56 protein-coding genes are annotated in these 55,920 nt (G+C 73.3%); 26 read left to right on the top strand and 30 right to left on the bottom strand.

Annotation, left to right across the window (positions count from 1 at the left end; translation table 11 throughout):
* Window positions 1-142: 142 nt before the first annotated feature.
* A complete protein-coding gene (locus D7223_RS33470) occupies window positions 143-736 on the top strand; it encodes a hypothetical protein (RefSeq protein WP_238161819.1) in 594 nt (197 codons plus the stop codon).
* A gap of 37 nt (window positions 737-773) precedes the next feature.
* Here the strand turns inward: D7223_RS33470 and D7223_RS11370 are convergent, their stop codons facing one another.
* Window positions 774-1,751, bottom strand: coding sequence for a helix-turn-helix transcriptional regulator (locus tag D7223_RS11370; protein ID WP_120727913.1), 978 nt, complete (start codon window positions 1,749-1,751; stop codon window positions 774-776).
* A gap of 227 nt (window positions 1,752-1,978) precedes the next feature.
* On the opposite strand from D7223_RS11370, the gene D7223_RS11365 reads away from it, so the two are divergent.
* The 3 genes from D7223_RS11365 to D7223_RS11355 all read left to right on the top strand — a co-directional run bounded on the left by D7223_RS11365 (window position 1,979) and on the right by D7223_RS11355 (window position 4,567).
* Entirely contained in the window at window positions 1,979-2,929 is a 951-nt protein-coding gene (locus tag D7223_RS11365; protein ID WP_120727911.1) for a serine/threonine-protein kinase, read from the top strand.
* A 71-nt stretch (window positions 2,930-3,000) separates the two neighbouring features.
* The gene (locus D7223_RS11360; RefSeq protein WP_120727909.1) at window positions 3,001-3,429 is read left to right on the top strand and encodes an OsmC family protein; all 429 of its coding nucleotides are present in this window, start codon (window positions 3,001-3,003) and stop codon (window positions 3,427-3,429) included.
* Window positions 3,430-3,721: 292 nt separating this feature from the next.
* Window positions 3,722-4,567, top strand: a complete 846-nt coding sequence (locus tag D7223_RS11355; RefSeq protein ID WP_186832224.1) for a hypothetical protein — start codon at window positions 3,722-3,724, stop codon at window positions 4,565-4,567.
* A gap of 31 nt (window positions 4,568-4,598) precedes the next feature.
* On the opposite strand, the gene D7223_RS11350 is transcribed toward D7223_RS11355, so the two are convergent.
* The 4 genes from D7223_RS11350 to D7223_RS11335 form a co-directional block, all read right to left on the bottom strand.
* Window positions 4,599-5,042 (bottom strand): response regulator, encoded by a 444-nt coding sequence (locus tag D7223_RS11350; RefSeq protein ID WP_120727907.1) that lies wholly within the window; start codon window positions 5,040-5,042, stop codon window positions 4,599-4,601.
* A 70-nt stretch (window positions 5,043-5,112) separates the two neighbouring features.
* Complete coding sequence (locus D7223_RS11345) at window positions 5,113-5,460, bottom strand: STAS domain-containing protein (protein WP_120727905.1); 348 nt, start codon at window positions 5,458-5,460, stop codon at window positions 5,113-5,115.
* An 82-nt stretch (window positions 5,461-5,542) separates the two neighbouring features.
* Window positions 5,543-6,592 carry a cobalamin B12-binding domain-containing protein gene (locus tag D7223_RS11340; protein WP_120727903.1) on the bottom strand — a complete coding sequence of 350 codons (1,050 nt, stop codon included), beginning with the start codon at window positions 6,590-6,592 and terminating at the stop codon, window positions 5,543-5,545.
* On the bottom strand, window positions 6,589-8,340 hold the full coding sequence (locus tag D7223_RS11335) for a PP2C family protein-serine/threonine phosphatase (RefSeq protein ID WP_120727901.1): 1,752 nt from the start codon (window positions 8,338-8,340) through the stop codon (window positions 6,589-6,591). The genes D7223_RS11340 and D7223_RS11335 overlap by 4 nt, the downstream gene beginning before the upstream one ends.
* 242 nt (window positions 8,341-8,582) lie before the next feature.
* Between D7223_RS11335 and D7223_RS11330 the strand changes: the two genes are divergently transcribed.
* Window positions 8,583-8,942, top strand: a complete 360-nt coding sequence (locus D7223_RS11330; protein ID WP_238161817.1) for an STAS domain-containing protein — start codon at window positions 8,583-8,585, stop codon at window positions 8,940-8,942.
* Between the two features lie 58 nt (window positions 8,943-9,000).
* Window positions 9,001-9,339 (top strand): STAS domain-containing protein, encoded by a 339-nt coding sequence (locus tag D7223_RS11325; RefSeq protein WP_120727898.1) that lies wholly within the window; start codon window positions 9,001-9,003, stop codon window positions 9,337-9,339.
* Between the two features lie 66 nt (window positions 9,340-9,405).
* Here the strand turns inward: D7223_RS11325 and D7223_RS11320 are convergent, their stop codons facing one another.
* Window positions 9,406-9,717 (bottom strand): hypothetical protein, encoded by a 312-nt coding sequence (locus D7223_RS11320; RefSeq protein WP_120728192.1) that lies wholly within the window; start codon window positions 9,715-9,717, stop codon window positions 9,406-9,408.
* Between the two features lie 189 nt (window positions 9,718-9,906).
* Here D7223_RS11320 and D7223_RS11315 point away from each other — a divergent pair, with 189 nt between their 5' ends.
* Both D7223_RS11315 and D7223_RS11310 read left to right on the top strand, forming a co-directional pair.
* The gene (locus D7223_RS11315; protein WP_120727896.1) at window positions 9,907-10,884 is read left to right on the top strand and encodes a DUF2267 domain-containing protein; all 978 of its coding nucleotides are present in this window, start codon (window positions 9,907-9,909) and stop codon (window positions 10,882-10,884) included.
* Window positions 10,885-10,976: 92 nt separating this feature from the next.
* Window positions 10,977-11,744: a spermidine synthase gene (locus tag D7223_RS11310; RefSeq protein ID WP_120727894.1), complete on the top strand. Its 768-nt coding sequence runs from the start codon at window positions 10,977-10,979 to the stop codon at window positions 11,742-11,744.
* A gap of 153 nt (window positions 11,745-11,897) precedes the next feature.
* On the opposite strand, the gene D7223_RS11305 is transcribed toward D7223_RS11310, so the two are convergent.
* Complete coding sequence (locus D7223_RS11305; RefSeq protein WP_120727892.1) at window positions 11,898-13,202, bottom strand: NAD(P)/FAD-dependent oxidoreductase; 1,305 nt, start codon at window positions 13,200-13,202, stop codon at window positions 11,898-11,900.
* A gap of 85 nt (window positions 13,203-13,287) precedes the next feature.
* Window positions 13,288-15,435: an amylo-alpha-1,6-glucosidase gene (locus D7223_RS11300; protein WP_120727890.1), complete on the bottom strand. Its 2,148-nt coding sequence runs from the start codon at window positions 15,433-15,435 to the stop codon at window positions 13,288-13,290.
* Window positions 15,436-15,547: 112 nt separating this feature from the next.
* On the opposite strand from D7223_RS11300, the gene D7223_RS11295 reads away from it, so the two are divergent.
* Complete coding sequence (locus D7223_RS11295) at window positions 15,548-16,996, top strand: M20/M25/M40 family metallo-hydrolase (RefSeq protein WP_120727888.1); 1,449 nt, start codon at window positions 15,548-15,550, stop codon at window positions 16,994-16,996.
* A 75-nt stretch (window positions 16,997-17,071) separates the two neighbouring features.
* Here D7223_RS11295 and D7223_RS11290 read toward each other — a convergent pair whose 3' ends face one another.
* From D7223_RS11290 to D7223_RS32750, 4 genes are all read right to left on the bottom strand, one after another.
* Complete coding sequence (locus D7223_RS11290; RefSeq protein WP_238161814.1) at window positions 17,072-17,596, bottom strand: GNAT family N-acetyltransferase; 525 nt, start codon at window positions 17,594-17,596, stop codon at window positions 17,072-17,074.
* Window positions 17,597-17,827: 231 nt separating this feature from the next.
* The gene (locus tag D7223_RS11285) at window positions 17,828-20,248 is read right to left on the bottom strand and encodes a glycoside hydrolase family 32 protein (protein ID WP_120727884.1); all 2,421 of its coding nucleotides are present in this window, start codon (window positions 20,246-20,248) and stop codon (window positions 17,828-17,830) included.
* On the bottom strand, window positions 20,245-21,450 hold the full coding sequence (locus D7223_RS11280) for a NosD domain-containing protein (protein ID WP_120727882.1): 1,206 nt from the start codon (window positions 21,448-21,450) through the stop codon (window positions 20,245-20,247). Before D7223_RS11280 ends, D7223_RS11285 begins: the two co-directional genes overlap by 4 nt.
* A gap of 79 nt (window positions 21,451-21,529) precedes the next feature.
* Window positions 21,530-21,736 (bottom strand): hypothetical protein, encoded by a 207-nt coding sequence (locus D7223_RS32750; protein WP_158610861.1) that lies wholly within the window; start codon window positions 21,734-21,736, stop codon window positions 21,530-21,532.
* Between the two features lie 146 nt (window positions 21,737-21,882).
* Here D7223_RS32750 and D7223_RS11270 point away from each other — a divergent pair, with 146 nt between their 5' ends.
* From D7223_RS11270 to D7223_RS11235, 8 genes are all read left to right on the top strand, one after another.
* Window positions 21,883-22,893, top strand: coding sequence for a LacI family DNA-binding transcriptional regulator (locus tag D7223_RS11270; protein ID WP_120727880.1), 1,011 nt, complete (start codon window positions 21,883-21,885; stop codon window positions 22,891-22,893).
* A 157-nt stretch (window positions 22,894-23,050) separates the two neighbouring features.
* Window positions 23,051-24,367, top strand: coding sequence for an ABC transporter substrate-binding protein (locus D7223_RS11265; RefSeq protein WP_120727878.1), 1,317 nt, complete (start codon window positions 23,051-23,053; stop codon window positions 24,365-24,367).
* Window positions 24,364-25,332 (top strand): carbohydrate ABC transporter permease, encoded by a 969-nt coding sequence (locus D7223_RS11260; RefSeq protein ID WP_202864618.1) that lies wholly within the window; start codon window positions 24,364-24,366, stop codon window positions 25,330-25,332. Before D7223_RS11265 ends, D7223_RS11260 begins: the two co-directional genes overlap by 4 nt.
* Window positions 25,332-26,168, top strand: coding sequence for a carbohydrate ABC transporter permease (locus tag D7223_RS11255; protein ID WP_120727876.1), 837 nt, complete (start codon window positions 25,332-25,334; stop codon window positions 26,166-26,168). Before D7223_RS11260 ends, D7223_RS11255 begins: the two co-directional genes overlap by 1 nt.
* A gap of 40 nt (window positions 26,169-26,208) precedes the next feature.
* Entirely contained in the window at window positions 26,209-27,336 is a 1,128-nt protein-coding gene (locus D7223_RS11250) for a glycoside hydrolase family 172 protein (RefSeq protein WP_120727874.1), read from the top strand.
* Window positions 27,337-27,408: 72 nt separating this feature from the next.
* Window positions 27,409-28,440, top strand: a complete 1,032-nt coding sequence (locus D7223_RS11245) for a LacI family DNA-binding transcriptional regulator (protein ID WP_120727872.1) — start codon at window positions 27,409-27,411, stop codon at window positions 28,438-28,440.
* A gap of 167 nt (window positions 28,441-28,607) precedes the next feature.
* On the top strand, window positions 28,608-29,669 hold the full coding sequence (locus D7223_RS11240; RefSeq protein ID WP_120727870.1) for a glycoside hydrolase family protein: 1,062 nt from the start codon (window positions 28,608-28,610) through the stop codon (window positions 29,667-29,669).
* Window positions 29,670-29,680: 11 nt separating this feature from the next.
* Window positions 29,681-30,595, top strand: a complete 915-nt coding sequence (locus tag D7223_RS11235) for a carbohydrate kinase family protein (protein ID WP_238161813.1) — start codon at window positions 29,681-29,683, stop codon at window positions 30,593-30,595.
* 30 nt (window positions 30,596-30,625) lie between these two features.
* Here D7223_RS11235 and D7223_RS11230 read toward each other — a convergent pair whose 3' ends face one another.
* The 5 genes from D7223_RS11230 to D7223_RS11210 all read right to left on the bottom strand — a co-directional run bounded on the left by D7223_RS11230 (window position 30,626) and on the right by D7223_RS11210 (window position 34,883).
* Window positions 30,626-30,907 carry a DUF6510 family protein gene (locus D7223_RS11230; RefSeq protein WP_120727867.1) on the bottom strand — a complete coding sequence of 94 codons (282 nt, stop codon included), beginning with the start codon at window positions 30,905-30,907 and terminating at the stop codon, window positions 30,626-30,628.
* A gap of 51 nt (window positions 30,908-30,958) precedes the next feature.
* A complete protein-coding gene (locus tag D7223_RS11225; protein ID WP_120727865.1) occupies window positions 30,959-31,723 on the bottom strand; it encodes a ferredoxin reductase in 765 nt (254 codons plus the stop codon).
* A 7-nt stretch (window positions 31,724-31,730) separates the two neighbouring features.
* Window positions 31,731-32,330: a sulfite oxidase-like oxidoreductase gene (locus D7223_RS11220; protein WP_120727863.1), complete on the bottom strand. Its 600-nt coding sequence runs from the start codon at window positions 32,328-32,330 to the stop codon at window positions 31,731-31,733.
* 66 nt (window positions 32,331-32,396) lie between these two features.
* Entirely contained in the window at window positions 32,397-33,413 is a 1,017-nt protein-coding gene (locus D7223_RS11215) for a TerC/Alx family metal homeostasis membrane protein (RefSeq protein ID WP_120727861.1), read from the bottom strand.
* Between the two features lie 234 nt (window positions 33,414-33,647).
* Window positions 33,648-34,883, bottom strand: a complete 1,236-nt coding sequence (locus D7223_RS11210) for a DUF418 domain-containing protein (protein ID WP_202864617.1) — start codon at window positions 34,881-34,883, stop codon at window positions 33,648-33,650.
* Window positions 34,884-35,045: 162 nt separating this feature from the next.
* Between D7223_RS11210 and D7223_RS11205 the strand changes: the two genes are divergently transcribed.
* Entirely contained in the window at window positions 35,046-36,212 is a 1,167-nt protein-coding gene (locus tag D7223_RS11205; protein ID WP_120727859.1) for a CaiB/BaiF CoA transferase family protein, read from the top strand.
* A gap of 114 nt (window positions 36,213-36,326) precedes the next feature.
* On the opposite strand, the gene D7223_RS11200 is transcribed toward D7223_RS11205, so the two are convergent.
* Window positions 36,327-36,731, bottom strand: a complete 405-nt coding sequence (locus D7223_RS11200; protein ID WP_120727857.1) for a DUF2267 domain-containing protein — start codon at window positions 36,729-36,731, stop codon at window positions 36,327-36,329.
* Window positions 36,732-36,887: 156 nt separating this feature from the next.
* On the opposite strand from D7223_RS11200, the gene D7223_RS33940 reads away from it, so the two are divergent.
* Both D7223_RS33940 and D7223_RS11190 read left to right on the top strand, forming a co-directional pair.
* Window positions 36,888-37,160 carry a DUF2795 domain-containing protein gene (locus tag D7223_RS33940; RefSeq protein ID WP_120727855.1) on the top strand — a complete coding sequence of 91 codons (273 nt, stop codon included), beginning with the start codon at window positions 36,888-36,890 and terminating at the stop codon, window positions 37,158-37,160.
* A gap of 25 nt (window positions 37,161-37,185) precedes the next feature.
* A complete protein-coding gene (locus D7223_RS11190) occupies window positions 37,186-37,827 on the top strand; it encodes a DUF1345 domain-containing protein (RefSeq protein ID WP_202864616.1) in 642 nt (213 codons plus the stop codon).
* 217 nt (window positions 37,828-38,044) lie between these two features.
* On the opposite strand, the gene D7223_RS11185 is transcribed toward D7223_RS11190, so the two are convergent.
* The 4 genes from D7223_RS11185 to D7223_RS11170 form a co-directional block, all read right to left on the bottom strand.
* Window positions 38,045-38,710: a hypothetical protein gene (locus D7223_RS11185; RefSeq protein ID WP_120727853.1), complete on the bottom strand. Its 666-nt coding sequence runs from the start codon at window positions 38,708-38,710 to the stop codon at window positions 38,045-38,047.
* A 78-nt stretch (window positions 38,711-38,788) separates the two neighbouring features.
* A complete protein-coding gene (locus D7223_RS11180) occupies window positions 38,789-39,760 on the bottom strand; it encodes a pirin family protein (protein ID WP_120727852.1) in 972 nt (323 codons plus the stop codon).
* Window positions 39,761-39,868: 108 nt separating this feature from the next.
* Window positions 39,869-40,762, bottom strand: coding sequence for a cell wall-active antibiotics response protein (locus D7223_RS11175; protein ID WP_238161811.1), 894 nt, complete (start codon window positions 40,760-40,762; stop codon window positions 39,869-39,871).
* Between the two features lie 297 nt (window positions 40,763-41,059).
* Window positions 41,060-41,647 carry a hypothetical protein gene (locus D7223_RS11170; RefSeq protein ID WP_120727849.1) on the bottom strand — a complete coding sequence of 196 codons (588 nt, stop codon included), beginning with the start codon at window positions 41,645-41,647 and terminating at the stop codon, window positions 41,060-41,062.
* Between the two features lie 367 nt (window positions 41,648-42,014).
* Here D7223_RS11170 and D7223_RS11165 point away from each other — a divergent pair, with 367 nt between their 5' ends.
* Both D7223_RS11165 and D7223_RS11160 read left to right on the top strand, forming a co-directional pair.
* Window positions 42,015-42,422 carry a pyridoxamine 5'-phosphate oxidase family protein gene (locus D7223_RS11165; RefSeq protein WP_120727847.1) on the top strand — a complete coding sequence of 136 codons (408 nt, stop codon included), beginning with the start codon at window positions 42,015-42,017 and terminating at the stop codon, window positions 42,420-42,422.
* 232 nt (window positions 42,423-42,654) lie between these two features.
* Window positions 42,655-43,320, top strand: coding sequence for a C39 family peptidase (locus D7223_RS11160; RefSeq protein ID WP_120727845.1), 666 nt, complete (start codon window positions 42,655-42,657; stop codon window positions 43,318-43,320).
* A 63-nt stretch (window positions 43,321-43,383) separates the two neighbouring features.
* Here D7223_RS11160 and D7223_RS11155 read toward each other — a convergent pair whose 3' ends face one another.
* The 6 genes from D7223_RS11155 to D7223_RS11130 form a co-directional block, all read right to left on the bottom strand.
* A complete protein-coding gene (locus D7223_RS11155; RefSeq protein ID WP_238161810.1) occupies window positions 43,384-44,568 on the bottom strand; it encodes a M20/M25/M40 family metallo-hydrolase in 1,185 nt (394 codons plus the stop codon).
* Window positions 44,569-44,799: 231 nt separating this feature from the next.
* Window positions 44,800-45,612, bottom strand: coding sequence for an amino acid ABC transporter ATP-binding protein (locus D7223_RS11150; RefSeq protein WP_280531543.1), 813 nt, complete (start codon window positions 45,610-45,612; stop codon window positions 44,800-44,802).
* The gene (locus D7223_RS11145; protein WP_120727843.1) at window positions 45,609-46,463 is read right to left on the bottom strand and encodes an amino acid ABC transporter permease; all 855 of its coding nucleotides are present in this window, start codon (window positions 46,461-46,463) and stop codon (window positions 45,609-45,611) included. The genes D7223_RS11150 and D7223_RS11145 overlap by 4 nt, the downstream gene beginning before the upstream one ends.
* Before the next feature lie 172 nt (window positions 46,464-46,635).
* Window positions 46,636-47,583: a transporter substrate-binding domain-containing protein gene (locus D7223_RS11140; RefSeq protein WP_120727841.1), complete on the bottom strand. Its 948-nt coding sequence runs from the start codon at window positions 47,581-47,583 to the stop codon at window positions 46,636-46,638.
* 102 nt (window positions 47,584-47,685) lie between these two features.
* Entirely contained in the window at window positions 47,686-48,636 is a 951-nt protein-coding gene (locus D7223_RS11135; protein ID WP_238161807.1) for a MurR/RpiR family transcriptional regulator, read from the bottom strand.
* 276 nt (window positions 48,637-48,912) lie between these two features.
* Window positions 48,913-50,355 carry a pre-peptidase C-terminal domain-containing protein gene (locus D7223_RS11130; RefSeq protein ID WP_120727837.1) on the bottom strand — a complete coding sequence of 481 codons (1,443 nt, stop codon included), beginning with the start codon at window positions 50,353-50,355 and terminating at the stop codon, window positions 48,913-48,915.
* A 173-nt stretch (window positions 50,356-50,528) separates the two neighbouring features.
* On the opposite strand from D7223_RS11130, the gene D7223_RS11125 reads away from it, so the two are divergent.
* Window positions 50,529-50,696 carry a hypothetical protein gene (locus D7223_RS11125; RefSeq protein WP_202864615.1) on the top strand — a complete coding sequence of 56 codons (168 nt, stop codon included), beginning with the start codon at window positions 50,529-50,531 and terminating at the stop codon, window positions 50,694-50,696.
* A gap of 52 nt (window positions 50,697-50,748) precedes the next feature.
* Here the strand turns inward: D7223_RS11125 and D7223_RS11120 are convergent, their stop codons facing one another.
* The gene (locus D7223_RS11120) at window positions 50,749-52,002 is read right to left on the bottom strand and encodes a cyanophycinase (RefSeq protein ID WP_202864614.1); all 1,254 of its coding nucleotides are present in this window, start codon (window positions 52,000-52,002) and stop codon (window positions 50,749-50,751) included.
* Between the two features lie 156 nt (window positions 52,003-52,158).
* Between D7223_RS11120 and D7223_RS11115 the strand changes: the two genes are divergently transcribed.
* Window positions 52,159-52,761 (top strand): hemerythrin domain-containing protein, encoded by a 603-nt coding sequence (locus D7223_RS11115; protein ID WP_120727834.1) that lies wholly within the window; start codon window positions 52,159-52,161, stop codon window positions 52,759-52,761.
* A gap of 65 nt (window positions 52,762-52,826) precedes the next feature.
* Here D7223_RS11115 and D7223_RS11110 read toward each other — a convergent pair whose 3' ends face one another.
* Window positions 52,827-53,012: an antitoxin gene (locus tag D7223_RS11110; protein WP_120727832.1), complete on the bottom strand. Its 186-nt coding sequence runs from the start codon at window positions 53,010-53,012 to the stop codon at window positions 52,827-52,829.
* Between the two features lie 150 nt (window positions 53,013-53,162).
* Between D7223_RS11110 and D7223_RS11105 the strand changes: the two genes are divergently transcribed.
* Both D7223_RS11105 and D7223_RS11100 read left to right on the top strand, forming a co-directional pair.
* A complete protein-coding gene (locus D7223_RS11105; protein WP_120727830.1) occupies window positions 53,163-54,647 on the top strand; it encodes a hypothetical protein in 1,485 nt (494 codons plus the stop codon).
* Window positions 54,648-54,762: 115 nt separating this feature from the next.
* On the top strand, window positions 54,763-55,911 hold the full coding sequence (locus D7223_RS11100; RefSeq protein WP_238161805.1) for an AI-2E family transporter: 1,149 nt from the start codon (window positions 54,763-54,765) through the stop codon (window positions 55,909-55,911).
* The last annotated feature ends 9 nt before the right edge of the window (window positions 55,912-55,920 follow it).

Raw genomic sequence — 55,920 nt, 5'->3', positions numbered from 1 at the left:
CCTCTCCCGTGCCCCGGCAAGCCTGGGGACGGACCCACGCGCGACGGTTCCGTCCGCACCGGAACCACCGACGTCCGCGGGGACCGGAGGCGATGGGGGGACCATGATGCACATCAGGGACAGAAGACGGATCGCACGGATCGTGGCGGCGGAGACGACCCGCCGACTGGCGCAGGACCCGGCCCTGGCCGTCACGTTCGACCGCGACGCCGAGGAACTCCGGGCCTGCGTACGGGACGTCCTCGCCGAGGTGTTGCTGTCCGTCGGGAGCGGGGCCGAGGAACGCCTCCTGGCGCTCTGCCGACGACACCGGGTGAACCGGGAAGCCTTCGACGCCCTCGGCCACCACCTGCTCAGCGCGCTGCTGCCGCACCGGGTCGGCACCGACGCCCTGGTCCGGGCCGGCGCCGCGCTCAGCGCGGTTCGCGGTCGGCTCGCCCCGGCCCGGGCGGACGACCGGCGCCGGACCTCGAACAGCGCGGCCGGTCGCTACCGGTCGACCCGCCCGCCGGAGCACCTGCCCCAGCCCCCCGGCTGGACCTGCACCGGCTGCGGAGCCGAGTGGCCCTGCGCCACCAAGCAGAGCCAGCTCCTGGCCGAGTTCGGCGGCGCCAGCGCCGGCCTGGCCGTCTATCTCGGATCGTGCCTGGTCGCCGCCGTGCAGGACCTGCCCACGCTGCCGCTGGCCGGCGCCCGCAACCGGTTTCTGGGCTGGCTGCCGCGAAGCCGGATCTGACCAGCCGCCGGTGAGCCCGGGGGCGCGGCACGCCGGGCTACCGGCGCAGCGTCCGGCTGGGTGGCACCCCGAACTCCACCCGGTACTGCGCGGTGAAGCGACTGTGGTTGACGAAGCCCCACCGGGCGGCCACCTGGCCGACGGTGGTGGTGCGCGGATCGGCCGCCAGCAACTGACGGTGCGCCTGGTGCAGCCGGGCACGGCGCAGGTAGGCCGTGGGGGTGGTGCCCAGATGGCGGCGGAAGGCCAGCTGCACCGCGCGGATGCTCACCCGCGCGGCGGCCGCCATGTCGGCGACGCTGATGTCCAGGTCGGGATGGCTGTCCACGAACGCCGCCACCCGGCGTACCGTGGCGACCCCGGCGTCGTGGCGGTCCACCCCGGTGGCTTCGGTCAGCGCGTCGTTCGGGAACGTGGCCAGCGCGGCGGCGGCCAGCAGGCGGGCGGCGTTGCCCACCAGCAGCGGGTGATCCGCGACGTCGGGCACGGCGAGCACGCCGTCGCGGACGTACGCGTAGGTGTTGACCCAGGTGCGGGCGGCGGCCGGCGAGACGGGGTCCGGGCCGAGAAACCGTACCGGGCGGCGCGCCGGACCGGAGGCGGCCTGGGCGACCACCGCCGGGGCGAGGACGGCGAGGTGGGCGTCGATCCGCCGGATCACCACGTCGTACTCCTGCTCCGCCGTGGCGGCCAGGAACACCTGTCCCGCCCGGTAGTGCCGGTGGCCACCGGCGGACCGGTAGGTGATCCGGCCCGACGTCACCTGCCCGACGGCGAGGCTGCCCAGCGGCCCACCCCGGGCGTCGACGTCCATCTCGAAGCTCGCGTGGTCCAGGTACGCCAGGCCGAGTCGCGCCCGCAGCAGGCGGAGCACCCCATCCCCACCCGAACCGCCACTGAGGGTGATCGGGCCGTAGCACGCCCGCAGTGCCCGCTCGGCGGCGTCCAGGCCACGGGCCTCCCACACGGTGGGGGCGCCCACCGGCGGTGCGGAGGCGGACAGCGGGTCGAACACGGGCGCCCTCTCGTCCGGTCGATCGGACCAGCCGCACCGACGTACGGCACCGGAACGCTACCCAGCGAAGGTGACCGTACGCGTGGCCCGCGGCCCGCGCTTTCCCGCCGACCGGCGTGTGCCGCGACCGGCGCTCCGGTTTGTCCTGCTGGGAGGCCGGGTACCGGCATCGGAGGCACCGGCGGACACCCCGGCGCATCCGGGCACGACAAGTCGAGGAGCGGTCGATGAGGACGCTGGACGGGCGGTACCGGCTCGAACAGCGGATCGGCATCGGTGGCATGTCCGAGGTCTGGCGGGCCCACGACTCGGTGCTGGACCGCCCGGTGGCCGTGAAGCTGATGTCCCCCGGGCAGGAGGGGCGGGACGCGTCGGTGGAGCGGATCCGCACCGAGGCGCGCGCCGCGGCCCGCCTGGTGCACCCCAACGTGGCGAGCGTGCACGACTTCGGCACCTCCTCGACGCTGCCCGGCCGGCCGCTGCCGTACATCGTGATGGAGCTGGCCGAGGGCGAGACGCTCGCCGCGCACCTGCGCGCCGGCCCGCTGGACTGGCGGATCGCGGTACGGGTCTGCGCGGAGGTCAGCGCGGCCCTGGCGGCCGCGCACGCGCACGGCATCGTGCACCGCGACGTCAAGCCGGCCAACGTCATGCTCACGCCGGCCGGCGTCAAGGTGCTGGACTTCGGCATCGCCACCCCGGCCGGCGCCCCGGACCCGACGCCGGACGGGCTGCTGGTGGGCACGCCCGCGTACCTGGCCCCGGAGCAACTGGACCGCGCCCCGGCGACACCGGCAGCGGACATGTACGCCCTCGGCGTCCTGCTCTACTACAGCCTGACCGGGCGCCTGCCGTACCAGGCCGGCACCACCACGCAGCTGCTCGGTGCCCGGCGGCGCCGGCCCCCGGAGCCGCTGCCGGAGGTGCCTGGCCTCCCGGCGGAGGTGGCCGGCCTGTGCGCCGACTGTCTCGCCGACGACCCGGCACGGCGGCCGACCAGCCTGATGGCCGCGCTGCTGCTGGCCGAGGCGGTGGACGCGCGGGTGTACGTGCCGATGCTCCAGTCGGTGCCGCCCCGGCAACGCGAGGCGGTGTCGCCGTGGACCGACCGGGCCGCCGCCGAACAAACCCAGGCGGCGGCGCTGACCGACTGGTCCGCCGCGCCGGCGGAACGGTAACGGGACCCGGGGGCGCGGTTTCACCGCCCGGGGGCCGGGTAGCCGGACGGGGAAGTGACGGGAGGAGCGCCATGCCGGATCCAGGTTCCTGGCTGCCCGAGAAGGCCACCGCGACCGCCGAGGGCGGTCATGTACGCACCGACGACGGCGGTCTGTCCACCGCCCTGGCGTCTCCGCTGGCACCGCACTGCACCGGGCTCACGCCGGAGCAGTTGCTCGCCGCGGCCTTCGCCTCCTGCCTGCACCACGCCGCGGTGGAGGCGGCAGGCGAGATCACCAACGAGGCGCACACGGTGCAGGTACGCGCGGAGGCGACGCTGGGCCGCGACGACGACGGCCGCTACCGGGCCGACGTGCACGCCTCGATCTCGTCGGCCGGGCTCAGCCGGCAGCAACTGGCCGAGCTGGTGGAACACGCCGACCGGCTGTGGCCGTTCTCCAGCAGCGACACCAGCCGGCACCGGCTGACCGTGACGCCGGCCGAGAACGGCCGGCACTGATCCGTCCGGGCGCCCGCCACCGATCCGGCCGGATGCCCTGGCCCTCCCCCGTCCGGCCCCGGATCGGGGCCGGACGGGGGAGGGGGGTGAGCGACGTCCTACGCCGTGATCAGGCCGGGCCGGCCGCCCGTTAAACGAGTCTTCACACGGCTTTATCGGACAAGTCTGATCAGCCGAGAAAGATCCTTTGCTGGCCGATCGGGGCTATTGTCCCGGTGGATAGCCGCAAATTGTGGCGCATGCCACCAATCAGGCCGATGGCAACGGGCCGTGGTCTCTCTAGCCTCGGCGGGTGCACCCCGACGACTCCCTCGCCCCGAAGCTGACCGAGGAACGACCGAGCACCCGTACGGTCGACAGCCCCTCAACCGAACGGACGATCGGTCGGCATCGCCTCCCCGAACAGCCCCGACGCGGCCTGCTCGCGTCGGTGCCGATGCGGATCGCGCTCGCCGCCGGAGTCACCTGCTGCCTCGGCGTCGGCGCCGTGGCGGTCAGCGGCCCCGGCGACCGCGCCGAGGCCGAACGCGAGCCGGTCGCCGAGGCCCTGGCCGACCGCGCCGCCACCGACGAACGCGCCTCCCGGTCCCTCGACCGGGCCGTCTCCCCCACCCCGGCCCGCCCCACCCCGAGCGCCAAGCCCTCCCCCTCGGCGACCCGGGCCGCGGCGAAGAAGCCGGCCCGACCCGCCCGGCCGGCCCGTCCCCGGCCGGTCGCCGGCCTCACCCAGGTCCAGATGGACAACGCGAAGGTGATCGTCGACGTCGGCGTCAGGGAGAAGATGCCGCGCCGGGCGCTGGTCGTCGCGATGGCCACCGCGATGCAGGAGAGCAACCTGTACAACCTGGCCAACGACTGGGTACCGGAGTCCCTCGACCTGCCCAACCAGGGCAGCGGGGCCGACCACGACTCGGTGGGCCTGTTCCAGCAGCGGCCCAGCAGCGGCTGGGGCACGGTGGCCGAGCTGATGCGCCCGTCCTACGCCGCCGCCGCGTTCTACCGGGCGCTGCGGGAGATCCCCGGCTGGCCGGAGATGAGCGTCGCCGGGGCGGCCCAGGCGGTCCAGGTGTCCGCCTTCCCCGACGCGTACGCCCAGCACGAGGAGCGAGCCACCACGATCGTCGCCGCGCTCACCTGACCGGCGTGCGCGGCGCGCCGGGACGGCCGCCTCAGGAGCGCTTCGGGAGCACCACCACACGGCCGAAGAACTCGTCGATGCGGCGTACCACGTCGTTGAAGTCGTCCAGGTCGATCGGCTTGGTGACGTAGGCGTTGGCCTGGAGCGTGTAGCTGCCCAGGATGTCGTTGTCGGCGTTGGACGTGGTCAACACGACGATCGGGATGGTCCGCAGGTCGTCGTCGCTCTTGACCTCGCCGAGCACCTGCCGGCCGTCCATCCGGGGCATGTTCAGGTCGAGCAGGATGACGTCGGGACGTCGCGCCTCCGTGTGCCGGCCCTCCCGACGCAGGAACTCCATCGCCTCCTGGCCGTCGCTGACCACGTCGATGACCTTCTCGACGTCGGAGTCGGCGAGCGCCTCCTCGATCATCAGCACGTCACCCGGGTCGTCGTCCACCACCAGGATGCGTACCGGACTCGCGACAGAACCCATGGTTACCTGCTTAGTGGTATCGGGAGGGCGGGACCTGGCGGTCACCGTGCTGGCGGGAAAATCTAGCCCATCAACCGGCCGTACGCGGTGTCGGGGCCGGGCTGTCGGAATCGTGCCCCAGCACGTCGGCCAGACCGGTCACCCGGAGCACCCGGTCGACCCGCCCGGTGGCGCCGGTGAGCCGCAGCCAGCCGCCCTCGGCGGCCGCCCGGTTGTCGCCGCGCACGAAGGCGGCGATGCCGGTCGAGTCGCAGAAGGTCAGGTCGGTCAGGTCGAGCAGGATGCGGCGGGCGCCGGTGGCGAACGACCGGTCCAGCGCGGCGGTCAGCTCGGGCACGGTGCTCATGTCCAGCTCGCCGGTGAGCAGCAGGTGCGCCCCGCCGTCGTCGTGCTCGGCGTACGTCACGGTGAACGACACCCGGGCCCCCTCGCTCCACCGCAGGCCGAGACGCTTGCAGTGGAGCAAGTATAAGCAGGGGGTCCGACGGATCCGGCACGGGTCAGCCGGTGGCCGCGCTGCCGGCCGCCGCCACCGACGCCCGTCCCCGCGCCAGGAACCGGGTCGCCCGGGGAAAGTCCCGCAGCGCGCGGGCGTACTGGTCCAACGTCGCCCCCACCGCGCCCGCCGGCACGCCACGGCTGGTCAGAACGGCGACCAGCCAGTCGACGAACTCGGTGAACAGCGTGCTGTCGTCGACGTAGAGTGCCGCGGCGAGAAAGTCCAGGATGTAACCCAGGTCGCCGATCGTGGAGTCCCACTGGGCGGAGGTGTAGTCCCGGGCCGACGGCACCCGCTCCCGCAGGTCCGCGACCGCCTCGTCGATCAGCTCACCGCGCCGCTTGACCAGGCTCGCGTACTCGTCGTCGGCCAGGTGGGACAGTCGTGCCGGCGGCACCCGGCGCAGCGCCGGCTCGTCGGCCACCAGGTCGGCCGCGGAAGGCGCGTCCGGCGCCCACGCCACCCCCAGCCGGCGCGCCCACCGCCCGTCCACACCGAACCCCCGGCCGCCGACCACCACCGGCACGTCGGAACGGCGGCACGCCTCGATCATCCGGTGGGCGTGCGGCAACCGCATCGGCAGCGCACACGCCAGCGCCACCGCGTGCGCGTCGTGCCGGTGCAGGTACGACACGAGGTGCGCCGCCGGAACGCTGGCCCCGAGGAAGGTCACCTGCCAGCCCCGCAGCCGCAGCACCTCGGCCACCAGCCGCGGCGGCAGCGCGTGCCACTCGCCGTCCATGCAGGCCACCACGATCCGACCCCGGGTCGGGCGCGGAGCCGCGTACGCCGCGACGGCCGCCACCACCTGCTCGCTGATGTGGGTGGCGGCGTGCTCCTGGGCGACGCTCCACTCGTTGCGCGCCCACCGCTCCCCCACCTCGGCCTGCGCGGGCGCCACCAGGTCCAGCAGGACCCGTTCGGCCGGCACACCGTCCTCCAGCAGACCGGTCGCCACCTCGATCGCGCCGTATTCGTCGGCCTCCTGGAGGCTCTCCAGGTAGCCGGACCAGACGTCGGTCAGTTCGGCCCGGGTCGTCGGAGCGCTCACCCGCGCGGCCCCCTCGTCCCGGTCGCCGCCGGGTCCGGCACCGCGTGCAGGTGCCGGGGCGTACGCCCACCCGGCCCGGTCGCCCGCAGCGCCAGTACGGCGATGTCGTCATGGTCCCCGTGGCCGAGCCAGTCGCAGGTCACCTGCTCGATCCGCTCGGCCAGGGCGGGCGCCGGCATCCGCTGGCAGTCGGTCACCGCGTTGACCAGGCGTTCCGGGCCGAACTGCTCGTGCCCCCGCCGGCCGCCGCGCGCCTCGGTGATCCCGTCGCTGTAGAGCAGGCACGTCTCGCCGGGTTCCAGCCGCACCGTCACCTCCCCGACACGCGGGTCCGGTACGACGCCGACCAGCATCCCGCTCAGCGGGACCTGCTCGACCGCACCGGAGTTGCGCAGCACCAGCGGCGGCAGGTGGCCGCCGCCGGCCAGGGCCAGGGTCAGCCCGCCGTCGCGGTGCGGCCGGACCACGCCGAGCACCATGGTGGCGAAACGGCCGCGGTCGTGTGCCTGGGTGGTCTCCAGCAGCGCGTCGTTGAGCAGCCGCAGCAGCCGGGCCGGATGCGCCTCCACCCGGTGCAGCGCGTGCAGGCACTGCCGCAACTGACCGGTGAAGACGGCCGCCTCGACACCCTTGCCGGAGACGTCGCCGAGGAAGAACACCGAGCCGCCGTCGGGCAGCCGGTGTGCGCCGTAGAAGTCGCCGCCGATGCGCAGCCCGGCCTGCGCCGGCCGGTACGCGGTCCCCCACTGCACGCCCGTGGCCTCGGCCGGCTCGACCGGCACCAGGCTGGCCTGCAGGGTGTCCGCCACCTCGGCCTGGTCGCGGTAGAGCACCGCGGTGGTCAACGCCGCGCCGGCCCGCGCCGCGAAGGCCCGGACCAGGTCGACGTCCTCCTCGTCGTACCAGCGGGTGGCCCGCCGGGCGACCAGCAGCACCCCCACCGGCGCCTCGCGGCCGGGCAGCGGCACCACCCGGGCGCACGCCTCGACCGAGGTCAGGCCGGGCAGCCAGCCCGCCTCCACCGCCTGCTCGACCAGCCAGTCCACCGCGTGCGGCTCGGCGCCGAGCAGGCCCTCGGCGATGGCCGGGGGCAGGTCGGGAGCGGCCAGCACGCCGCTGTCCACGGTGGGCATCTCGTCGTCGCCGCGCGAGGCACGCCACCAGCGGGAGCGTCCCGAGCGGGGCGCCAGCACCAGCACCGCGACCTCGGCCAGGGTGGGCACCGCCAGCCGGACCACCGCCGCTGCGGCCCGGTCCGGGTGCAGGGGGTTGCCCAGCTTCTCGCCGACCACGGCGAGGAACGCCGAGCGGGCCCGCTCGGCGAGCAGCGCGTCGGCGCGGGAGACGATCTCGGTGACGTCCTCGACGTACCAGCAGGAGCGGCCCGCCGACAGCGGCATCCGTCGGGCGCGCAGCCGCCGTCCGTGGTGGGTGAAGTCGCCGCCGGCGACCAGACCGGTCACCCCGGCCGCGGCGAGCAGCGCGCCGGGGACGACTTCGGGCAGCAACCGCTCGGCGACCGGACTGACCTGGCGTACGACCCCGTCGGCGTCGCAGATGACCAGACCCTCGCGGAAGTGTTCGACGACCTCCGACCAGTCCGGCGCGGCGTGGCCACGGTCCGGGGCGAGCGCGGGCAGGGCGGGACGACCGGGCACGTCGGCGGAGAACGCCGGAGTGCGCGCGGCGCTCGGCGTCCAGACACGTCCGTCGCCCGGGTCATGGCCCCTGACGTCGGCGGCAGTCACCAGTCGAGCCCCACTCCTTGTCGACATCCGTACCGCGTCGGAAACGACGCTTGTGGTCAAATCTCTGCGTCCCACCCTACGCCGGTGAGCCGGTTCCGCCACTCCTGCGCCGCCCTCGCGGGCGGGTACGTGCGCACCCCGGCGGGGCCCGCCGGGGGTTGTTACCATCCCCTCGGCCGTGCTGACCGGCAGCCTGTGGAGAGGCGTTGATCGGGTCAGCCCAGGGGAGGAGATCCGAAACGGTGCCGCTGCGCATGTCCCTCGACCGGTCGAACCGGGACGCTCCCGTCATCACGGTCGGCGGCGACCTCGTCTACACCTCGGCGGCGCCGCTGCACGCCGAGGTCGACCGGATACTGGCGGACAAGCCGGCACTGCTCGTGCTGGACTTCGCCGCCCTGGAGTTCATCGACAGCACCGGTCTCGGCGTGATCGTGCACGCCTGGCGTGAGGGGCAGCAGTCGGGCACCGCCCTGGAGTTGCGCGCCGTCCCCCGCTTCCTGGCGACGATCCTGGACATGACCGGCGTCACCGGGCTGCTGGCCCGGCCGCTGGGCGACCCGCACGCCGATGCCGCCGCACGTCCGGCCGGGCGGGGCTGAGGGCGACGCGTTCCGCCCCGCGTTGGCCATCCCGGCGTGGTCCTGGAAACATGTAGCCATGGCGTCCCAGCTGTTGACCATCGAGGTGACCCGGCTCGACGCCGGGCGCGCCCGCCTGCGGCTGACCGGCGACCTGGACTACGACACCGCGCCGGAGCTGACCGACCTCGCCGCCGAGCTGCGTCGGGAGGGGTGCCAGGAGCTGGAGATCGACGTCACCGGGGTCGGGCTGTGCGACTCCTCCGGCCTCAGCGCGTTCCTGGTGGCGCACCGCGCCGGCACCGGCCCGGTACGGCTGACCGGCGTCGGCCCGCAGCTCCAGCAGCTGCTCGACCGCACCGGCCTGGCCGAGCTGCTGGCCGTCGAGCCCGGCGCCGACCTACGCGCCACCGGCTGACCCCGACCCGGGGTGGGGGGTGGCCCCCGACCCTGGGACCAGGGGTCGGGGGCCCGGGAGTGTGGTTCAGGGCGTGGTGACCGGTTGCAGACGCGGTCCGGCCTGCCGCTGCTCGACCCCGGGCGGCGCCGCGTCCTCCGGCGTCCCCGAATCGGGCGTCTGGAAGAGATAACGGACGAATTCCCCACCCGCCTCGTTGTCGTCCGCCCCCGGCCACTGGCCGATGCAGTCCACACCGATGACTTCCCGGCCGGTACCGTCCGCCTCCTCCAGCAACGCCCACAGGCTCACCGCGTAACAGCGGGTGTCCTCGGGTGCGTGTCGCCAACGGGCGTACCAGCCGGGCCGGGCGGGCACGATCTCGACGATCCTCTTCATGACGACCTTCCCTTCCGCGTACATCGGAAGTTCCGCGGTCCGTGGCCATCGTCGGCCACGCCGGGGTGAGCGCCCCTCACCCGCCCGGGATGAAGATCGGGCGCGGCCCGCGCCCGTTACTTCCCCACCGCCGGCGGGAAGGCGACCCGACGGAGTAGTGAGCACCCTCAGCGGAAGCGAGGTGTCACCATGCGCAAGCAGATGGAGGGCGACAACCAGCGCCGTCGGGCGCTGGCCCGCCAGGCCCGGGAACGCGGCATGCAGGCCAGTGAGACCGGCGCCAGCCTGAGCGCCTCCAAGCAGCCCACCAGCCTGGACAGGGGCCGGCGGGACGGGCCGCCGCCGGCGGGCAGCCGGCACAAGGCCGACAGCACCCGGGGCGGGCCCGCACCGCCTCCCGCCGGTGTCGGGGAGACCACCCGGCCGCGTCCGGAACCCGACCCGGGTGCGCCGGTGACCACCCTGGGCTACCGCGACCTGGTCGACGACATCGGTCGACGAGCCGGCGTCGACTTCCGTACCGCGAAGGTCGGTGCGGAGGCCACCGTGCTGGCCCTGGCCTGGGCCCTCGACGAGGGCCAGCGGCGCCGGTTGCTGGCGGCGGTGCCGGTGTCGCTGCACGACGTCACGCCGGTCGACGGCGTGCGCGCCCACGACGACCTGCCCGGCTTCCTGGCCGAGGTGGGCCGGCTCAGCGGCCGCGACCCGGAGCAGGCCCGCTACCAGGCGGCGGCGACGCTCTCCGCGCTGGCCGACCGCGACGGCGAGCTGATCGAGTCGCTGCACGTGCCGGACGAGCTTCGGCAACTGCTGGCCCCGCCGGATCCCGGCGGCGGGGTGGTCGGCCCGACGACCAGCACGCCGCCGCTGCGCGGCGCGGAACTCGACGCCGCGCTGGACGCGCTCACCTACTGGTCGGGTGACGGCACGTCGCTCACCCGGACGGTCGAGTTGCCGGCGGACAACCTGGACCGGGTGCTGGACCGGCTGGACCGGCTGCGGGTGGAGATCGGCCGCGGCCCGCGGATCGGCCGGCCGGACGCCACCACCGCCGTGCTGACCGTCCGTTCCCGGCAGGTGGGGGCGGTGACCGCGCAGGACGTCGACCTGGCGTACGCCGTCGACGACGCGATCGACGAGGCCGGCGCCGGAATGGCCGGCGGCTGAGGCCACCCGGCGCACCGGCACGGCGTGCCGGGCCGGTGGGCGAATGCCCGCCGGCCCGGCCGGCCCATCGGTGGTGGACTAGCGTGCCCGGCATGGATCACGCCGACGACCGGCCGGAGCTGGTCGTCGACCCGGCCCGCCCGACCGGACGGGTGCTGCTGGCGCAGGGCGTCGAGCAGTCCTACGTGGACGTCGCCGATCCCCGTCACCTGCGCTTCGAGTACGTGCGCCGGATGGCCGCCGCCGCCGACCTGGTGGCCCCGGCCGGCCGGGCGTTGGACGTGCTGCACCTGGGCGGCGGGGCGCTGACCCTGCCCCGCTACCTGGCCGCCACCCGACCGGGGTCGGCCCAGCGGGTCGTGGAGCGGGATCCGGCGGTCGTCGACCTGGTGGCTCGCGAACTGCCCGCCCTGCCCGGCGACGTGACGATCAAGGTCGCCGACGCCCGGGACGCGGTCGCCGCCGCCCCCGCCGACCGGTACGACCTGGTGCTCGCCGACATCTACCGGGGTGCCCGGATGCCGGCCCACGTGACGGGCGTGGAGTTCGTGACCGAGGTGGCCCGGGTCCTGCGGCCCGACGGCGTGTACCTGCTGAACGTCACCGACCTGCCCCCGCTGGTCTTCACCCGGGTGCAGGTGGCGACCCTGCGGGCGGTCTTCGCCGACGTGTGCCTCGTCGCCGACCGACGGATGTTGCGCGGCCGGCGGTACGGCAACGTCGTCCTGGCCGCCGCCGGGCGCGCCGGACGGCTCCCGGTCGCCCGGCTGGCCGCCCGCGTCGCCCGCGACCCGGTCCCCGGCGGCCTTCTGCACGGCCGCACCCTGGACACCTTCCAGTCCGGAGCCCGCCCCACCTAACCCCCTCCCACCCCCCACACCCCACACCCCGCGATCTTGCAGTTTGTGTCGCCGCGAAACGTCACAAAGCACGCATCCGGGCGACCGAAAGTGCAAGATCGCCGGGGCCGGGGCGGGGCCGGGGCGGGGCGGGCCGGGGCGGGTGGGTGGGTGTTACGGGGTGGCGTGCACGGGGATCTCGGGGCTGGAACTCTCCAGCGGGACGGTGTTGGCCGGCACCAGGCCCAACTGGACCGCCGGCCGGGACAGGGCCGCGTCCAGGACCCAGTCGGCGCTGACCCGGGCCCGGTTGCCGGGCATGGCCAGCAGGTGGTAACCCCGGGTGACGGCCTTGGCCGGCAACCCGGCCAACGGCACCTTCAACGGGTTCGCCGCCGCGTCCTTGCCCCCCAGGTCGACCACCCAGCCGAGGTCGTGGTGCTTGTACGGCTTGCGCCGCCCCTGCCCGTACGACGCCGCGATGTTGTGCGCGACCAGCTTGCCCTGCCGCTGGGCGTGCTGGGCGGTCATCGTGCAGATCTGCCCGGGACGGGTCAGGTCGGGCACCGCGGCGGCGTCGCCGCAGGCGTACACCTCCGGGAAGCCGGGGACGTTGAGGAACTCGTCGGTGACCAGGCGACCCCGTTCGGTGCGCAGGCCCAGCTGGGAGACGAACGGGTCGGGACGGACGCCGACGCACCACACCAGGGTGCAGGTGGGGATGTAGTCGCCGTCGGTGAGCTTGACCCCGTCGGCCGTGGCCACCGCGACCGACGTGCCCATCCGGACGTCGACCCCGCGCCGGTCGAGCACCTTGTGGGCGGTGTCGGACATCCGCTTGTCCAGTTCGGGCAGCGCCCGGGGGGCCAGGTCGAGCAGCATCCACCTCGGCCGGATCTTGAGCCGGCGGCGCTGGGCGGCCAGCGCGTCGGTGAACAGTTGCCCGTGGGCGGCCACCTCGGTACCGGTGTAGCCGGCGCCGACCACCACGAAGGTGGCCCGGGCCCGCTGCTCGTCCGGGTCCTCCGCCTGCTCGGCCAGCTCGATCTGCCGGACCACGTGGTCGTGCAGGAACAGCGCCTCGGGCAGGCTGCGGAACCCGTGGGCGTACTCGGTGACGCCGGGGATCGGCAGCAGCTTGTTGACGCTGCCGACGGCGAGGACGAGCCGGTCGTACGCGAGCCGGTTGTGGTCGCCCTCGGGCTGGGTGAAACCGACCCAGCGGTTCTGCAGGTCGACGTGGTCGGCCTCACCGACGACGACCCGTACGCCGGGCAGGGTGCCGGACAGCGGCACCGAGATCCGGGTGGGCTCCACCACGCCGGCCGACACCTCGGGTAGCAGCGGCAGGTAGAGGAAGTAGTCGGTGGCGTTGAGGAGAACGATCTCGGCGCGGTCCTTCGCCAGCCGGCTGAGCGTCTTCGCCGCGTGGTAACCGGCGAAGCCGGCCCCCACGATCACCACACGAGGCTTCGTCATTTCCGCCCCGTTCCCATCGCCGCGCCGGGCAAACGTGGTGGCGACGGGAAGGGGCGGCGGTGGGAACGCGGGTCGAGCGGGGCGGTCAGGTCCGGGACAGCAGGACGTGGCCGGCCCGACCGTTCGCCTCCAGCTCCCAGCGCTTCCCGAAGGCGCGCACCCGCTCGGCGGAGATCCGGCCCACCTCCGGGGGGATGTCCGGATCCAGCACCAGGCGACCGCCGTCCGGCTGGATACCGAGCATCGCCCGCACCAGCGCCAGCGGCGCCCCGGCGGCCCACGCCTGCGGACTGCACGCGGTGGGGTACGGGATGGCGAACAACGTGCGCCGCCGGTCGAAGCCACTCATCGCCTCCGGCAGCCGGTGGCCGAACTGCTCGGCCGCCTCCAGCAGGGCCACGCTGACCTGGTTGGCCTCGGCCCGGTACCCGTAGCGGGCCATGCCCAGCACGGCCAGGGAGCTGTCGTGCGGCCAGACGGTGCCCAGGTGGTAGCCGAGGGCGTTGTAGGGCTGGTCCTCCCGGGACAGGGTGCGGATGCCCCAACCGGAGAACATGTCCGGGTGCATCAGCTGGCCGACCACGGTGCCGGCCCGTTCCGCCGGCACGATGCCGCTCCACAGCAGGTGGCCCATGTTCGAGGTCTTGGAGTCGATGCGGTTCTTGTCGCCGTCCAGGCCGGTGGCGTAGAACCCGCCCCGCTCCTCGATCCAGAAGTCCCGGTTGAACCGGTCGTGCAGGTCCGCCGCCTCGGCGCGCAGCCGCCGCGCCAGCGCCGGGTCGGCCAGCGGGCCGTCGGCCAGCTCGGCCAGCCGGACCTTCGAGTCGTACGTGTAACCCTGCAGGTCACTGGTGGCGATGGGGAGTACCGGGAGCCGCCCGTCGGAGAAGCGGACCCCGTCCGGCGAGTCGCGCCAGCACTGGTTGCCCAGCCCCTCGGCGGAGCGGGTGCCGTACTCGACGTAGCCGTCGCCGTCGCGATCGCCGTACTCGTCGATCCAGCGCAGCGCCGCGCGGGCGTTGTCGCCCAGCGACCGCACCAGGTCGTCGTCCCCGGTCCACCGCCAGTACTCGGAGAGCAGGATCAGCCAGAGCTGGGTGGCGTCGGCGGTGCCGTAGTTGGGGTTGTAGGGCTTGGCCCCGGTGCGGGTCAGCTCACCGCTGCGGAACTCGTGCAGGATCTTGCCCGGCTCCTCGTCGGTGAAGTCGTCGCAGGTCCGGCCCTGTAGGCGGGCGAGCGCCAGCAGCGCCCCCTGCGCCAGCGCCGGCCCGGCGACCAGCGTCTGGTACGCGGTGATCAGGGTGTCCCGGCCGAACACGGTCAGGAACCAGGGCAGACCGGCGCCGGGCAGCATCACCCGCTGCCCGCGGATCTCCAGGTCGAGCCGCAGCGCGGTCAGGTCGAGGCGGGACTGGTCGAGGGTCCGGGCCAGCAGGGGGTGCTCGCTGCGCACGACAGCGCGCTCCTCCGCCCACCGGCGCAGCGGGTTGTCGTTGCGGTGGTGGATCACCCCGGCGATGTCGCCACCGATCGGGTCGATCATCACGCTCGCGCCCTCCAGCGGCACGTCCAGGTCCACCTGCCATCCCCCGCGGGGCGGGAGGTCGATCTCCCAGACCAGGTCGTCACCCTCGACCCGGGTGGCCGGCGGGTCCGACCGGACCACGGTGGACGCGTCGAACCCGTCGCCGGTGTAGTCGAAGCGCAGTTCCGCCGGGGAGTGCGAGCGGGTTATCCCGGTGGAACGTTCCCGCACCCCGGACTTGACCTCGAACAGGTCGGCGAAGTCCGTGGCGACGGCCAGCCGCAGCTCCACCCGGCTCGGCTCGCTGCGGAAGGAGAACAGCTCCACCCGTTCGTGCAACCCGCCGCCGATGTAGCGCAGGCGCCGCGCGCCGACGCTGTCCGGCGGCAGTCCGGGCATCTCCGGATTGGTCAGCACGAACTGGGCCGAGTAGTGGTCCACGGTCTCGCCGCGCAGCGCCAGCAGGCGTGCGCCGTTGAGGGTGACCACCCAGCCGCTGATCAGGCGGGTGTCCATGTGCACGAGCCCGCCGATGCTGCCCGGCGGCACGTCCCCGCACGAGTCGGAGTAGAGGAACGTCGGCCCGCTGAGCACGGCGAGCGAGTTGGTGCCCAGCTCCGGGGGCATGGCCCGTTGGTCGCCCGACTCCCGGGTCAACGCGGTCACGCCGGGGAACGGGTCGACGGGTGTCGGGCGCGCGGCAGCCATCCACCCACCGTAGGAAGGGCGGCCCGGCGGCGTCATCACCCGCACCGGGTGAATCTGGAATCTACGGCGATCGATATGGACAAACACCGCCGTCGATGGCGAGGATGCCGGAATGGGATCCCACGCGAGCGCCGGCGACCGACCCACGAGGTCCACCCGGCGTACCTTCCTGTCCGCTTCCGCCGCCACCGCAGCCGCCGCGGTGGCCGTACCGCTGGTCGGTGAGCCGGCCGGCGCCGGCGGGGCCGCGCCGCCGCGGGGACCCGGCCACCCGGTCCGGCCGCAGGCCCCGGACCGCGAGCTGCGCGCGCTGCTCCGGGAGATCGACCAGGGCCGGATCGAGGCCACCGTGCGTCGGCTCGCGGCGTTCGGCACCCGCCACACCCTGTCCAGCCAGGACGATCCGGTACGCGGCATCGGCGCCGCCCGGGACTGGATCCACGAACGACTGAGCGGGTACGCCGCCGCCTCCGGCGGCCGGATGACAGTCGAGCTCCAGTCGTACGTCCAGGAGCCGGCGGCCCGGATCCCCACCGCCACCCGGATCACCAACGTCGTGGCGACGCTGCGCGGGGAGACCTCGCCCGACCGGGTGTACGTGGTGACCGGGCACTACGACTCGCGGGCGACCGACGTGCTGGACGCGACCAGCGACGCGCCCGGCGCCGACGACGACGCCTCCGGGGTGGCGCTGCTGATGGAACTGGCCCGGGTCATGGCGACCCGCCGGCCGGCCGCGACCGTCGTGTTCGCCGCGGTGGCCGGCGAGGAGCAGGGCCTGTACGGGTCGACGTACCTCGCACAGCGACTCCGGGCCGCCGGCGCCGACGTGCAGGGCATGTTCAGCTGCGACATCATCGGTTCCAGCACCGCCGACGACGGCACCCGCGACCCGCACCGGGTGCGGCTGTTCGCCGAGGGCGTACCGACCGCGGAGACCCCGGCCGAGGCGACCACCCGCCAGTCCGTCGGCGGCGAGAACGACTCCCCGTCCCGGCAGCTCGCCCGGTTCGTGGTCGACGTGGCCGACAACGCGGCGACCGGGATGCGGGTGTGGGTGATCTACCGCCGGGACCGCTACCTGCGCGGCAGCGACCACATCCCGTTCCTGCGCGAGGGGTGGCCGGCCGGCCGGTTCACCGAGCCGCACGAGGACTTCGCGCACCAGCACCAGGACGTCCGCGTGGTGGACGGCAAGCAGTACGGCGACCTGCCGGAGTTCTGCGACTTCGCGTACATCACCCGGGTCACCCGGGTCAACGGCGCGGCGCTGTGGTCGCTGGCCCGCGCCCCCGGCACGCCGAAGGGCGTGGTCGTGGTGACCACGAACCTCACCAACGACACGACGCTGCGCTGGCAGCGCGGCGACGACCCGGACCTGGCCGGGTACGAGGTGGTGTGGCGGGAGACCACCGCACCGGAGTGGCAGCGGGTCGTCGAGGTCGGCGACGTCACCGAGACGACGATCGACCTGTCGAAGGACAACGTCTTCTTCGGCGTCCGCGCGGTCGGGCGGGACGGGCACCGCTCCCCCGTGGCGTTCCCGAAGCCGGGCAGTTGACAGCGGCGCACTCCCGACCGGTGACGGTTCGATAGCTGACAGTGGACGCTGGCGCACACTCCTGCCGGCACCGCCTCAGGTGTCAGGGGCGGTGATGGCCCAGCGTTCGTGGTCGCGCCAGGCCCCGTCGATGAACAGGTAGTCCGGTGAGTAGCCCTCGAGCCGGAAGCCGAGCTTGCGCGCCACCGCCCGGGACGGCTCGTTGCCCGGTTGGATGTTGGCCTCCAGCCGGTGCAGGCTCAGCGCGGTGAACGCGTGGTCGACGACGAGGCCGATGCCGGTCGAGGCGTGCCCCGTGCCGCTGAACGGCAGGAACGCGGCGTAGCCGAGGAAGCCGCCGCGCAGGGCGCCCAGGACGATGGCGCTGATGGTCACGTACCCGGCGATCGCCCCGCTGGACCGGTCGCAGATCAGGTAGCCGGAGTGGTCCCGGCGACGCAGCTTGGCCAGGTACGCGGCGTACGCCGCCGGGTCGGCGGGAGCGGTCAGCCACGGGTGGTGCAGGTCCCGGCTGCGCCGGGCGGCGGCGGTGAACTCGGCCTCGTCGCCGGGCCGGGGTCGCCGGATCCCGACCGCGCCGGCCGTCCGCAGGTATCTCACGGCGGACACTCTGACCGGCGTCCCCACCGCTTGTCCAACCGGTTCCACCGCAGGCGGGGCACCGGGGCCGGTCGGCTTCGTCGCGCCGGTCGTGGCAGGTCCGGATGACCTCATTTCCTCCTGACATGATTATGTCCGAGGGCAATACTGTCCGGTCGTCGTGTCGCCTCCACCCGTCGCGGTCCGTCGGTCCGCCCCGGGCCGCCGCCGGCCCGGGGCGGACCGACGGACTCAGCTCAGGGTGACGTCCTGGAACTCGGCGACGGCGTCGAAGACGTTGACCCCGACGCGACCGCTGGCGTACGTGTCGTCGGTGGCGTCGATGACGGGGGTGGTGCCGCCGCCGAGGTAGACCCGGACGCGGGGGCCGGTGGCGACCACCCGCAGCCGGTAGGTCCGGCCCGGCACGATCGTGGTCGGGTGCACGGCGACGTCCCGGCCGGGGCGCCACAGCTTCACCACGCCGTCGGTGTCGATGTTGACGGTGTAGTGCGCGCTGCCGTCGGCGCTGGCCCGGAAGGTGAGGCCCGCGGCGCGCCCGGCGAGCACCCGCACGTCGCCGGTGACGGTGAGGTCGCCGGCCGTACGCTCACTGAGCCGGAACCCGTTGGCCATCCGCCGGCCGCGCAGCCCGCCCGCCGGCACGGTCCACTCCCCGCCGGCCGGGTGCCAGCGGAGCCCCAGGTCGGTGCGGAACCCCGCCGCGTCGCGCCGGACGTTCTGCACGACGGCCGCCCCGGCGAAGACGTTCACCCCGAGCAACCCGGCGGCGTAGGTGGTGTCGACGGCGTCGATGACGGGCGTCGCGCCGTGGTCCAGGTAGACCCGGATGTTCGGCCCGGTGGCCACCACCTTCAGGTGGTACGTCCGTCCCCGGCTGACCGGGGTGGCGTGGACGGCGATGTCCCGGCCCGGTCGCCACAGCTTCACCAGACCGGCCGCGTCGATGTTGGCGGTGTAGTGCGCGCCGCCGTCGGCGCTGGCCCGGAACGTGATGCCCGCCGCGGCGGCGGTGTCCAGCCGCAGGTCCGCCTCGTAGCTGACGTCACCGGCGCTGGCGGCGCTCAGGTAGAAGCCGTCGCCGGTAGCGTCGCCGCGCTTGCCGCCGGTGACGTCGGTCCAGGTGCCGCCGGCCGCCCGCCACGGGCCGGGAAGGTTGCTCTCCAGCGTGGACTCGCCGCGCCCCCAGGTGGAGCCGATGCGGTGCAGGGCCAGCGACACCACGCGGACCGAACCGCCCTCGGCGAACAGCCGGACGCCCTGGCTGGCCGGGGCCGAGTCGAACGCGACGTTGTCGGTCCAGGACAGTTTGCCGTCGTTGCCGAAGATCTCCAACTGCCCCCGGTCGACCAGGATCCGGACCTTCACCCGCCCGCCGACCGGGGCGAGCGGTGCCCCGTACAGGGTCTGCGCGGCGCGGTCGTACGCGACCCGCCGGTCGTACGTGCCGTCGGCGCGGGTGTGCAGGTCGAAGCCGAAGCGGGTGGCGGTGCTGGCGGCGGTGTCGAACTCGGCCACCAGCTCGTAGGTGTCGGCCTTCACCCCGGCGAGCGGGTCGGTCGCCGGGTCGGCGGTGACCGTCCGGCCGGTCCAGGTCTGCGTGCCGGTACGCAGGGTGGCCAGTTCGGCGACCGGGAACCGGGTCAGCCGGATCCCCTCCGGGTAGGTGCGCAGGCCCAGCTGCGCCGGCACGGTCGCGTTGCCGGTCCAGACGCTGCCGGCGTTGCCCGGTTGCCAGGCCATCTGCACGACCCGCCCGTCGGGCATGTTCTCGAAGGTCAGGCCGGCGTAGAAGGTGCCGAAGTAGCTGTTGTGCCCCTGGTCCATCCGCAGCGGGGCGGGCTGGCCGGTGGTGAAGGTGGTGCCGTCGAAGCCGCCCACCACGTACTCGCCGCTGGCGTCGGTGAGCACCCAGCGGGTCGGGCCGGTGCCGTCGACCGGCAGGGCGAACAGGTCCGGGCACTCCAGCAGCCAGTCGGCGGCGTACCGGCTGCGGTAGGTCCAGTCGCGGAGGTTGGGTGAGGTGTAGAAGAGGGCGGCGTTGCCGCCGTTGTCGGACCAGACCACCATCACCCAGCGGCCGGTCGGCGCGTGCCAGAACACCTTCGGGTCGCGGCTGTTGGCCGGCATGCTGAGCACCTTGCGGCCACCGTCGTGATTCTGGAAGGTCCGCCCGCCGTCGTTGCTGTAGGCGACGCTGACCCCGTTGGTGCCGGTGAACACCACGATCGGGGCGTCGGCGCCGGTCTTGAAGCCCGAGGTGTTGGCGGTGTCCACCACTCCCCCGCCGGACCACAGGTCGCCCGGGTGCACGCCCGGTTCCAGGGCGACCGGCTTCTGCGTCCAGTGCACGAGGTCGGGGCTGGTGGCGTGGCCCCAGTGCATGGTGTCCCAGCCCAGCCCGTGCGGGTTGTGCTGGTAGAACACGTGGTAGAGGCCGTTGTGGTAGAGCGGCGCGTTGATGTCGTTCATCCATCCGCCGCGCGGGCTGAAGTGGAACTGGCCGCGCTGCGGCTCGGTGTAGGCGGTCACCGGGTAGGGGAACTCCGGGTAGTCGCCGGGAGTGCCGGCCGTCGCCGGCACGCCCGGCAGCAGCGCCACCACGGTCGCGACGAGGGCGAGCCACACCCCGCGCCGGGTACGCGACCTCACGGCGTCGCCCGGAAGGCGTGGTTGGTGGTGTACGCCTGGAACTGCGCGGCGGTGCCGCTGTCCAGCACGCGGGTGCCGACGGTGGTGGCGTCCAGCACGACGTGCTTGGCGGCGACGTTGGTCACCATGTGGTTGGTGGCCACGACGTTGCCGGTGCCCGAGGCGACCAGGACCATCGTCGGGGTCGCGCCGACCGGCCTGATCTTCGTCGGGTCGACGTACCAGGCGATCATGTTGCCGGTGACGAAGTTGTTGTCGCCGCGGATCTGGATGACGCCGAAGAGGTCGTCGCGGCCGTTGCCGTACGGCTGCATCGGTCCCCAGGGCTCCGCCTCGCGGCGGAGGTGGTTGCCGCTGACCAGGTTCTCCTTGTTGAGCCCCTCGAAGACGATCATGCCGGGGTAGAACCCGTGCAGCCGGTTGGCGCTGATCGACGACCGGTTGGTGTTCTTCAGGTGGATCAGACTCGCCCCCCGCGGGAAGATGTTGTTCGCGGTGACCAGCAGGCCCTCGTGGCCCTCGGCGAAGACGGACCGTCCGACGTAGCCGGCGCCGATCAGGTTGTCGGTCACCTTGGACGCCTGCCCGGAGCCGATCAGCTCCACGCAGTTGCCGCACTCGGCGATGAAGTTGCCGCTGACGCTGAGCGCGTCGGCGTCGCGGACGACCAGGGCGCGTTCCAGGTAGACGAAGCCCATCCGCTCGATGCGGAACGCGTCGTTGGCGGTGTCGACCAGGATGCCGACCCGCCCGTTGCGGTAGGAGTTCTGGTTGCCGGTGAAGGAGACCCCGTCGAGGCAGAAATTCTCGAACACCACCGAGCTGAGCCGGGGGTTGCCGGCGCGCGCCACCCGGAAGGCCTCGGCGCGACCGTCGGTGTTCTCCACCCGGATCCGGCTGCCGCCGGGCCAGATCTCCCACCAGGACGACGTGTCGCCGGAGTTGTAGCGGATGCTGGAGGAGGTGAAGCCGTGCCCGGAACCCTTGATCGTCAGGTAGCTGACGTCGATGGTCACCCGGGTCCTCAGGGGATAGTCGCCGGGCGGCAGGTAGATCACCGCGCCGGGCTTGCTCCACTGGTTGGGCTGGTTGGCCTTGATGTCGGCGATGATGCTGTTGATCACGGCGCCGACGTCGGTGTAGCAGGTGACGGCCGGGTTGCCGGGCACGGTCCAGGTGGTCACGTCGTACACGGTGGACATGGGACTCCCTCGCGGTGGTGGTGGGCAGGGTTCACCGCCGGCCCGGGCGGTGGCGGGGGCCGGTCGGGTGGCGCGGGTGTCAGAGGACGCCGATGAGCGTCCGGTGCGCGCGGGCGGGGCGGGCCGGGGTCGGGGCGGTGGCGTGGGTCGCGTCGGTGACGGTGCGGGCCCCGGCCGGCCGCGCGGCGGCACGGGCCGGGGCGGCGACGGTGGCGGCCGGCACGGCGGCGGCGCCGAGGCAGAGGGCCCGCAGCAGGGTACGGCGGGGCAGGTGACGATCGCTCATGGAACTCTCCTGGGGTGGGGTGCCGGCGGGGGCCGGAACGGTCGGGGAGAGCGGGAAACAACCGGGCAACCGGGCGTTAACACGTGTTAGTACTCGCCCCCACCGGACGCTGTCAAGACACTGACGCCGACCGATAGGCTCGGCCGGTGACGAGCGACCGGTCGGCGCGGCCGTCCCAGCGGGACGTGGCGCGACTGGCCGGCGTCTCCCGCACGACGGTGTCGTTCGTGGTCAACGAGGTCACCGACGTGGCGATCCCGGAGGCCACCCGGGCGAAGGTCTGGGCCGCCGTCGCGCAGCTCGGCTTCCGCCCGAACGAGCTGGCCCGGGGCCTGCGCTCGCGCCGCAGCGGTGTCCTCGGCCTGGTGACCGACGCCATCGCCACCACCCCGTACGCGGTCGGCATCATCTCCGGCGCGCAGGAGGCCGCGACGCGGCACGGGCGGACCCTGTTGATCGTCGACACCGACGGCGTCGGGGAGTCGATGCTCGACACCGCCGCCACCATGATCCGCTGGCAGGCCGAGGGGCTGCTCCTCGCCACCGACCACCACCGGGAACTGACGCTCGACGGCGACCTGGGGGGCCTGCCGCCCACCGTGCTGGTCAACTGCGCCGACGCCCAGCGGCGGTTGCCCGCCGTCGTGCCGGACGAGCGCCAGGGCGGACGGCTCGCCACCGCCACGCTGATCGAGGCCGGGCACCGCCGCGTCGGCCTGGTCAACGGCCCGCCGGACTACCCGGCCTCCGCCGGTCGGCTGGCGGGCTGGCGGGACGCCCACGCGGCGGCCGGGCTGACCGTCGACGAGCGTCTGGTGCGGGTCGGGGACTGGTGGCAGGAGTCCGGGTACGCGCGGGCCGCCGACCTGCTCGACCTGCCCGACCCGCCCACCGCGCTGTTCTGCGCGAACGACTGGATGGCGATGGGCGCGTACGACCTGCTGCGGGAGCGCGGGCTGCGCGTTCCGGACGACGTCGCGGTGATCGGCTTCGACAACCGCGAGGAGATCGCCGCCCATCTCCGCCCCGCGCTGAGCACGGTGGCGCTGCCCTACCGGGAGATGGGCCGGTACGCCGTCGACCGCCTGGTCGCCGGGGACCCGGCGCCGGGCGTCACCGCCCTGGCGTGCCCGTTGGTGCCGCGCGCGTCCGTCTGACGGCTTTACCGAAACGACACTTGACCGACACGCAGGGCGCTCCTACGCTCTGCCAAAAGCTTTTGCCAAAAGGTTTTGGCATTCGTGCCCCGGCCACCACCACGCGCTCCGGCGCGCGCCCCCACGTGCCCGGACGACCCCTTGAACGGAGCGGACGATGACCCTCACCCGTACCGTCGGACTCCCCCGACGCGGCTTCCTCGGACTCACCGCCGGCGCCGGCGCGGCGGCCCTGCTCGGCACCGCCGCCTGCGGCGCCGGCGGGACCTCCACCGGCGGATCCGGCGACGCCAAGACCCTGACCGTGGCCTGCGAGGGCGGCGGCAAGATCGAGCTCCAGCCGATCGTGGACAAGTTCCAGCAGGCCACCGGCGCCACGGTCACCCTGGTCGAGCTGCCGTACGAAGGACTGTTCAACCGGCTGACCAGCGAGCTGTCCAACGGCAAACCGTCCTTCGACGTCTGCGCCGTCGACGCGGTGTGGCTGCCGCTGTTCGCCGGAAAGCTCGCCGGCCTCGACGACCTGTTCACCCCCGAGGTCAAGGGTGACCTCTTCCCCGCGCTGGTGCAGGAGGCGCAGTCCGGCGGCTCGTTCGTCGGCATGCCGGTCTGGACCAACAGCGAGATCCTCTTCTACCGCAAGGACCTCTTCGAGGACCCGAAGGAGAAGGCCGCCTTCCAGACGAAGTACGGCTACCCGCTCGCCCCGCCCACCACCTGGCAGCAGTTCACCGACATCGCCGTCTTCTTCACCCGCCCGGACCAGAAGCTCTGGGGCACCGACGTCAAGGGCGCGGTGGAGACCGAGTGGCTGGCGCACGTCCTGCAGGCCGGCTCCCCCGGTGTGGTGCTCGACGACGGTGGCAGCGTCATCGTCGACAACGCCCAGCACCTGGCCGCGCTGGCCTTCTACGCCGACCTGAACAACAAGCACAAGGTCGCCCCGGCCGGCGCGGCGCAGACCGACTGGAACGCCGCGCAGAACCTGTTCAACCAGGGACAGACCGCGATGACCCGGTTCTGGGCGCACGCGTACCGGCAGATCCCGGCCGACGCGAAGGTGGCCGGCAAGGTCGGCGCGGCCCCGATGATCGGCGGCACCGCCGGGGTCGCCGGCATCCCCGGACCCTGGTACCTGTCCGCGCCGAAGGACGGCGCGAAGAACGACCTGGCCAAGCAGTTCATCAAGGCCGCGTACGACGACAACGCCCTGAGCATCGAGACGACCCTCGGCCTGGCCGCCCGCAAGTCGGCCTACCAGTCCTTCGCCGACAAGCCCGGCTTCGAGTCGTTCGGCCCGCTGCTGACCACCCTCAACGCCAGCGCCACCCGGCCGCGCCCGGCCAGCCCGCACTGGCAGCGGATCGTGGACAGCGTCCTGGTGCCCACCATCCAGAAGGCGCTGACCCCGGGCGCGGACTACGCCGCGTTGCTGAAGGCCGCCCGTACCCAGATCGAGGGCATCATCAAGTGAGCCCGGCAGCGCAGGCAGCACCACCGCGGACCGCCCCGCCCGCACCGGCTCCAGCCGGCGGGCGGCGGCCCCGGACCCGCCGTGGGCTGTCGGACGCCGGGTACGCCACCCTGCTCGCCGCGCCGGCCGTGGTGGTGCTGCTGGCGCTGGTCGGCTGGCCGCTGGTCAAGCTGGCGGTCGACAGCCTCTACACCGGGTCCGGGCTCGGCGACGGGCGCGGCTTCGCCGGGCTGGACAACTACGTCACCGCGCTGACCGACCCGGCGATCCGGGCGGCGGCCGGGCGGACCCTGGCGTACACGGTCATCGTGGTCACCGCCGAGCTGGTGCTCGGCCTGGCGGTGGCGCTGTTGTTCCACCGGCTCGGACCGAGGGCCCGGATCCTGCAGACGCTGTTCCTCTACCCGCTGATGATCGCGCCGGTGGTCGCCGGCCTGCTCTGGCGGTTCCTGATGATCGACAACGTCGGCATCGTCAACGAACTGCTCACCCGGGTCGGGATCCTGGACAACCCCGGCGACGTCTCCTGGCTCAGCGACCCGGACCTGGTGCTCTTCTCGGTGGCGCTGCCGGACATCTGGCTCACCACCTCGTTCATGACCCTGGTCCTGTACGCCGGCCTCCAGGCCATCCCGCCGGACCTGTACGAGGCGGCCCGCCTCGACGGCGCGCGGGGCCTGCGCCTGCTGGTCAGCGTGACGCTGCCGCTGCTGCGGCCGGTGATCGCGGTGGCCCTGATCATCCGGGGCGTCGACGCCGCCCGCGCGTTCGACGTGATCCTGATCCAGACCGACGGCGGCCCGCAGTCCGCGTCGGAGACGTTGAGCCTGACCATCTACAAGACGATGGTCAGCTACAACGACCCCGGCACGGCCGCCGCCACCAGCACCCTGTTCATGATCGTGATGATGGCGGTCGCGATGGTCGCGGTACTGACCATCTGGCGGCCGGGCAAGGAGTCCTGATGTCCCACCTGCTCGCCGCCAGGATCAGGACCGGGCTGCTCTGGGCCGCCGCCGTCGCGGTCGTGCTGCTCTACGGGTTCCCCTTCGCCTACCTCGTCCTCACCTCGTTCAAGCCGGCGGTGGACGCCATCGCGGTGCCGCCGACCGTGCTGCCCGAACGGTTCAGCCTGGACAACTACGTCACCGCGCTGAACCGGCCCGGTGTCACCGCCTCGTTCGTCAACAGCGTCAGCACGGCGGTGATCGCCACGTTGCTGTCCATGGCGCTGGCCATCCCGGCGGCCTGGGCGATCACCCGGTACCGCACCCGCACCGGACGGCTGCTGATGGCCGGCTCGCTGCTGGTCCGGATGGCCCCGGCCGTGGCGATCGGCATCCCGCTGGTCACCATCCTCGGCGCGGTCAACCTCACCGACACCCCCACCGGCCTGGCCCTGGCCCAGACCACGGTGGCGCTGCCGCTGTCGATCTGGCTGCTGGCCAGCTTCTTCGAGGGCGTACCCCGGGAGATCGAGGAGGCCGCCCTGGTCGACGGATGCGGGCGGTTCGGGGCGCTGCGGAGGGTGATCCTCCCGGTGGTCTCCGGCGGCGTGGCGGTCACCGCGATCTTCGCCTTCCTCGCCTCCTGGAACGAGTTCCTCTTCGCCCTGCTGCTCACCTCGATCCGGGCGCAGACCACCCCGATCGCGATCGCCAACTTCCAGAGCCAGTTCGGCCTGGACTGGGGCCCGATGACGGCCCTGGCCACCCTCTACTCCGTACCCGCGGTCGTCCTGACGCTGCTGCTGCAACGCCGGATCGTCGCCGGGCTCAGCCTCGGCGCGGTCAAGGGCTGACCGCCGCTCCCCCTCGCACAACCCCCAGAAAGGAACCACCATGTCGTTCTGGCGCCCCACGAGTCCCCTCGCGGGTCTCACCCGGGTCAAGGCCGGCCGCTCCAAGCGCGAGTCGAGCTGGGACCGCACCGGCGGCAACCGGGATTTCGCCGTCGTGCCGCCCGGGGAGACGCACGTGCTCGCCGACATCACCGGCACCGGCGTCATCGAGCACATCTGGCTGACCACCCGCTGCTACTCCGAGAAGTACCTGCGCAAGTTGGTCATCGAGATGTACTGGGACGGCGAGGAGAACCCGAGCGTCCGCAGCCCGCTGGGTGACTTCTTCGGCGTCGGGCACGCCACCTGCACGCACTACGTGTCGCTGCCGCTGAGCATGGTGTTCGGCCCGCGCCGCGGCCCGAAGGGCCCGTTCGCCGCCGCGATGAACTCGTACTTCCCGATGCCGTTCGGCAGCTCCGCGAAGATCGTGATCCGCAACGAGAGCGACAAGCCGATCGAGAACCTCTTCTACTACGTCGACTACGACCTGACCGACGAGGCGAAGCCGGACGACGTGGCGTACTTCCACGCGTACTACCGGCAGGAGAAGCCGTGCACCCCGGTGCCGAACGGGCTCGCCCCGGGCGAGGTGCCCGCCCCGTGGGACCTGCCCGGCACCAACCTGACCGGCGCGGACAACTACGTCATCCTGGACACCGACGGCGGCGCCGGGCACTACGTCGGCTGCGTGCTGAGCATCGACAACCACAACGCCTCCAACCAGCCGTACACCTGGCCGGGCGAGGGCGACGACATGATCTTCATCGACGGTGAGGAGTGGCCGCCGTCGCTGCACGGCACCGGCACCGAGGACTACTTCAACGCCGCGTGGGGCTTCCCCAGCGGCGCGTACGCCGGGCCGTACCACGGCATCAGCCTGGCCAGCAGCCCGCAGGAGCACTTCGGCCTGTGGAGCATGTACCGGTTCCACATCGAGGACCCGGTGCGGTTCTCGAAGTCGATCAAGGTGACGATCGAGCACGGGCACGCCAACGACCAGGGCAACGACTTCTCCTCCGTCGCGTACTGGTACCAGCACCACCCGCACAAGCCGCTGCCGGACCTGCCGCCGGTGGCCGACCGCCTGCCGCGGCGCTGGCCCGAGCACGGCCTGTGGGACGAGTGACCGGTCCGATACCGTTGACCGGCCGTCCACTCCGGACGACCGGACCCGCGCGAACACTGCGATGGTGAGCTGATGGGGCAGAAGGCGAGCATCCGGGACGTCGCCGCCGCGGCGGGCGTCTCGGTGACCACCGTGTCCCACGTCCTCAACAACAAGTCCGGCACCCGGGTCAGCCCGGACACCCGCGAGCGTGTCGAGTCGGCGGCCCGCCGGCTCGGCTACGCGGCGAACGGGCTGGCCCGCGGGCTGCGGCTGCAGCGTTCGCACACCCTCGGGCTGCTCAGCGACGTCATCGCCACCACCCCGCACGCCGGCCGGATCATCCTCGGCGCGCAGGAGACCGCTTCGGCGCGCGGCTGGGTGCTCATGCTGCTCACCACCGGGGGCGACCCCGAGGTGGAACGGCGGGAGATCCAGGCGCTGCACCAGCACCGGGTCGACGGCGTGCTCTACGCCACGATGTACCACCAGGTCGTCGCGGTTCCCGAGGAGCTGCGGCCGATGCCGGTGGTGTTGCTCGACGCGACCAGCGCCGACCTGGCGGTGCCGTCGGTGGTCCCGGACGAGCCGGGCGGCGGCCGGGTGGCGACGGCCGAGCTGCTCGCCCACGGTCACCGCCGGATCGGCTTCGTCACCAACGTGGACGACATCCCGGCCACCCGGGGCCGGCTGGCCGGCTACCGGCAGGCCCTGGAGGCGGCCGGCGTGCCGTTCCGGCCGGACCTGGTACGGGCCGAGGTGTCGGACAGCCACGGCGGTCACCGGGCCGCCCGGGACCTGCTGTCGGGCCCCGACCGGCCCACCGCGCTGTTCTGCTTCAACGACCGGATGGCGATGGGCGCCTGGCGGGCGGCCGCCGAGCTGGGGTTGAGCATTCCCGGTGACCTGTCGGTGGTCGGCTTCGACAACCAGGAGCTGATCGCCGAGGGGTTGTACCCGGGGCTGACCACCGTCGCGCTGCCGCACTACGAGATGGGGGCGTGGGCGGTGCAGACCATGGTCGACCTGCTCGACCAGCCCAAGGGGGCCCGCCGGCGCACCGCCGCGCAGGTCGTCATGCCCTGCCCACTGGTACGCCGGGACTCCGTCGCCCCGCCCCGCTGACCCGAACCCCGCCCCCACGGCGGACACCCCGCGACCCGGCCCCGCCGGCTCGCGCGCCCGACGCACCCCCGCCGCTACCCACGCGGCGCCGACGCACCCCCGCCGCGACCCACGCGGCCGACGCGATCCGCCGCCGCGCCGCGACGGACGAGGAAGAGGTAACCACCGTGCTGCGACTGCCCGACGCCTGGATCTGGGACTTCTGGTTCGCCCGCGAGGGCGACACGTACCACCTGTTCTTCCTTCGTGCCTCGCGGGCGCTGGGCGACCCGGACCGCCGGCACTGGCGGGTCGGTGTCGGCCACGCCGTCTCCACCGACCTGCGGGAGTGGACGCAGGTCGCCGACGCGCTGGTGCCCGACGACCGGCCCGCGTTCGACGACATCGCCACCTGGACCGGCTCGGTGGTCCAGGGCCCCGACCAGCGGTGGTACCTGTTCTACACCGGTGCCGGCAGCACCGAGCGGGCCCTGGTGCAGCGGATCGGCCTGGCCACCTCGACGGACCTGCTGACCTGGGAGCGGCACCCGGCCTCGCCGGTGCTGAGCGCCGCCGGCCGCTGGTACGAGCGGTACGGCGACTCCACCTGGCACGACGAGGCGTGGCGGGACCCGTGGGTGTTCCCCGACCCGGCCGGCGACGGCTGGCACATGCTGATCACCGCGCGGGCAAACGAGGGACCGGCCGACGACCGGGGCGTGATCGGCCACGCCCGCTCGCAGGACCTGGTGAGCTGGACCGCGCAGCCGCCGGTCACCGCACCCGGCAGCGGCTTCGGCCACCTGGAGGTACCCCAGGTCGAGATCGTCGACGGCCAGCCGCTGCTGATCTTCTCCTGCCTGCGTGACCACCTCGCCGAGCGCTGCCGGGACGCCGCCGCCTGCGGGGTGTGGGCGGTGCCCGGTGACTCGCTGCTCGGCCCGTTCGACGCCGCCCGCGCCCAGCGGCTCACCGACGACAGCCTGTACAGCGGCCGGCTGGTCCGTGACCCGGCCGGGCAGTGGCAACTGCTGGCGTTCCTGCACCACGACGAGCGGGGCCGCTTCGTCGGGGAGCTGAGCGACCCGATCCCGGTGCGGGTCGTCGACGGGGTGGTGCTGCTCGGCGACGCCGCCCCCGGCACCCCGTACTCGGTGCACGGCCGGCGCGACGTCGCCCCCGACCGGGGACAGGCCGGGCCGCCGGCGCCCACCCAGGCACAGGCCGAGGCCGTGGCGGCGGGGGCCTGAGCGTGTTCGCCGTGCTCGGTGAGGCCGTCGTCGACCTCGCGCCCGCCGGCCGCGACGGCCTCTTCGCCGCCCATCCCGGCGGTAGCCCGCTCAACGTCGCGGTGGGGTTGGCCCGGCTGGGTCGCCGCACCGCGATGCTGGCCCGCTTCTCGCGTACCGCCCTCGGCCGGCGACTGCGTGACCACGCCGCGACCAACGGCGTGGACCTCGATGCGGCCGTGTACGACGACCGCCCCGCCACCCTGGCGGTCGTCTCGGTCGGCGACACCGGGGCGGCCGACTACGACTTCCACCTCGACGGCACCGCCGACTGGCACTGGACACCGGAGGAGCTGGCCACGCTGCCCGCCGGCACCCGGGTGCTGCACACCGGCTCGCTGGCCGCCCTGCTACCGCCCGGCGCGGACCTGGTGGCCGACCTGCTGGCCCGGGAGTACGCGGCCGGTCGGGTGCTGGTCAGCCTCGACCCGAACGTACGCCCGGCGATGCTCGCCGACCCGGTCGCCGCCCGGCGCCGGCTGCTCGCCCTGGCGCGGCACGCGCACCTGGTCAAGGCCAGCGACGAGGACCTCGCCTGGCTCTTCCCGGGCGAGCCGGTGCCGACCGCCGCGCGCCGGCTGGGCGAGGAGGGCGTACGCCTGGTGGTGGTCACCCGGGGCGCGGCCGGCTCCTACGCCCGCACCGCGACCGTCGAGGCGCACCACCCGGCGCGGCGGGTGACCGTGGTGGACACCGTCGGCGCCGGCGACGCGTTCACCGCCGGTCTGCTCGACGCCCTCGCCTCGGCGGGCGCGGTGACTCCCGGGGCGCTCGACGGGCTGACCGCCGGGCAGCTCACGGCGGTACTGGACCGGGCGACGACCGTAGCGGCCCTGACCTGCACCCGCGCCGGCGCCGACCCACCGCACCGGGACGACCTACCCTGACCCCCTCCTCCCCCGCCCGGTGCGGGGTGGTCAGCGGGGGGTCTGGACGGGCATGGGGACCTGGAGGAACGTGGTGCCGCGCAGGTCCAGCCAGGCCCGGTCGGGGGCCCGGACCAGGCGCAGCATCACCTCGACGCAGGTCGGGCAGCGGCCCACCAGCCCCGGGGCGTGCGCGTAGACCTGGAGCCCGGCCATCGGGCCGACCGTGCCGCAGTGGTCGCACCGGCCGGTGGCGGTGCTCAGGTCGACGGCGAACAGCTCCCGCAGCGGGCCGTCGAGCATGTTGCCGTCCAGGTACGACAGTTCGGTCATCGCGCTCTCCTTGTCCGTCGCGACGGTCCGCGCCCCGGGTGACGGTCGATGTCAGCCGGTGGGGCCGAACCGTTCGGTCTTCACCCGCCGGGTCTGGTGGCCGAGCCCGACCAGCAGGTCGGCGGCCGTCTCCACGAACCCGGTCGGCCCGCACACGTAGCAGAGTGGTTCCAGGTCGGGCGGCCAGCCGTGGTTGTTGACGTCGGCCAGACCGATCCGGTGCGGCTCGCCCCGCCAGCCGTCGGGCGCCTCGCGGGTGTACACGTACGCCACGTCGAGGCCGAGGTCGTCGCGGGCGCGGCGGCGCAGCTCGTCGGCGTAGATCACGTCGGCCGGCGTCCGCACCGAGTAGAGCAGCCGGAACGGCACCCGGCTGCCGGCGGCACGGCGGGCGCGGATCATGGCCATCAGGGGTACGACGCCCGAGCCGCCCGCCACCAGCAGCACCGGCGCGGTCTCCTGCGGTCGCCAGACGAACCAGCCGCCGAGCGGCCCGCGCACCTCGACCGGGTCGCCCTCGCGGTAGACGTCGATCAGGTAGGGCGAGACCTCCCCGTCGGGCACCCGCTGCACGGTCAGCTCGATGCGCGGTCCGCCCGGGCCGTCGACGGCCGGACCGGCCACCGAGTACGACCGGGCCGCCTGATAGCCGTCCGGCGCGGTGAGCCGCACGTCCACGTGCTGCCCGGGCAGGTGCCCCGGCCAGTCCGGCAGTTCCAGCACCAGCGTCTGCGCGTTCGGGGTCTCCACCCGGCGCTCGACCAGCCGGCCGACCCGCCACCGCGCCGGGGCGCGCGCCGGGGTCTGCGCCACCACGGCCGGCTCAGTCACCCTGGTACCGCTGCTCGCGCCACGGGTCGCCGTAGTCGTGGTAGCCGGCGGTCTCCCAGAAGCCCGGCTCGTCCTCGACGGTCAACCGGACGCCACGCACCCACTTGGCGGACTTCCAGAAATAGAGGTGCGGCACCAGCAGTCGCGCCGGGCCGCCGTGCTCGCCGGGCAGCGGCTCGCCGTCGTAGGTGTGCACCACCCAGGCCTGACCGTCGCGCAGGTCGTCCAGCGGCAGGTTGGTGGTGTAGCCGCCGTACGAGTGGGCCTGCGCGTAGTCCGCGGCGGTGTCCACCCCCTCCAGCAGGGTGTCCAGCGAGACGCCGCGCCAGGAGGTCCCCAGCTTGGACCAGTGGGTGACGCAGTGGATGTCCACCGTCGGCGTCTCCTGCGGCAGCGCCATCAGCTCGTCCCACGTCCAGCGGAACTCGGTGCCGGTCTCGGTGGCGATGACGAACTCCCACGTGTCCAGCGGGACCCTCGGGGTGGGCCCGGCGGACAGGACGGGGAAGTCCTCGGTCAGGTACTGCCCCGGCGGCAGGGCCGGCTCCGCGGTGCGGGGCCGGCCCTGGAAGCCCGGTGACACGATTCCCATCCGTCAGTCGTACCACCCCGGACGCCCACCCGCGCCCCCTCGGCCGGAAACCGGCCGCCGGCGACCTCACCGGTGGTCGACGACCACGTCCTTCTCCGGCGTGGCCGGATTGCGGGTGGCGCGCAGGCTGGTCAGGGTGACGACCACCAGAACGGCGACGATGACGGCGAGGGAAAGCTCGGTGGGGATCTCCGGCACGCCCGACCAGATGCCGTGCGCCCAGTGCAGGCCAAGCTTGACGCCGATGAACGCCAGGATGACGGCCAGGCCGTAACTGAGGTGCACCAGCCGGCTCAGCGCGGCGTGCAGGACGAAGTAGAGCGCCCGCAGGCCGAGCAGGGCGAACGCGTTGGTGGCGAAGACCAGGTAGGGGTCCTCGGTGATGCCGTAGACGGCCGGCACCGAGTCGACGGCGAAGACCACGTCGGTGGCGAGCACGGCCACCGTGACCAGCGCCAGCGGGGTGAGCGCCCGCTTGCCGGCCACCCGGACGGTCAGCCTGGTGCCCTGGTACTCGTCGACCACCGGCATGAACCGGCGCAGCAGCTTCACCGACCGCATCTTGTTGATGTCGACCTCCTGCTGGTGCCCGGAGAGGGCGTCACGCAGCAGCTTCACCGCCGTGACGAGCAGGATGACCGCGAAGAGCAGGAAGGCGAAGTCCAGGGTCTGCAGGGCGGCGGCACCGAGGGCGATGAAGACCGCGCGCAGCACCAGCGCCCCGGCGATGCCGTAGAGCAGCACCCGCTGGGCGAGCACGGCCGGTACCGCGAACGCGGCCAACAGCAGCATGAAGACGAACAGGTTGTCGACCGAGAGCGACTTCTCCACCAGGTAGCCGGTGAGGTAGTCGAAGCCCTGCTTCGAGCCGAACTCGGCCCAGATCCAGGCGCCGAAGGCCAACGGGAGGGCGATGTAGAACGCCGACCAGCCCAGCGCCTCGCGCAGCGACACCTCGTGCGGGCGGCGGGTGACCAGGAAGTCCAGCACCAGCAGGGCGAGCACGCCGGCGATGGTGACACCCCAGAGCATGGGGGTACCCACCGAGTTGATCTCGGTGGCAGCAAGCGACAATTCGGACATGGGGCCTCCTCGAACACCGTGTCATGTTCGAGGTCTCCTTCACCCACTTTTCGCGGGCAACCATCCGAGGCGCGCTCTGAGACCCGCCGTACTGACCGGAGTGGTTCTGGGAAGTACTCCCCTCGTCGGGACAAGGTTAGGGCAGGCCGAAACGATGCGGCAAACGGGGCGCGCCGGATCACGCGCCCCGTGCCGGAAGGCCCGCCGGACGGCCCGCCACCAGGCACGACGCGGTCAGGCCGCGGACAGGCGACGCAGCGCGACGCGCTGGAGGCCCTCCAGCGGACCGTGGCCGTACCGGCGCAGGCACCAGCGCGCCCCACCGACGAGGGCGAGCGCCACCGCCGTCCAGAGGCCGAGCACCCACCACGGCGCGGCGCCCCGCCAGGTCTGCGCCAGGCCCAGGCCCCAGCCGTAGCAGACCAGCACGCACAGGACGTTCTGCGCGACGTAGCAGGACAGGGCGGTACGCCCCACCGCGCTCAGGCCGGCCGTCACCGGACCCGGCCGGCGCACCCGGTCCAGCACGACGCCGACCAGTCCCAGGTAGCCCAGCGCGGTCACCGGCGCGCAGACGTACCGGTCCAGCAGGAAGAACTCCGGTCCGGCGAGGGTGGTCGCCAGGTTGACCGGCAGCCCGACGCCGAGGCCGACCACGGTCAGTCGGCGGCGCAGGGCGGGGCCCCGCCCGTCGGGGTCGAACGCGCCGGCCCGGAACAGCCGTACGCCGAGCAGGAACAGGAAGACCAGCAACGCGAAGCTGAGGATCGGCTCGGCCCGCAGGGCCACCGCGTTGTCCAGCCGGAACGCGACCTGGTCGGCCCAGGATCCGGCGTTGAAGATCCGGACGGCGGCGTCGACGTCGGCGGCGTCCTGCGGCGCGGTCACCGGCGCGGCGGCCAGGGCCAGGGTGAGCAGACCCATCAGCGCCACGTGCAGGGCACCGGCGGCGTACAGGACCACGCGCTGCACCCGCGGCGACCGGGCGAGCAGCCACGCCACCAGCAGCGCCACCACCGCGTACCCCATCAGCACGTCGAAGGCGAACACCAGCAGGAAGTGCAGGGTGCCCTCGACGAACAACAGCAGTGCCCGCCAGCCGTACCGGCCGGGCCAGGACCGGCCCCGGGACGTCGCGGCGCGGTGCTGGATGGCCAGGCCGACGCCGAACAGGATGGTCAGCAGGGCCAGGAACTTGCCGTTGGCCAGGAAGCGGAACGCGGTCTCCACCACCGCGGCGGCGGACCAGCCGCCGGCGGGGCTCGCCGAGATCGCGGCGACGTCGACCAGGAACCGGGCCTCCCCGCCGGGGACGGCGAAGATCCACACGTTGGTGCCGAGGGTGCCGAGGATGGCCACCCCGCGCAGCACGTCCGGCAGGGGCAGCCGGCGCGGCGCAGTGCCGGTGGGTGCGGCGGCGTCGGTGGGTGCGGCGGCGTCGGTGGCGTGCGGCGCGGTCGTCGGTTTCACCCTCCCAGCGTCGCAACGCCGGCGGGCCCGGACCTCCTGCCGGCCGCCGAGATCCGCCTCCCGCTTTCGATGTACGCCGGGCGCACCCTTCGACGGACCCGACCCCGGCCGGCGGCGCGGCGACCCTTACCGGGCGGTAGCCCGAGCGCCTATGGTGGCCCGATGACGGACGACGCGGCCATCGGTCCCCTTGCCGGCGTACGGGTGGTCGAGCTGGCCGGTATCGGCCCCGGCCCGTTCACCGCGATGATGCTGGCCGACCTGGGCGCGGACGTGGTCCGGGTGGACCGGGTGGGCGACGTGGACCCGGCCGCCTTCGGCACCCCGCACCCGGACCTGCTCAACCGGGGACGCCGCTCGATCGGGGTGGACCTGAAGTCGCCCGGCGGCCGGGAGGTGGTGCTCGCGCTGGTCGCCGGCGCCGACGCGCTGGTCGAGGGATTCCGGCCGGGGGTGACCGAGCGGCTCGGTCTCGGCCCGGCCGAGTGCCACGCGGTGAACCCCCGCCTGGTGTACGGGCGGATGACCGGATGGGGTCAGGACGGCCCGGCCGCCCCGTACGCCGGGCACGACATCGACTACCTGGCGTTGACCGGTGCGCTGCACGGCATCGGCCGGGCCGGCGAGCGCCCGGTGCCGCCGCTGAACCTGCTCGGGGACTTCGGCGGCGGCGGCATGATGCTCGCCCTGGGTCTGGTCTCCGCCCTGTACGCGGTGCGCGGCGGCGCGCCCGGTCAGGTGGTCGACGCGGCCATCGTGGACGGCGTGGCGGTGCTGAGCACGCAGATCCACGCGCTGCGCCGGCTGGGAATGTGGCAGGACCCGCGCGGGGTGAACCTGCTCGACGGCGGCGCGCCCTTCTACGACACGTACGAGTGCGCCGACGGGCGGCACCTCGCGGTGGGTGCGCTGGAGCCGCGCTTCTACGACGAACTGGTCCGGCGTACCGGCTTCCCGCCGCACCCCGGCGAGGACCTGGACCGTACCGACCCGGCGAACTGGCCGGCGCTGCGCGAGGCGTGGGCGCGGCTCTTCCGTACCCGCACCCGGGACGAGTGGACGGCGTTGCTGTCCGCCTCGGACGCCTGCGTGGCGCCCGTACTGGACTGGACCGAGGCGCCGGAGCACCCGCACCTGGCCGCCCGGGGCACGTTCACCGAACGGGACGGGGTGACCCAGCCCGCGCCGGCACCGCGCTTCTCCGGCACCCCCACGGCGCTGCGCCGCCCACCGCCGCAACCCGGCGAACACACCGACGAGCTGCTGGCCGAGGCCGGTTTCGACCCGGCCCGCACCGCCGAGCTGCGGGCCGCCGGCGCCGTCGCCTGAGGTGTGAGGAAGGGCCCCCGCTTAACGCCTGGCGTTGTACAAGGGTCCCTTCCTAACACCGCGACACGGCGGCGCGGCGAGGCGCGGCGGCGCGGCGCGACACGGCGCGGGCGGTCAGGAGTAGCGCAGGGTCGCCCCGGGGGCCATCGCCGGCTCCACCAGGTCCCGGTAGTCACGGGGAAACTGCACCGCCACGTCGTCGAACTCGCCGCCGGTGATCGCCTCCCGGAGCGTGACGAAGACCGCCCGGGTGCCGTCGCGGGCCGTCGCCTCGTCCACCCGGGCGCGGAACGCCACCCGCTCCAGGAACTCCTGCGCGCCGAACCGGTCCGCCGCCTCGGCGCCGCCCTTCACCACCACCTGCAACGGCGCCGGCAACTGGGCGGCCAGGTCCAGGATCTCCCCGCCGGTGAGCCGGTCGGCGAGCGTCTCCAGCGTCGCGCGGGTCAGCTCCACCGCCTGCTCCGCCGACCTGCCGGTACGGCGGGCCACCTGGTCGACGAAGGTGTCGTAGTTCATGCGTACTCCTCTGTGCCGCTGGTCTCGGGGCCGGCGGTTACCCGCGATCGGGGCCGGAAAACGGCGGCGATTTCGCCGCTGGCGGCGCGTGAGACCCGCCCGGACGGGTAACCGCCGCCGGTCGTGACCGCATCGATGCCGCGAGGAGCCGACACCATGGCGACGTACGCCGACGTGTTGCAGTACCTGTCGAGCCTTGACTACCCGGCCGAGAAGGACGACGTGGTACGTGAGGCCGAACGGGAGGGCGCCCCGCCGGACGTGCTGCGGGCGTTGCGCGCGCTGCCGCCGGTCGACTACGCCAACGGCACCGAGGTCGCCCGCTCGGCGGGCATCGAGGCCGCGCCGGAGGTGGGCCCGGCCCAGCGGGCGATGCAGGCGCGGGACAAGAAGCACCAGCGGGTGTCGCAGCACCTGCGCGGCATCTGAGCGGTGCGTGACGGGCGCGGGCCGGATGCCTGACCGGTTCCCGCCGGCCGCCCGCCAGCTCGCCGTCATGGGCCTGGTCGGCGTGCTGGCCGGCGGGTTGACCGGGGTGCTGGACGGCCCGTTGCTGGCCCCGCTGGTGGGGTGGGACGCCGCCGCGCTGAGCTGGCTGCTGCTGGTGTGGCACAAGCTGTGGCCGCTGGACGCCGCGCGGACCGCCCGGCTGTCGGTCCGCGAAGACCCCAACCGGGCGGTACGCGACGTGCTGCTGCTGACCGCCTGCCTGGCCAGCCTGCTCGCGGTGGGGTTCGTGGTGACCAACGCGCACGGGGCGGCGACCGCGTTCGGGCGGGACCTGTACGGCGGGGTGGGTGTGCTCAGCGTCCTGCTGTCCTGGCTGGTCGTGCACACCGTGTTCGCCGCCCGGTACGCGCGGATCTACTACACCGGACCGGACGGCGGGGTGGACTTCAACCAGGCCGCGCCACCCCGCTATGCCGACTTCGCGTACCTGGCGTTCACCGTGGGGGCCACCTTCCAGGTGTCCGACACGTCGCTGACCAGCAGCGAGATGCGCCGTACGGTGCTGGGGCACTCGATGCTGTCGTACCTGTTCGGGGCCTTCGTCATCGCGGTGACGGTGAACCTGCTGGCCGGTCTGGCCCGGTGAGCGGGACCGGACAGGCGGGCGCCCCGGGTCGCGAATCGCGTCCCGGGGCGCCACCCCACGAACCTGTCCCCGATGCCGCGCCCCGAACCGGGACGCACCACCAGGCGGTTGATGTTCACCCGAACCGGGTGGGCATCACTGCCGCGCCCAGCATATGACATGCCATCATCCGAACGGGTAACAGTTTCGGAACTGTGGGCGGAAGCACGTTCCCGCCTCAGGTGTCCAGCTCCGCGTACCGCTTCTCCAGGTCGACCCGGGCGAGCGCCCCCACCAGCCAGGCGAGCCGCTCCGACTCCCCGCCGCCGGCCAGCGCGGCCAGGTCGTCGGCGGTCCGGCCGAGCCCGAGCCGGCGGGCCGCGGTGAGCGCCCGCTTGTCGGCGACCGGCGCCACCTCCCGCCACAGCGCCTGCGCCTCCCGCAGGAACAGGTCCGCCACCTCGCCGTCCACCCCGGGAAGCGCGGTGAGCAGCTCCCGCTCCCGGGCCGGGTCGTGGTGGGCGAGCGCGCGCAGGCGACGCAGGTCCCCGCGGTACCGCTCGACGACCGTACGGGCCAGGTCTCCCAGGGTGTCGGCGAGGGCGTCGACGTCGCCCCGCTGGCCGGACCCGCGCAACACCCGGGCCCGCTCGGTCTGCGTCGACCGGGCCAGCCGGGCGGCGCTGTCCCACCCGTTGGCCGGCAGCGCGTGCCCGCCGTCCACGGCCAGCCGGAAGTCGCCCCGTCGGGCCAGCAGCACCGCCAGGCAGAGGACCTGGAACAGGCTCGACGGGTTGTTGGTGACCCGGAAGCCGTACTGCTCGGCGAACCCGCGCCCCTCGCCGGCGAGCCGGCGGGCCAGGCGCTTCCTGTCCTCGGTACGGGCGATGACACTGGTCGGCATGCCGGCGACTACCCGCCCGGGCGGCGGCCACGCCTGCGTCGCGGTGCGCGCCCGGCCCGCAGCCGGGATCGGCCGCCGTCAGCCGTGCCGGTTGCCGGCCCGGTCGCGGGCCTTGAGCCGGGTGGTGGGCAGGTCCGGAGCGGGCAGCGGCGGCGCCGGGTCGTCGGTGACGGCACCGAAGCGCCGCCCGGCCATCCAGTCCTCCCGGGCGGCCACCACCTCCTCGTGGGAGCGACCGACGAAGTTCCACCACATGACCAGCGGCTCCTCGAACGGCGTGCCGCCGAGCAGCAGCAGCCGGCTGCCCGGCGCACCGTGCACGGTCAGCGCGGTCCGGCCGGCGCCGAGGTAGAGCAGCGCCCCGGGGGTGAGGCTCAACCCGTCCACCTCGGCGGCGCCGGAGACGGCCAGCAGCCCGTACTCGAAATCGCGCCGCAGTGGCAGCGTCGCCGGCGCCGCACCCCGCAGCTCCAGCTGCGCGCCGAGCAGCGGGGTGTGCACCACGGCCGGCGACCGCTCCCCGGACAACTCCCCGACCAGCAGGGTGACGTCCAGATCGCCGTTGGCGAAGCGGGGCAGGTCGGCGTGGTGGGCGAAGTCCGCCGGGCCGGCCCGCGCCGGGTCCGGCAGGGCCACCCAGAGCTGCACGCCGTGCATCAACGGCGGGCGCTCCCGCGGGGACCGCTCCGAGTGGGCGATGCCGTGCCCGGAGGTCATCACGTTGAGCTGGCCGGGCCGGATCGGCTGCACGTTGCCGAGGCTGTCGCGGTGCAGAATCTCCCCGTCGAGCAGCCAGGTCACCGTCTGCAGGCCGGTGTGCGGGTGCGGCGGCACCTCCATGCCGGGCCGCTGCACCACGTCGTCCGGGCCGAAGTGGTCCACGAAGCACCACGCGCCGACCATCCGCCGCTGCCGCTGCGGCAGCAGCCGGCGCACCGTCGTGTACCGCCCCAACGGCACGTCGTGGCCCGGCAGCAGCACGCTGCCGGGATCGACCGCCGCCACGCCGGGTGGTCGGGTCTGCGCCGGCATCTTCTCGGTACGCTCCACGGCCCGACTGTACGCCCGAGGACCGGCGGGAAGCCGGCGGTCAGGCCCACCTCCGGTCCGCCACCAGTCTGACGGCCAGCCGCAGCCCGGCCGGGGTGGCGTGGACGGTCAGCCGGCGCCGACGGTGACGGTGTTCGCCCCGGCGACCAGGTCGAGGTACAGGCGGTCGGCGGACCGGTCCCAACCCGGCGAGCCGAGCAGCGCACCGGCGCCCACCCCGTCGGTCCGGTCGCCGTGGACGCTGACCGAGCCGGCGCCGGTGGCGACCCGGACCCGTACCGGCACGCTGGCCGGCACCCGCACGTCGAGGCGGTTCACCCCGCCGGTGAGCCGCACCGTCGACGAGCCGGTGATCTCCGGCAGACGCAACTCCGTGTGGTTCGTACCGCCGGCCAGTTCCACCCCGGCCAGTCGCGCCCCGGCGAGGTCCAGGCGCTGCTCGGTCACCCCACCGGCGAGCCGCAGCCGCCAGGTCACGCGGGTGTTCAGCACCACCTCCGCCGTACCCGGACCGGATCGTCCGCTCGGGGCGAACCGCAACCGCACCGCGTCGCCGCGGACGGTGGGCTCGGGCCGCAGGGAGCTCCCGGTCGGCGTGCCGATCCGGTACCACTCCTCGCCCAGGTCCGCCACCCGCAGGTCGAGCCGGGTCAGGCCGTCGACGAGTTCGAAGGTCGCCGCTCGCCGCCCGGCCAACGGTGCCGTCCGCACCTCGGCCAGGTCGGACTCCTGCGCCGACGCCTCGGCCGCCGCACCCAGGCCGCCCGGCGGGGTGGCGGCGCCCGGTGGGCGGGGTACGGCGGGTTGGCCGCCGGAGAAGGCGATGCCGAGCCGCTGCGGGTCGGAGAGCGTCACCACCACGGCCACCACGCCGAGCGTGAGCACCACGACGGCGGCGGCGATGAGCACCCGCGCACGGCAGGGCCACGGCGGCCGGTCGTGGCGTTTTCCGTTCTCCTGCTGCCCCGGCACCGGCATCGTCTCCCCTTTCACGGTCCCCACGGGGAGATACGCGTCGATGACGCTCCCGGATCACCCTTCCCGCCCGCCCGGCCGCAGCCCGCACCGTGCCGCTTCGCGATCTTGCGCTTGGTGTCGTCGTCCTGCCCGATCCGCGTCTTCCGCGCCGACCGAAACCGCACGATCGCCGGCCCGGGCGGAGCGTCAACGTGAATCTTGGACAGTTTCTGTTCCGGCGGGACGGTAACTGTCCAAGATCTGCACGCACAGACGCCGCTGGCCGGCACCCGGGTTCGGGTGCCGGCCAGCGGCCTTTGTTCCCCCTTACGAGGAAAGCTGTCAGTTGTTCCAGTGCTGGGCGACGAGGTCGGCGGCCTGCTGCTCCCACTGGGCGTAGTGGTCGGGGTAGGCCGACACCTGCACGGTCTGCGCGGCGTCGGTCAGGGGCATGTCCTGCCAGCCGTCGACCTGCTTGAGGCCCTTGAGGAACGCCAGGGTGGAGTACTCGGGGTCGGTGATCTGCTCCACCGTGCCCCAACCGGAGGACGGGCGCTGCTGGAACAGGCCCTGCGAGTCGTGGTCGTTGCGGTCACCCAGGTGACCCAGGTTCTCCAGCTTCGACTCCTGCAACGCCGTCGCGATCGACACGACCGCGGCGCGCTCGTCCATGCCGGCCTTCTTCGTCGCGGCGATGATCGCCTTGACATTGGCCGTCTGCTCGTCGGACAGGTCGATCCGCGACTGCGCGCCCTGCACACCGTGCGGGATCAACTTGCCCGTGTCGGGCTTGTCGGCCTGCACCGCCACCGCGACGGGCGGGGACTGCACCGACGGGGCGGCGTGGGCGGTGGCGGGGCCGGCGAACATGCCACCGGCGAAGGCCAGACCAGCAATACCCAGAACGCTCTTACGCATGATCGTGTTCATCACAGAAGCTCCATTCGGGGGTCGACAACCCACACCACAGGGGGAAAGGGCGTGGGCGTTCGGAAGAAGATTCGGCGCACGCGTGTCACGAGCAGGGGGATGCCCGGTGCGTGGCGTCGGGGGGATCCAACGACCGGCCGGCCACCCCCATTCCCGGAGGGGCCCGGGGCCCCCTTCGGACCCTGCGGAGAACCGCAGGTCGGGGGTGCTACTCGATCGTCCGCATGGTGTAACGACCCCGGCCCGGCCGGCATTCCGCCACCGGGGTGCCCCCGACCACACCCCGAACCGGACAACCAACCCAGATTGGGGCACAGGCCACCCGCCGTGCCATGATCGGGGCTGCGCCGTGAGACAGGGGACGTGAATGCCGGGTGACCATCGGTTGGACCCGTACGACGAGCGGGTCACCGCGTTCTGCCGGGAGCGCCACCTGGCGACTCTGACCACCCTGCGGGCGGACGGCACCCCGCACGTCGTACCGGTGGGGGTCACCTTCGACGCCGGGGCGAACCTCGCACGGGTGATCACCAGCGGCACGTCCCGCAAGGCGCGGCATGTCGCGGCGGCCGGCCCGGACGGAACGCCGGTGGCGGTGTGTCACGTCGACGGGCGGCGCTGGTTGACGATCGAGGGCCGGGCGGTGGTCCGCTCCGACGCGCCGGCCGTGGCCGAGGCCGAGCGCCGGTACGCCGAGCGGTACCGGACCCCGCGCCCCAACCCGGAGCGGGTCGTCATCGAGATCACCGTGACGCGCCTGTTGGGCAGTCTCTGACCGGACGCGCGAGCCGTCCGGTTCCACCCTCGGGGGAGGCCCCTTCCCGCCCAGCGGCACCGGGAACCTGGCCCAGCAGCACCGGAATGAAGTCGGAAGCAGGGCGGTTGCACCCCCGGTAAGCCGGCGGGCGGTCACCACCTGCCGTCGGACCGGTGAAGCCGAGCGCCCTTCCCGGTGCTTGCCGCCTCCGCCCCCCGGAGGCGTCAGACCCCCGAACGGAGCCCGACTGATGAATCCGATCATGCAGAAGAGCGGTCTGTCCGTCGCCGGCCTGCTGGTGGCCGGCGGGTGCATCGCCGGCCCGGCCGCCGCCGCGCACGCCGCGCCCACCACCATCGCGCCACCCGGCACCACGACCACCGGCAGCACCGCCCGAGCCGACAAGGCCGACAAGGCCGAGCGCCGGCTGGGCGTCGAGTACCAGGCTCAGCCGAACTTCTACTACTGCGGGCCGGCGGCGACCCGGATCGCCCTGTCCGCGAAGGGCAAGGCGCTGACCCAGGACCAGGTCGCGAAGATGCTGGGTACCACCGAGGCCGGCACCGACTCGGCACTGGACATCACCCGGGTGCTCAACGAGCTGACCGGCGCCGGCTACGAGACGACCGAGATCCCGGGCCCGGTGGCCAAGCCGGCGGAGGTGGACCGGCTCCGGGCTGACGTGCGCGACGCGCTGGAAGCCGGCCGCCCGGTGGTGGCCAACATCAAGGGCACCGCGGTCGACACCGCCGGCAACCCGCACTCGTACGAGGGCGGCCACTACCTGACCCTGGTCGGCTACCGCGACGGCGGTGACCTGCTCCGGATCGCCGACCCGGCGGCGCCCGAGGGCGAGTACTGGATGACGCTGGAGAAGGTCGCCAACTGGATCGCCGAGCGCGGCTACTCCGCCTGATCGCGCGACGACCACGAGAGCCGGTCCCCGGACGGGGACCGGCTCTCGCGCGTCCGCCCGGGATCAGTCCCGGTCCGCCCGGCTGACCTCGTCGATCAGGCCGGCGAGCAGCGCTGTCCGCGGGACGACGGAGTCCAGGTCCAGCCACTCCGACGGACTGTGGTCGGCTCCGCCGACCGGGCCGAGCCCGTCGAGCACCGCCGCGCCGGCCTCGGCGAGCAGGTTCGCGTCGGCGCAGCCGCCGGTCGCGGTGTGCGACACGGGTACGCCCAACCCGGCACCGACCTTGGCGGCCAGCTCGGTGAGCCGCTGCCCGGCCGGTCCCGGCTCCCACGGCGGGGTGGGCGCGTGCACGGCCACCTCGGCGCGTACCCCGGAGACCTGCGGCTCGGCGACCAGCCGGCGGATCTCGGCGAGCGCCGCCTCGTACTCCCGGGTGTGCCAGGCGCGCAGGTCCACCAGCATGCGGGCCCGGTCCGGGACGACGTTCGGCCGGTCGCCGGAGGCGAGGTGGCCGACGTTCACGGTGACGCCGGGCCACCGGCCGTTGAGCGCGTCCAGGGCGACGGTCAGCCGGGCCGCGGCGAGCAGCGCGTTCGCCCCGCGTTCCGGCTCGATGCCCGCGTGCGCGGCCCGGCCGCGCAGCGTCACCTCCAGGTCCGCGACGCCTTTGCGGGCCGACACCAGGTCACCGTTGTCCCGGGCGCACTCCAGGCACAGTGCCACGTCGGCCACGGACCCGAGGGTACGCAGCAACGGGCGGCTGCCCGTCGACCCGATCTCCTCGTCCGGGGTGCAGACCAGCACCAGCTCGCCGTACTCCTCGCGGTCGAGCGCGACCAGGACCTCGACGGCGGCCAGGCCGGCGAGCACGCCGCCCTTGTCGTCGCTGACCCCCGGGCCGTACGCCCGGCCGTCCTGCACCCGGAAGGGTCGGGCGGCGGCCGTGCCGGGCGGGAAGACGGTGTCCAGGTGACCGGCGAGCAGGATGCGCCGTCGACCCCGGCCCCGCCGCCGACCGATTAGCACGTCGCCGAGCGGCCGGCCGGACGGGTCGGCGACCGGTTCGCGTTCCACCGCCATGCCGGCCTCCAGGCACCAGGTCTGCACCAGGTCGGCGACCTGCCGCAGGCCGTCCACGTGTCCGGACCCGGAGTCGACGCCGACCAGCCGCGCGAGGCGCTCGTGGTACGCGGCGAGCCGGCCCCCGGCCGCCGCGAGCAGCTCGGCGCCGCCGACCGCACTCACCGCGCTGCTGTCGTTCGCGACTGCGGGGCTGCGCTTCGCCGCACTCCTTCGCGCTCACCGAGCTGCCCTTTCGTTCGCGACTGCGGGGCTCCGCTTCGCCGCACTCCTCGCGCTCACCGAGCTGCCCTTTCGTTCGCGACTGCGGGGCTCCGCTTCGCCGCACTCCTCGCGCTCACCGAGCTGCCCTTTCGTTCGCGACTGCGGGGCTCCGCTTCGCCGCACTCCTCGCGCTCACAGGACCTTGTCCAGGAAGGCGCGGGTGCGGGCGTGCGTCGGGTTGCCGAGCACCTCGCCCGGTGGGCCGGACTCGACCACCACACCGCCGTCGAGGAAGGCGACCGAGTCGGCGACCTCGCGGGCGAACCCCATCTCGTGGGTGACCACGACCATCGTCATGCCGTCGGCGGCGAGGCTCTTCATCACGTCGAGCACGTCGCCGACGAGTTCCGGGTCGAGTGCCGAGGTCGGCTCGTCGAAGAGCATCAGCTTCGGGTGCATGGCCAGCGCGCGGGCGATCGCGACCCGTTGCTGCTGGCCGCCGGAGAGCTGTCCCGGGTAGCTGTTCGCCTTCTCGGCCAGTCCCACCCGTTCCAGCAGGGCCGACGCCTCGGCGCGGGCGCGGTCGCGGGGGGTACCGAGAACGCGTACCGGTGCCTCGATGACGTTGCCGAGCGCGGTGAGGTGCGGGAAGAGGTTGAACCGTTGGAAGACCATGCCGATGTCCCGGCGGCGGCGGGCCACCTCGCGGGCCTTCAGCTCGTAGAGCTTGTCACCCTGGCGGCGGTAGCCGACCAGGTCGCCGTCGACCCAGAGCTGCCCGCCGTCGATGCGTTCCAGGTGGTTGATGCAGCGCAGGAAGGTGGACTTGCCCGAGCCGGAGGGGCCGAGCAGGCAGGCGACCTCGCCCGGGGCGACGGTCATGTCGATGCCCTTGAGCACCTCGACCGGTCCGAACTTCTTGGTGACGCCCTCGGCCCGCACCATCGGCCGTGTCTGGACGGCAGCCGGCGCCTCGGCTCCGCCGGTGGTGGCTTGCGTGGTCATCGGACTCCTCCCCGGGCGAAACCGCGGCCGAACCGGCGCTCGATCGCCCACTGGCCGGCGGACAGCAGGCTGACCAGCGCCAGGTACCAGATCGCCGCCACGACGAGCAGCGGGATCACCTTGTAGTTGCCCTGGTAGACGGTCTGCACGGCGGTCATCAGGTCACGGCCGGCAATGATCGACACCAGTGCGGTGGACTTGAGCATGGTGATGGTCTCGTTGCCCATCGGCGGGATGATGACGCGCATCGCCTGGGGCAGGACCACCCGACGCAGGGTCAGCGCGGGGCTCATGCCGAGAGCTGCGGCGGCCTCGGTCTGCCCCGCGTCGACGGCGAGGATACCGCCCCGGATCACCTCGGCGGCGTACGCCATCTCGTTGAGCGACAGGGCGAGCACGGCGGCGACGGTGCCGGTGACCACGACGCTGGTCGGCTTGTCGAACAGGACCAGGTCGGTGAACGGCAGGCTGAACGTGATCCGGGGGAACAGCGCGCCGAGGAAGCCGAAGAAGATGATCTGCACCAGCAGCGGGGTGCCCCGGAAGATCCAGATGAAGGCCCAGGAGACGCCGCGCAGCACGGGGTTGGCCGACAGCCGCATGACGGCGAGCAGGACGCCACCGACGGTACCGAGCACCATCGCCAGCAGGGTCAACCAGAGCGTGGTGACCACGCCGTCGAGGATGTAGTCCTTGAACAGGTACTCGCCGATGGTGGCGGGTTCGAGGTTGGGGCTGTCCAGCAGCGCCCGGAGGAAGAGGGCCGCCACGCCGACCACGAGGATCGCGGTCAGCCAGCGCCCGTAGTGCCGTACGGGGACCACCCGTACCGTCTCGGTGTCGCTCGTCATTGAGTGCCTCCAGCGGCGGGGCCGGGTGAGCGCGAGGAGTGCGGCGCAGCGGAGCCCCGCAGTCGCGAACGAAGTGTGGTGCGGCGGTCGCCGGGCGCGCCTTCCGGGCCCGCCCTCACGGTGTCGAAAGGGCGCCCGGCGACCGCGGTTCAGGGAGTCGCCTCCGCCGAGGTCAGTCGATGGCCTGGTCGATGGTGGCCTGCTTGATCGCGATCGGCTCCTGCTTCCACTGGGCGAGGATCTTGGTGTAGGTGCCGTCGTCGATCAGCGACTGCACCGCGGCCTGGTACGCCTGGGCCAGTTCCTTCTGGGCCTTGAGGAAGCCGAAGCCGTTGGGGCTGGCCAGCCAGCCGTTCGGGGCGGACGGGTCCTCGACCAGGTCGGCCTTGCCGGCGAGACCGGGTGCGATGTCCACCAGGTTGACCTTGGTGGCGGCGACCACGTCGACGTTGCCGGCGATCAGCGCCTGCACCGCCTGCGGGTTCTCCGGGTACTCCTTGACCTCGATCGCCCGGCCGGCACAGTCGGACTTGCTGTAGTCGGCCAGGTTCTTCGCCTGGTTGCTCGCCTTCTGCACGGCCACCTTGCGCCCGCACAGGTCGGCGACGGTCTTCACGGCGAGCGGGTTGCCGGTCTTGACCAGGAAGCCGGTGCCGGAGGCGGAGTAGTCGACGAAGGTGGCGACCTGCTGGCGTTCCTTCTTGTCGGTGATGCCGCCGGCGATGGCGTCGTACTTGGCGGCCTGCAGCCCCGGGACCAGTCCGTCGAACGGCTGCTGGGTGAAGGTGGCCTTGATGCCGAGCCGCGCGGAGGCGGCCATGAACAGGTCGTGGTCCAGGCCCTTGAACGCGTCGGTGCGCCCCTCCTCGGCGAAGTCGATGAAGGGCTCGTAGGGGGCGTTGGTCGCCACGGTCAGGGTGCCGCGGTCCCGGACGTCGCCGGGGACCTTCCGGGCCAGGTTGGCGTCGGTGGTGACCTCACCGACACCCGCGATGGTGACGGTGACGGTCTTGACCTCGTCGCCGGTCGCGGCGGTGGAGGAGGAGTCGCCGCCGCAGCCGGCGGTGACGGCGAGGAGGGCCGTGGCCGTGGTGGCCAGGGCAAGGTGACGGATGCGCATGGGGTGTCCTTCCGGGTGCCAGTCGAACCAGCCCCCGGACTGTAACGCACGTTACGATCTCGATGGGGTTACAGTTTTCTGTAACGCCACATCGGGTGTCGCTCAGCTTCCCCCGTACGTCTGCTGGGCCTGCTCCATCGCCTTCAGGCGCTTGCCGGCGGCCGGCCCGAGCCGGTCGATCAACGCCGCCACCAGCGTCTCCACCAGGGCCAACGTCGGAACGAAACTGTCGTACGGCGAGGGCGACTCGACCCGGCTGGGCAGCACCACCTCGGCGAGCCCGGCCACCGGGGACAACCACCGGTCGGTGAACAGGACCACCCGGGCGCCCCGTGCGGTGACCTCCCGGGCCAGGGCCAGCGTGGGCTCCTCGTACCGGCGGAAGTCGAACAGGGCGAAGAGGTCCCGCCGACCCACGTCGACGAGCATGTCGGTGCGCTCCACCGGGGTGGACGGCAACACTCGGCTTCCCCCGCGTACCTGCATCAGGTGCAGCACCAGGTAGTGCGCGAGCAGCCCGGAGAACCGGCCGCCCGCCGCGGTCACCCGTAGCTGCTGGTCGGCGAAGAGACGGACCGCCGCGTCCAGCTCGCCCTGGGGCAGCTCGGCCAACGTCCCGGCCACCGCGTCCGGCAGGGTCGCCGCCGCCCGGGGCAGCGCCCCCGCCGGAGGCGCGCCGGTCCGCTCCGCCGCCCGGTACGCGGTCAGCGGCGAGGTCTCCCGCTCGGCCAGTTCGTCGCGCAGCGCGCGCTGGAACTCCGGGTAGCCGCCGAAGCCGAGCCGGCTGAGGAACCGCAGCACGGTCGGGGCACTCACCTCGGCCCGCTCGGCCAGCGAGGCGACCGTGCCCAGACCGGCGGCCGGGTACGAGGCCAGCAGCGCGCGGGCGACCCGGCGCTCGGCCGGGCTGCACTCGCCCAGCCGCTGGCGGATCAGCGCCGCCACACCCACCCCGGGCGAATCGGCGGAGGGGACGGCGTCATCGGAGCCGGAGTGGGCCCGACCGGCGCCCGCACCCGTGCCCGGCTCGCCGGCAAGATCAGAGGTCGACACGCGCTGAGCGTAGCGGCCGACCGGCGCCACCCGGCCCGGACATCGAAGCGGTCGCCCACCAACCGCCCCGCACCCCCTTGCCCGCCCCCCTTTGCACTGCTTCAACTGGCGCAACGGAAACGGCCGAGATCCGGTGCGTGGGTTGAAGCAGAGCAAAGGGGGCGTGGGAGGGTGTGGGGGTGCCGACACCGGGCGCGGCAGGAAGCGACAGCGGACGCGCGGAAGACGCGTCCTCCCGGGGGGATGAGGAGGACGCGCCTTCCGGCTCGGGTGGAATCAGGACTTGGCGACGGTGCAGGAGTAGTCGGCCGTGCCGGAGCCGGAGTACGCCTCCAGCTCGACGTAGTAGGTGGCCGATCCGGACGACGTCCTCGTCAGCGAGGCCGACTCGTCGGTGCCCGCCCCGTCGTTGACCGAGCGGGTGGCCGTGCTCCCGTTCGAGTTCAGCAGGTAGAGGTCGGCGTCGTAGGCGGTGGGGACGGCGCAGTTCACGGTCAGCGTCTGTCCACTGTTGAGACTGACCTTGAAGTAGTCCCGGTCGCTGGTGCTCTTCATGTCGCCGGTGACGGTCAGCGGGTAGCTGTTGCCGGTGACGTCGTTGGCGGCGTTGCGGCTGTCGTTCGGCTCGACCTCGGCGTACGACGAGCCACCACCGGGCGGGGGCGGTGGCGGGTTGGTCGAGCAGTCGGTGACCGGGGTACCGCTGTAGAGGTTGCTGCTCGGCACCCCGTTGGTCACGCTCTTCAGGTAGTAGCCGCAGGTGGGCCGGTTGGCGAAGTTGTAGGTCTGGCCGTTGGCGAGCTTCCAGATCTTGAAGTTCGAGTACGTCAGCGGCTGACCGGAGACGGCCACCTCGGGCTGGTGGTCGCCGAGGACCACGTACGCGTTCGAGCCGCTCAGCGTGGCCAGCCCGGACTTGTTGATGAACAGCGAGGCACCCTCGTTGACCCCGACGCCCCAGGCCGCGCCACCGCTGGTGCGACCGTCCTTGACGGCCCGCGCGACGAACGCCATCGAGCGGCCCATCCGGTCGCGCTCCTGGAAGTGCGAGTCGTTGATCGTGTTGGCGTAGTTCGCCCAGCGGAACATGCCGGTGGTGAAGGTCATCGAGCGGTCGTACGGGTTGTCCAGCGCGATCGCCGAGGTGGCGCTGGCCGCGCAGGCGTCGTACACGATGTCGCTGTTGATGTGGTGCCCGGCACTGCCGCCGCCGACCCCGCCACCCTTGGCCACCACCGACTCGACGGACGCCTCCAGCGCGGTGCCCTTCCAGGCGGCGTAGTTGCACTGGTTGCCGCCGGCGAAGTAGACGAACTCCGCGTTGCGGATGTCGGTGTTCACCTGGCTGTTGTTGCCGTCGTTGGCGCTGGTCAGGGTCAGCGTGGTGCACGAGTTGACGTTCGCCAGGCCGATGATGTCGTCGCACTCGGGGGTGCCGCCGTCGGACGCGGCGACAACCGCCACGTCGATCGTGCCGCTGCCGCCGCGGATCGCGTTGATGGCCTGCGTCATGGTGGCGGACACGACGCCGCCCGAGCCGTTCATCGTGTACGCCGGGCCGGACCAGCTCGCCCGGCTCACGTCGGTCGAGCTGCCCTGCCGGTCCCGGATGACCTGGGCGTGCGCGGCGGTCACCCCGACCGGCGCCACGGTGGCGACGAGACTCGCGGCGACGAGCACCGCGAGACGGGTACGCAGGGGGTTGCGGACAGGGAACATGGGCACCTCCGAGGGGCCACGGATCGATGAAACAGAAGTTACATCCATTAAGTTCCATGCTCAATACGTAACCCCTGTTACATCTTGATGACGAGCCGCTCGGTGCCCGACGGTCCCGCCCGACCCGGGGAATTCGCTCGCCCGGCACACCACCCGACTGCCACGATCGACCGATGCGCATGCACGACGACCAGGTCGACGTCGACGACGCGACGTGGGCGCGCGGGCGCGGCTGGGCGCTGGCGCAGGCGATCGGGTGCCTGGCGTACTACGTGGACACGAACCCGGTCATGTCCGCGACCGCCCGCCACACGTTGGCCGCGATCCTGCGCGAGTGTTAGGAAGGGCCCCTTGTACAACACTATGCGTTAACAAGGGGCCCTTCCTTACGCGTCAGGCGGCGCCGATGCCGATCACCACGCCGGTGAACGAGGTCGACTCCCCGGCCCGGTACGCGGCGAAGTCCCGTCCCCGGGTCAGCGTCGCCTGCCACCGCGGGTCGTCCTCGTAGGACACGTCGACGACCGACGCGCAGCCGGCGTTGGCGATCAGCGCCTCGGCGTTGGTGACCAGTCCGTAGTTCCAGAAGACGTCCTCGGTCGGCGTGGCCGCGCAGCCCGGCGCCCCGACGACCCGCTTCTTACCGGCAGCGAAGATCGGCTGCCAGCGGTCCGACCGGTACCGGTCGCCCTCGGTCAGCCGGGTCCACCGCACGCCCTCCACGCCCCAGACGGGCCCGGCGGTGGTCCGCGCCCGCCGCAGGTCCAGCACGGTCACCCCACGCTCGCCGATCACCCGCAGCTTCTGGTGCCGCGAGCCGACGTGGGTCACCTCCAGCGCGGTGTTCTCGTCCAGACCGAACACCCGCTTGTTGCGGGTGTCGGTGGCGAGCCGGATGGAGCGGGCCTCCCGGCCGCGCCGGGAGAAGTGGGTGTCCAGCAGGCCGTCGCGGAAGAAGCCGAACCCGCCCTTGGGCAGGTACCCGAGGACGGTCGAGTCGTCGAAGTAGCCGGGCTTCGACCCGTCCCGCAGGCCGGGGTCGACCGAACCGCCGGTGATCATGTCGCGGCCGGCCATGATCTGCGCGCCGGCGCTGGTGCCGGCGACGACCGCGCCGGTGCGCAGCTTGCGCCGGACCGCGGCCAGCGCGGCCGAGTCGCGCTGTGCGGTGCCCCGGGTCATCGTGGTGACGTACCGGTACTGGTCACCCCCGCCGAAGAAGAAGCCGGTCATCGAGTTGATCTGGGCCACCACCGCCGGGTCGTCGGCCTTCTCCGGGTGGTCGACGTCGATCGGGATCCACTGCGCGTCGGCGACGCCGTAGGTCTTGAACAGGTTGGCGTAGTAGTCGCCGTTGCAGACCGAGTTGTTGCAGTCCGGGGTGTCCGCGTCCGGGTCCTCGGCCGGGGTCGGCGCCCCGGCGGTGAAGATGCCGATGCGGGCCTTCCCGGCGCCACCGGCGAGTCGGACGATGTCGCCGTAGATGGCGGCGTTGTCGTCGGCGAGCGCACCGCCGACCAGCACGAGGCTGCCACCCGAGCGGTGGTGCGACGAGGTGGCCGAGGCGGGGGCCGCGGCCAGGGGAACGCTCAGCGCGACCGCCGTCAGCGCGCCGACCCCGAGGGTCAGCAGGCGGTTCATGGGCATGACTGCTCCTCACTGGAGACCGTGAGGGCGGGCCGAGGCGAGCGTACGGCAGAACGGCGACGGCGACAACGGTCCGATCGACGGTGGTGGGTTCGGTCGGCGGTGGCCGGGTAGGAGGGCCGACACCGACCGACCGCAACCGGTAAGGGGCCCGACATGAGCAATCCACAGACCGCCACCGACCAGGATGTCGTCGACATCCTGGTCGCCGACCACCGCGAGGTGGAAGTCCTCTTCGTCGAGTTGGAGAGCCGCCAGGGCACTCCGGAGCACCGCCGCCATCTGGCCGACGTGATGATCGCCGAGCTGGTCCGGCACGCGGTCGCCGAGGAGATGTACGTCTACCCGACCGCCCGCAAGGCGCTGCCCGACGGGGACCAGCTCGCCGAGCACGAGATCTCCGAGCACGCCGACGCCGAGCGCACCATGAAGGAGTTGGAGTCGCTCGACGCGTCCGACCCCCGCTTCGACGAGCTGCTGGCACAGCTGACCAGCACGATCCGGCACCACGTGCGGGACGAGGAGTCCGAACTCTTCCCCCGGCTGCGCGCCGCGGTGGCCCGGGAGGAGATGGTCGAGCTGGCCGGGAAGGTCCAGGCCGCCAAGCGGACGGCACCGACCCGCCCGCACCCGGCCGCGCCGGACCGCCCGCCGGCGAACAAGCTGCTCGGCCCCGGCACCGGCCTGGTCGACCGGGTCCGGGACGCCCTGAGCGGCCGTCCCACCTCGATGGAGGAACTCCGCGACAAGGAGAGCTGACCACCCGCGTACGAACGCTCCCGGGTCACCGCGTCGCGGCGGCCCGGGAGCGTCGTGGTGAGTCGTCAGCGGGGGGAGGTGTCACCCTCGCCGGTACGGGCCTGCGCCGCGTCCACGCCCTTGTCGATCTGCTCGTCGTACTTGCCGCCGGTGCGCTTGTCGGCCATGTCGCCGGCCTTGTCCATGCCCTGGTCGACCTGCTTGTCGTGCTTGTCGGCCATGTCCTTGGCCTTGTCCATGAAGTCGCTCACGGCAATCCTCCTCGCATCGGGGTTCCGTTTCTGCGTTCCCTCGACCTGGGACCGCAAACGCCGGAAGACCGGACAGACCGGGCCGGGCGACATCGGAGACGACGGCGAACCGGCGTACGATCCTCCCGCGACCGACCGGGAGGGGACGCCGTGCAGGGAACGCGCCGCCGGCCGCGGTGGACCGCCGCGGCGCTGGCGTTGCTGACACTCACCGCCTGCCAGGCCGAGCCGGCCGCCGACACCGCGCACTGGTCCGGCCCCGGTTCGGCCTCGTCCGCGCCGCCGGCGGCCAGCACGCCGACGCGGGCCGGCACCCCGAAGGTGGCCAGCGGGTTCGGTGCCGCCCCGACCGACTGCCCGGAGCCCCGCCCGGCACCCCGGTCGGCCAACTCACTGGACCCGACCGCCGCGTCGTACCTCGGGCGGAACGCCGACGACGCCGCCAACGCGGTGGACGTCTCACCCCGCTGCGAGATCGTCGTCGGCGGGCGGTTCACCGGCCTCAGCGGGGGTGCCACGACGACCCTCGGCCGGGGCGGGACGGGCGCGGTACTGCGACTCGACGGCACCGGGCGGCGTCTGCTCGGCACCACCCGGCTCGCCGGAACCGTCGAGGACCTGGAGGTCCGGCGGGACGGCGGCGAGATCGCGGTGGCCACCGACCGGGGCGTCTGGTTGCTCGACGCGACGGCCGGCACGGCCCGCTGGCAGCGCGGCCGGGGCGCCACGCGCGTCGCGGTCGGGGCCGCCGGCACGGTCGCCGCCGTCTCCGGCCCGACCGTCACCGTGTACGACCTGAGGGGCGCCACCCTGGCCACCATCCGACCCGCCGGGCGTACGGTCAGCGACGTGGCCGTGGACGACCGGGCCGGACTGGTGTTCGTCAGCGGTTTCCGGCAGGTCTCCGCGGGCCCGTGCGTACCGGTGCAGATCGCCTACGTGCACGCGTACGACCGGCGCGGCAAACTGCGCTGGCGGGCGTACGACCATCCGGCCGACCGGCTCGGCGACCTGTGCGCGGACAGCCGGGCCGACCGGGTGGCGATGGGCCGGGACGGGAAGCTCTATCTGGCCGGGCAGACCGCCGGCGGCAACACCATCTTCGCCCGGTCGGCCGCCGATCCGAGCCGGCCCGCACCGAACGTGGTCATCGACAAGTTCACCCAGGCGTTCAACACCTCGAACGCGCACTACACCTACCTGGCCCGCCTCGACCCGGCCACCGGACGGCAGCTCGCCGGGCAGGTGGTGATCAGCCGGATCGACAGCAAGGGCGACAAGGGCAACACCATCAAGCCGTACGCGATCACCGCCGACGAGTCGGGCCGGGTCTACGCCGGCGGGGTGTCCGCGTACCAGATCGCCGACCGGTCCCGGATCACCCTCGGTGGCCGCCGGCTGGCCGCGTACGCCGGAGGTGACGCCTGGGTGCTGGTGCTGTCGGCGGACCTGCGACGGCGTACGTCCTGGGTGGTCTTCACCGACGGCGGAGCCGGCGCGGTACGGGGGATGGCCGCCGGGTCCGGGGTGGCCGCCGCCGTCGCGGAGGTCGACAAGGGCCCGTTCCACCGCGCGCGGGCGGTGCAGTCCACCGCCGGCGGTGGCTACGTCGCGGCGTGGCCCGGTATCGGCTGATCCCGCGCCGCCGACCGGGCGGCGCGCCTAGCGTGTATGTCGGCGACGCGCCCGGCGCGGGTGTCGGAGGCGTGCCGATCGGGTACCGACTCGCCCGACATCGAGGAGGACCGACGTGGTCGACAACGGTGCCGGGCGGACGTCCGGCGTGACAGCGGTCGGGGGCGCCGGCCCCCGCCAGACCTGGGCGGGGCTGCCCTGGCTGGTCCGCTCCGCGGTGCTGTGGAGCGGGTGCCTGATCGTGTTCGTCCTCGCCCTGTACCTGCTGGGCCGGGCCGTCGTGCTCCTCGCCCCGCTGGCCATCGCGGTCGCGGTCACGTTCTTCCTCACCGCCCTGCTCGACCCGGTGCAGCTGGCGTTGCGCCGACTGCGGCTGCCCGGTTCGCTGGCCGCCCTGCTCACCATCCTGCTGCTGCTCGGCATCCTGGTCGGGGCCGGCACCCTGGTGTGGAACCTGACCGCCGGCCAGTTCAGCGACCTGAGCAAGGAACTGATCCAGGGCGTCGACCGCACCCGGGACTTCGTGACCTCCACGCTGCCGATCACCGATCAGCAACTCGACCGGATCATCGACCAGGCCCGGCGCGGGCTGAGCCAGGGCGGCGGCGGACTCGACCCGGTCTCCGGCGCGCGCACCGCCGCCGAGGTGGTCGGCTCCACGCTGCTCGCGCTGGTCCTGCTGTTCTTCCTGCTCAAGGACGGCCGGTCGATGTGGCGCTGGGTGCTGGACCGGATGACCGGCCCGCGCCGGGAGGTCACCGCGCAGGCGGGACGCAACGGGTGGCGCACGCTCGGCGCGTACAGCCGGGGCACCATGATGATCGCGGCCATCGACGCGATCGGCATCGGGATCGCACTGGTGGTGCTCAGAGTGCCGCTGGCCCTCCCGCTGGCGTTGATCACCTTCCTCGGCGGGTTCATCCCGATCATCGGTGCGACGGTCGCTGGCACGGTGGCCGTGCTCGTGGCACTGGCCGCGAAGGGACCGGTGACCGCGCTGCTCGTGCTGGCCGCCGTCATCGCCGTGCAGCAGATCGAGGGCAACCTGCTCGAACCGCTGATCATGAAGCGCCAGGTACGCCTGCACCCGGCCGTCATCCTGGTCGCCGTCACCGCCGGCACCCTCATCGCCGGCATCGCCGGCGCCTTCGTCGCGGTCCCCATCACGGCGGTCGTCTGGCGCGTCATCGACACCGTCCAGAAGAGCCGGGATGCCGCCTCACCCCCCGCCCCCGCCACTCCCCCCGCCACCGCCGCGGAGTGACCCCCCGCC

This window comes from Micromonospora endolithica, assembly GCF_003626595.1.
GTDB classification, from domain to species: Bacteria; Actinomycetota; Actinomycetes; order Mycobacteriales; family Micromonosporaceae; genus Micromonospora; species Micromonospora endolithica.
This window is presented reverse-complemented; position numbering and strand designations above follow the sequence as displayed.

What these genes read in the sequence shown, in the direction of transcription:
- D7223_RS11365 (WP_120727911.1), top strand. Translation starts at nt 1,979, where the DNA reads ATGAGGACGCTGGACGGGCGGTACCGGCTCGAACAGCGGATCGGCATC.
- D7223_RS11360 (WP_120727909.1), top strand. Translation starts at nt 3,001, where the DNA reads ATGCCGGATCCAGGTTCCTGGCTGCCCGAGAAGGCCACCGCGACCGCC.
- D7223_RS11350 (WP_120727907.1), bottom strand. Translation starts at nt 5,042, where the DNA reads ATGGGTTCTGTCGCGAGTCCGGTACGCATCCTGGTGGTGGACGACGAC.
- D7223_RS11325 (WP_120727898.1), top strand. Translation starts at nt 9,001, where the DNA reads ATGGCGTCCCAGCTGTTGACCATCGAGGTGACCCGGCTCGACGCCGGG.
- D7223_RS11320 (WP_120728192.1), bottom strand. Translation starts at nt 9,717, where the DNA reads ATGAAGAGGATCGTCGAGATCGTGCCCGCCCGGCCCGGCTGGTACGCC.
- D7223_RS11315 (WP_120727896.1), top strand. Translation starts at nt 9,907, where the DNA reads ATGCGCAAGCAGATGGAGGGCGACAACCAGCGCCGTCGGGCGCTGGCC.
- D7223_RS11310 (WP_120727894.1), top strand. Translation starts at nt 10,977, where the DNA reads ATGGATCACGCCGACGACCGGCCGGAGCTGGTCGTCGACCCGGCCCGC.
- D7223_RS11305 (WP_120727892.1), bottom strand. Translation starts at nt 13,202, where the DNA reads ATGACGAAGCCTCGTGTGGTGATCGTGGGGGCCGGCTTCGCCGGTTAC.
- D7223_RS11300 (WP_120727890.1), bottom strand. Translation starts at nt 15,435, where the DNA reads ATGGCTGCCGCGCGCCCGACACCCGTCGACCCGTTCCCCGGCGTGACC.
- D7223_RS11295 (WP_120727888.1), top strand. Translation starts at nt 15,548, where the DNA reads ATGGGATCCCACGCGAGCGCCGGCGACCGACCCACGAGGTCCACCCGG.
- D7223_RS11280 (WP_120727882.1), bottom strand. Translation starts at nt 21,450, where the DNA reads ATGTCCACCGTGTACGACGTGACCACCTGGACCGTGCCCGGCAACCCG.
- D7223_RS32750 (WP_158610861.1), bottom strand. Translation starts at nt 21,736, where the DNA reads ATGAGCGATCGTCACCTGCCCCGCCGTACCCTGCTGCGGGCCCTCTGC.
- D7223_RS11265 (WP_120727878.1), top strand. Translation starts at nt 23,051, where the DNA reads ATGACCCTCACCCGTACCGTCGGACTCCCCCGACGCGGCTTCCTCGGA.
- D7223_RS11255 (WP_120727876.1), top strand. Translation starts at nt 25,332, where the DNA reads ATGTCCCACCTGCTCGCCGCCAGGATCAGGACCGGGCTGCTCTGGGCC.
- D7223_RS11250 (WP_120727874.1), top strand. Translation starts at nt 26,209, where the DNA reads ATGTCGTTCTGGCGCCCCACGAGTCCCCTCGCGGGTCTCACCCGGGTC.
- D7223_RS11245 (WP_120727872.1), top strand. Translation starts at nt 27,409, where the DNA reads ATGGGGCAGAAGGCGAGCATCCGGGACGTCGCCGCCGCGGCGGGCGTC.
- D7223_RS11230 (WP_120727867.1), bottom strand. Translation starts at nt 30,907, where the DNA reads ATGACCGAACTGTCGTACCTGGACGGCAACATGCTCGACGGCCCGCTG.
- D7223_RS11220 (WP_120727863.1), bottom strand. Translation starts at nt 32,330, where the DNA reads ATGGGAATCGTGTCACCGGGCTTCCAGGGCCGGCCCCGCACCGCGGAG.
- D7223_RS11215 (WP_120727861.1), bottom strand. Translation starts at nt 33,413, where the DNA reads ATGTCCGAATTGTCGCTTGCTGCCACCGAGATCAACTCGGTGGGTACC.
- D7223_RS11205 (WP_120727859.1), top strand. Translation starts at nt 35,046, where the DNA reads ATGACGGACGACGCGGCCATCGGTCCCCTTGCCGGCGTACGGGTGGTC.
- D7223_RS11200 (WP_120727857.1), bottom strand. Translation starts at nt 36,731, where the DNA reads ATGAACTACGACACCTTCGTCGACCAGGTGGCCCGCCGTACCGGCAGG.
- D7223_RS33940 (WP_120727855.1), top strand. Translation starts at nt 36,888, where the DNA reads ATGGCGACGTACGCCGACGTGTTGCAGTACCTGTCGAGCCTTGACTAC.
- D7223_RS11190 (WP_202864616.1), top strand. Translation starts at nt 37,186, where the DNA reads ATGCCTGACCGGTTCCCGCCGGCCGCCCGCCAGCTCGCCGTCATGGGC.
- D7223_RS11185 (WP_120727853.1), bottom strand. Translation starts at nt 38,710, where the DNA reads ATGCCGACCAGTGTCATCGCCCGTACCGAGGACAGGAAGCGCCTGGCC.
- D7223_RS11170 (WP_120727849.1), bottom strand. Translation starts at nt 41,647, where the DNA reads ATGAACACGATCATGCGTAAGAGCGTTCTGGGTATTGCTGGTCTGGCC.
- D7223_RS11165 (WP_120727847.1), top strand. Translation starts at nt 42,015, where the DNA reads ATGCCGGGTGACCATCGGTTGGACCCGTACGACGAGCGGGTCACCGCG.
- D7223_RS11160 (WP_120727845.1), top strand. Translation starts at nt 42,655, where the DNA reads ATGAATCCGATCATGCAGAAGAGCGGTCTGTCCGTCGCCGGCCTGCTG.
- D7223_RS11150 (WP_280531543.1), bottom strand. Translation starts at nt 45,612, where the DNA reads ATGACCACGCAAGCCACCACCGGCGGAGCCGAGGCGCCGGCTGCCGTC.
- D7223_RS11145 (WP_120727843.1), bottom strand. Translation starts at nt 46,463, where the DNA reads ATGACGAGCGACACCGAGACGGTACGGGTGGTCCCCGTACGGCACTAC.
- D7223_RS11140 (WP_120727841.1), bottom strand. Translation starts at nt 47,583, where the DNA reads ATGCGCATCCGTCACCTTGCCCTGGCCACCACGGCCACGGCCCTCCTC.
- D7223_RS11130 (WP_120727837.1), bottom strand. Translation starts at nt 50,355, where the DNA reads ATGTTCCCTGTCCGCAACCCCCTGCGTACCCGTCTCGCGGTGCTCGTC.
- D7223_RS11125 (WP_202864615.1), top strand. Translation starts at nt 50,529, where the DNA reads ATGCGCATGCACGACGACCAGGTCGACGTCGACGACGCGACGTGGGCG.
- D7223_RS11120 (WP_202864614.1), bottom strand. Translation starts at nt 52,002, where the DNA reads ATGCCCATGAACCGCCTGCTGACCCTCGGGGTCGGCGCGCTGACGGCG.
- D7223_RS11115 (WP_120727834.1), top strand. Translation starts at nt 52,159, where the DNA reads ATGAGCAATCCACAGACCGCCACCGACCAGGATGTCGTCGACATCCTG.